44 protein-coding genes are annotated in these 52,756 nt (G+C 72.9%); 14 read left to right on the top strand and 30 right to left on the bottom strand.

What is annotated here, in order from left to right:
- Positions 1 to 14: 14 nt before the first annotated feature.
- Complete coding sequence (locus ACWF9Z_RS05455) at positions 15 to 521, bottom strand: GNAT family N-acetyltransferase (RefSeq protein WP_453597708.1); 507 nt, start codon at positions 519 to 521, stop codon at positions 15 to 17.
- 278 nt (positions 522 to 799) lie between these two features.
- On the opposite strand from ACWF9Z_RS05455, the gene ACWF9Z_RS05450 reads away from it, so the two are divergent.
- Both ACWF9Z_RS05450 and ACWF9Z_RS05445 read left to right on the top strand, forming a co-directional pair.
- Complete coding sequence (locus tag ACWF9Z_RS05450; protein ID WP_453597706.1) at positions 800 to 1,501, top strand: nitroreductase family protein; 702 nt, start codon at positions 800 to 802, stop codon at positions 1,499 to 1,501.
- Between the two features lie 61 nt (positions 1,502 to 1,562).
- On the top strand, positions 1,563 to 2,486 hold the full coding sequence (locus ACWF9Z_RS05445) for a quinone oxidoreductase family protein (protein WP_453597704.1): 924 nt from the start codon (positions 1,563 to 1,565) through the stop codon (positions 2,484 to 2,486).
- A gap of 109 nt (positions 2,487 to 2,595) precedes the next feature.
- On the opposite strand, the gene pruA is transcribed toward ACWF9Z_RS05445, so the two are convergent.
- Together pruA and ACWF9Z_RS05435 are read right to left on the bottom strand one after the other, a co-directional pair.
- Positions 2,596 to 4,227: an L-glutamate gamma-semialdehyde dehydrogenase gene (gene pruA, locus ACWF9Z_RS05440; protein ID WP_453597702.1), complete on the bottom strand. Its 1,632-nt coding sequence runs from the start codon at positions 4,225 to 4,227 to the stop codon at positions 2,596 to 2,598.
- 32 nt (positions 4,228 to 4,259) lie between these two features.
- The gene (locus tag ACWF9Z_RS05435) at positions 4,260 to 5,186 is read right to left on the bottom strand and encodes a proline dehydrogenase family protein (RefSeq protein ID WP_453597700.1); all 927 of its coding nucleotides are present in this window, start codon (positions 5,184 to 5,186) and stop codon (positions 4,260 to 4,262) included.
- 209 nt (positions 5,187 to 5,395) lie between these two features.
- Here ACWF9Z_RS05435 and ACWF9Z_RS05430 point away from each other — a divergent pair, with 209 nt between their 5' ends.
- Positions 5,396 to 6,736, top strand: coding sequence for a PucR family transcriptional regulator (locus ACWF9Z_RS05430; RefSeq protein ID WP_453597698.1), 1,341 nt, complete (start codon positions 5,396 to 5,398; stop codon positions 6,734 to 6,736).
- 91 nt (positions 6,737 to 6,827) lie between these two features.
- On the opposite strand, the gene ACWF9Z_RS05425 is transcribed toward ACWF9Z_RS05430, so the two are convergent.
- The gene (locus ACWF9Z_RS05425; protein WP_453597696.1) at positions 6,828 to 7,589 is read right to left on the bottom strand and encodes an SDR family NAD(P)-dependent oxidoreductase; all 762 of its coding nucleotides are present in this window, start codon (positions 7,587 to 7,589) and stop codon (positions 6,828 to 6,830) included.
- 1 nt (position 7,590) lies between these two features.
- Positions 7,591 to 8,307 (bottom strand): DUF4386 domain-containing protein, encoded by a 717-nt coding sequence (locus tag ACWF9Z_RS05420; RefSeq protein ID WP_453597694.1) that lies wholly within the window; start codon positions 8,305 to 8,307, stop codon positions 7,591 to 7,593.
- A gap of 87 nt (positions 8,308 to 8,394) precedes the next feature.
- Here ACWF9Z_RS05420 and ACWF9Z_RS05415 point away from each other — a divergent pair, with 87 nt between their 5' ends.
- Positions 8,395 to 9,030, top strand: coding sequence for a MarR family winged helix-turn-helix transcriptional regulator (locus tag ACWF9Z_RS05415; protein WP_453597692.1), 636 nt, complete (start codon positions 8,395 to 8,397; stop codon positions 9,028 to 9,030).
- On the opposite strand, the gene ACWF9Z_RS05410 is transcribed toward ACWF9Z_RS05415, so the two are convergent.
- Positions 8,996 to 9,682 carry a TetR/AcrR family transcriptional regulator gene (locus ACWF9Z_RS05410; protein WP_453597690.1) on the bottom strand — a complete coding sequence of 229 codons (687 nt, stop codon included), beginning with the start codon at positions 9,680 to 9,682 and terminating at the stop codon, positions 8,996 to 8,998. The genes ACWF9Z_RS05415 and ACWF9Z_RS05410 overlap by 35 nt on opposite strands.
- 103 nt (positions 9,683 to 9,785) lie before the next feature.
- Here ACWF9Z_RS05410 and ACWF9Z_RS05405 point away from each other — a divergent pair, with 103 nt between their 5' ends.
- Positions 9,786 to 11,321 carry an MFS transporter gene (locus tag ACWF9Z_RS05405; RefSeq protein ID WP_453597688.1) on the top strand — a complete coding sequence of 512 codons (1,536 nt, stop codon included), beginning with the start codon at positions 9,786 to 9,788 and terminating at the stop codon, positions 11,319 to 11,321.
- 140 nt (positions 11,322 to 11,461) lie between these two features.
- Here ACWF9Z_RS05405 and serA read toward each other — a convergent pair whose 3' ends face one another.
- From serA to ACWF9Z_RS05375, 6 genes are all read right to left on the bottom strand, one after another.
- Positions 11,462 to 13,051, bottom strand: a complete 1,590-nt coding sequence (serA, locus tag ACWF9Z_RS05400; protein ID WP_453597686.1) for a phosphoglycerate dehydrogenase — start codon at positions 13,049 to 13,051, stop codon at positions 11,462 to 11,464.
- 276 nt (positions 13,052 to 13,327) lie between these two features.
- The gene (gene ilvC, locus ACWF9Z_RS05395) at positions 13,328 to 14,329 is read right to left on the bottom strand and encodes a ketol-acid reductoisomerase (RefSeq protein WP_453597684.1); all 1,002 of its coding nucleotides are present in this window, start codon (positions 14,327 to 14,329) and stop codon (positions 13,328 to 13,330) included.
- Positions 14,330 to 14,464: 135 nt separating this feature from the next.
- Positions 14,465 to 14,989 (bottom strand): acetolactate synthase small subunit, encoded by a 525-nt coding sequence (ilvN, locus tag ACWF9Z_RS05390; RefSeq protein ID WP_150517694.1) that lies wholly within the window; start codon positions 14,987 to 14,989, stop codon positions 14,465 to 14,467.
- Positions 14,990 to 15,020: 31 nt separating this feature from the next.
- The gene (locus ACWF9Z_RS05385; protein WP_453597681.1) at positions 15,021 to 16,907 is read right to left on the bottom strand and encodes an acetolactate synthase large subunit; all 1,887 of its coding nucleotides are present in this window, start codon (positions 16,905 to 16,907) and stop codon (positions 15,021 to 15,023) included.
- Positions 16,908 to 17,122: 215 nt separating this feature from the next.
- On the bottom strand, positions 17,123 to 20,014 hold the full coding sequence (locus ACWF9Z_RS05380; protein WP_453597679.1) for a putative bifunctional diguanylate cyclase/phosphodiesterase: 2,892 nt from the start codon (positions 20,012 to 20,014) through the stop codon (positions 17,123 to 17,125).
- A 271-nt stretch (positions 20,015 to 20,285) separates the two neighbouring features.
- A complete protein-coding gene (locus ACWF9Z_RS05375; protein WP_453597677.1) occupies positions 20,286 to 21,242 on the bottom strand; it encodes a 2-hydroxyacid dehydrogenase in 957 nt (318 codons plus the stop codon).
- A gap of 81 nt (positions 21,243 to 21,323) precedes the next feature.
- On the opposite strand from ACWF9Z_RS05375, the gene ACWF9Z_RS05370 reads away from it, so the two are divergent.
- The 3 genes from ACWF9Z_RS05370 to ACWF9Z_RS05360 all read left to right on the top strand — a co-directional run bounded on the left by ACWF9Z_RS05370 (position 21,324) and on the right by ACWF9Z_RS05360 (position 23,956).
- Positions 21,324 to 22,331 carry an aldo/keto reductase gene (locus tag ACWF9Z_RS05370; protein ID WP_453597675.1) on the top strand — a complete coding sequence of 336 codons (1,008 nt, stop codon included), beginning with the start codon at positions 21,324 to 21,326 and terminating at the stop codon, positions 22,329 to 22,331.
- A gap of 202 nt (positions 22,332 to 22,533) precedes the next feature.
- Positions 22,534 to 23,742: a PQQ-dependent sugar dehydrogenase gene (locus ACWF9Z_RS05365; protein ID WP_453597673.1), complete on the top strand. Its 1,209-nt coding sequence runs from the start codon at positions 22,534 to 22,536 to the stop codon at positions 23,740 to 23,742.
- A 40-nt stretch (positions 23,743 to 23,782) separates the two neighbouring features.
- Entirely contained in the window at positions 23,783 to 23,956 is a 174-nt protein-coding gene (locus ACWF9Z_RS05360) for a DUF6191 domain-containing protein (RefSeq protein WP_453597671.1), read from the top strand.
- Between the two features lie 22 nt (positions 23,957 to 23,978).
- Here ACWF9Z_RS05360 and ACWF9Z_RS05355 read toward each other — a convergent pair whose 3' ends face one another.
- From ACWF9Z_RS05355 to ACWF9Z_RS05330, 6 genes are all read right to left on the bottom strand, one after another.
- Entirely contained in the window at positions 23,979 to 27,005 is a 3,027-nt protein-coding gene (locus ACWF9Z_RS05355; protein WP_453597843.1) for a helix-turn-helix transcriptional regulator, read from the bottom strand.
- 80 nt (positions 27,006 to 27,085) lie between these two features.
- A complete protein-coding gene (locus ACWF9Z_RS05350; protein ID WP_453597669.1) occupies positions 27,086 to 27,250 on the bottom strand; it encodes a hypothetical protein in 165 nt (54 codons plus the stop codon).
- A 189-nt stretch (positions 27,251 to 27,439) separates the two neighbouring features.
- Complete coding sequence (locus ACWF9Z_RS05345) at positions 27,440 to 28,027, bottom strand: hypothetical protein (RefSeq protein ID WP_453597667.1); 588 nt, start codon at positions 28,025 to 28,027, stop codon at positions 27,440 to 27,442.
- A 136-nt stretch (positions 28,028 to 28,163) separates the two neighbouring features.
- Complete coding sequence (locus ACWF9Z_RS05340) at positions 28,164 to 28,718, bottom strand: GNAT family N-acetyltransferase (protein ID WP_453597665.1); 555 nt, start codon at positions 28,716 to 28,718, stop codon at positions 28,164 to 28,166.
- Positions 28,719 to 28,757: 39 nt separating this feature from the next.
- A complete protein-coding gene (locus ACWF9Z_RS05335; protein WP_453597663.1) occupies positions 28,758 to 31,007 on the bottom strand; it encodes an MMPL family transporter in 2,250 nt (749 codons plus the stop codon).
- 214 nt (positions 31,008 to 31,221) lie between these two features.
- Positions 31,222 to 31,644, bottom strand: a complete 423-nt coding sequence (locus ACWF9Z_RS05330) for a signal peptidase I (protein WP_453597661.1) — start codon at positions 31,642 to 31,644, stop codon at positions 31,222 to 31,224.
- Between the two features lie 59 nt (positions 31,645 to 31,703).
- Here ACWF9Z_RS05330 and ACWF9Z_RS05325 point away from each other — a divergent pair, with 59 nt between their 5' ends.
- Positions 31,704 to 32,513: a GNAT family N-acetyltransferase gene (locus ACWF9Z_RS05325; RefSeq protein WP_453597842.1), complete on the top strand. Its 810-nt coding sequence runs from the start codon at positions 31,704 to 31,706 to the stop codon at positions 32,511 to 32,513.
- Between the two features lie 257 nt (positions 32,514 to 32,770).
- Positions 32,771 to 33,289, top strand: coding sequence for a DinB family protein (locus ACWF9Z_RS05320; RefSeq protein WP_453597659.1), 519 nt, complete (start codon positions 32,771 to 32,773; stop codon positions 33,287 to 33,289).
- Between the two features lie 100 nt (positions 33,290 to 33,389).
- Here the strand turns inward: ACWF9Z_RS05320 and ACWF9Z_RS05315 are convergent, their stop codons facing one another.
- Positions 33,390 to 34,151 (bottom strand): siderophore-interacting protein, encoded by a 762-nt coding sequence (locus tag ACWF9Z_RS05315; protein ID WP_453597657.1) that lies wholly within the window; start codon positions 34,149 to 34,151, stop codon positions 33,390 to 33,392.
- 70 nt (positions 34,152 to 34,221) lie between these two features.
- On the opposite strand from ACWF9Z_RS05315, the gene ACWF9Z_RS05310 reads away from it, so the two are divergent.
- The 3 genes from ACWF9Z_RS05310 (at position 34,222) to ACWF9Z_RS05300 (ending at position 39,122) form a co-directional block, all read left to right on the top strand.
- Positions 34,222 to 36,417: a penicillin acylase family protein gene (locus ACWF9Z_RS05310; protein ID WP_453597655.1), complete on the top strand. Its 2,196-nt coding sequence runs from the start codon at positions 34,222 to 34,224 to the stop codon at positions 36,415 to 36,417.
- A complete protein-coding gene (locus tag ACWF9Z_RS05305; protein ID WP_453597653.1) occupies positions 36,414 to 37,025 on the top strand; it encodes a GNAT family N-acetyltransferase in 612 nt (203 codons plus the stop codon). The genes ACWF9Z_RS05310 and ACWF9Z_RS05305 overlap by 4 nt, the downstream gene beginning before the upstream one ends.
- Before the next feature lie 105 nt (positions 37,026 to 37,130).
- Entirely contained in the window at positions 37,131 to 39,122 is a 1,992-nt protein-coding gene (locus tag ACWF9Z_RS05300) for a protein kinase domain-containing protein (RefSeq protein ID WP_453597651.1), read from the top strand.
- 86 nt (positions 39,123 to 39,208) lie between these two features.
- Here the strand turns inward: ACWF9Z_RS05300 and gatB are convergent, their stop codons facing one another.
- The 11 genes from gatB to ACWF9Z_RS05245 all read right to left on the bottom strand — a co-directional run bounded on the left by gatB (position 39,209) and on the right by ACWF9Z_RS05245 (position 51,575).
- Positions 39,209 to 40,717 (bottom strand): Asp-tRNA(Asn)/Glu-tRNA(Gln) amidotransferase subunit GatB, encoded by a 1,509-nt coding sequence (gene gatB, locus ACWF9Z_RS05295; protein WP_453597649.1) that lies wholly within the window; start codon positions 40,715 to 40,717, stop codon positions 39,209 to 39,211.
- Positions 40,718 to 40,732: 15 nt separating this feature from the next.
- Positions 40,733 to 40,978: a hypothetical protein gene (locus tag ACWF9Z_RS05290; protein ID WP_453597647.1), complete on the bottom strand. Its 246-nt coding sequence runs from the start codon at positions 40,976 to 40,978 to the stop codon at positions 40,733 to 40,735.
- The gene (gatA, locus tag ACWF9Z_RS05285) at positions 40,975 to 42,477 is read right to left on the bottom strand and encodes an Asp-tRNA(Asn)/Glu-tRNA(Gln) amidotransferase subunit GatA (RefSeq protein WP_453597645.1); all 1,503 of its coding nucleotides are present in this window, start codon (positions 42,475 to 42,477) and stop codon (positions 40,975 to 40,977) included. The genes ACWF9Z_RS05290 and gatA overlap by 4 nt, the downstream gene beginning before the upstream one ends.
- A 4-nt stretch (positions 42,478 to 42,481) precedes the next feature.
- Positions 42,482 to 42,778, bottom strand: a complete 297-nt coding sequence (gene gatC, locus ACWF9Z_RS05280) for an Asp-tRNA(Asn)/Glu-tRNA(Gln) amidotransferase subunit GatC (protein ID WP_007266718.1) — start codon at positions 42,776 to 42,778, stop codon at positions 42,482 to 42,484.
- A 142-nt stretch (positions 42,779 to 42,920) separates the two neighbouring features.
- Positions 42,921 to 43,391, bottom strand: coding sequence for a nucleoside 2-deoxyribosyltransferase domain-containing protein (locus tag ACWF9Z_RS05275; RefSeq protein WP_453597642.1), 471 nt, complete (start codon positions 43,389 to 43,391; stop codon positions 42,921 to 42,923).
- Entirely contained in the window at positions 43,388 to 45,580 is a 2,193-nt protein-coding gene (locus ACWF9Z_RS05270) for a putative bifunctional diguanylate cyclase/phosphodiesterase (RefSeq protein WP_453597640.1), read from the bottom strand. The genes ACWF9Z_RS05275 and ACWF9Z_RS05270 overlap by 4 nt, the downstream gene beginning before the upstream one ends.
- A gap of 408 nt (positions 45,581 to 45,988) precedes the next feature.
- Positions 45,989 to 48,199 carry an NAD-dependent DNA ligase LigA gene (gene ligA, locus ACWF9Z_RS05265; protein WP_453597638.1) on the bottom strand — a complete coding sequence of 737 codons (2,211 nt, stop codon included), beginning with the start codon at positions 48,197 to 48,199 and terminating at the stop codon, positions 45,989 to 45,991.
- Positions 48,200 to 48,230: 31 nt separating this feature from the next.
- Positions 48,231 to 49,220, bottom strand: a complete 990-nt coding sequence (locus tag ACWF9Z_RS05260; RefSeq protein WP_453597636.1) for a methionine synthase — start codon at positions 49,218 to 49,220, stop codon at positions 48,231 to 48,233.
- Positions 49,217 to 49,906 (bottom strand): SDR family oxidoreductase, encoded by a 690-nt coding sequence (locus tag ACWF9Z_RS05255; protein ID WP_453597634.1) that lies wholly within the window; start codon positions 49,904 to 49,906, stop codon positions 49,217 to 49,219. Before ACWF9Z_RS05255 ends, ACWF9Z_RS05260 begins: the two co-directional genes overlap by 4 nt.
- A gap of 154 nt (positions 49,907 to 50,060) precedes the next feature.
- Positions 50,061 to 50,405 carry a DUF1330 domain-containing protein gene (locus ACWF9Z_RS05250; RefSeq protein WP_453597632.1) on the bottom strand — a complete coding sequence of 115 codons (345 nt, stop codon included), beginning with the start codon at positions 50,403 to 50,405 and terminating at the stop codon, positions 50,061 to 50,063.
- A gap of 132 nt (positions 50,406 to 50,537) precedes the next feature.
- On the bottom strand, positions 50,538 to 51,575 hold the full coding sequence (locus ACWF9Z_RS05245; RefSeq protein ID WP_453597630.1) for a GlxA family transcriptional regulator: 1,038 nt from the start codon (positions 51,573 to 51,575) through the stop codon (positions 50,538 to 50,540).
- Between the two features lie 135 nt (positions 51,576 to 51,710).
- On the opposite strand from ACWF9Z_RS05245, the gene ACWF9Z_RS05240 reads away from it, so the two are divergent.
- The gene (locus tag ACWF9Z_RS05240; RefSeq protein ID WP_453597628.1) at positions 51,711 to 52,634 is read left to right on the top strand and encodes an NADP-dependent oxidoreductase; all 924 of its coding nucleotides are present in this window, start codon (positions 51,711 to 51,713) and stop codon (positions 52,632 to 52,634) included.
- The last annotated feature ends 122 nt before the right edge of the window (positions 52,635 to 52,756 follow it).

The raw sequence follows: 52,756 nt of genomic DNA, 5'->3' as shown, positions 1-52,756 counted from the left end.
CATCCCCCCACCACCTATATAAACACCTCTTTTTTGGGGGGCGGTTTATTTTTTTTATACGAGACAGAGGTGGCCCCCACCTCCGCCGCGCCCGGCGGGGCCCCGGGGGGCCCCCCCACCCCGATCTCCCCGCCCCACACCCCCCAGCCCCGTCCGGCGTACAGCCGGGCCCCGGCGGCGGAGGCACTGAGCGCCCCGAGCACGTAGGCCCGCGAGAGCACCTCCTCGACCGCCTCCATCACCGCCCCGCCGAGCCCGCGCCGCCGCCGGTCGCCGCGCACGGCCACCGCCTCGACGTACCCGGTCCGCAGCGCGCGCCCGCCGTGCAGCACCCGCCGCTGCACGACGCTCCCGTGCGCGACGAGCTCCCCGCCCTCGTGGACCAGCACGTGCATCCCCCCGAGCGCGTGCTCGAAGTCCTCGTCCGCGAAGTCCCCGCCGAAGGCCCCGTCGAGCAGCTCCCGCACCTCGCGGAGTCCGTCGCTCCCGAGCTGGGAGGTGTGCCGTACGAGGATGCTCATTCCTGCTCCAGCCATGGGGTCCACCAGGTGCGGAAGCCGGGGCTCCCGGGTGTGCGGCCGCCGAGGTCCCGGCCGGGGCACCGGGCCCGGCCGGCGGCGGTCCGTCGGGCACCAGTCTCGCGTACCTGCCGCGGCGGTGGCCGGCGAGCGCGAGCGTGCCCGGCGTCAGACCCCCGCCCCACGGATCCCCGCCATGCGGACGCGCAGGGGCTCGGACCGGCCGGATTCGGCCGACGCGCGTCTGGCGGTCTGGACCATTGCCTCGGCAGACTCGGCGCATGTCGCCCGAGACCCAGCAGTGGACCCCGATCCACGGCCAGCCCTACCGTCCCGCCCCCTACCGCCCCGAGCGGATGCCGGGCGAGGAATCCCTCGCGCGCGCCGCCGAGCTGCGTACGCGGATGGACGGACGCAGGACCGTACGCCACTTCTCCCCCGACCCGGTGCCCGAGCAGGTGGTCCGCGACGCCGTCGCGTGCGCCGCGACCGCGCCCTCGGGGGCGCACCAGCAGCCGTGGACCTTCGTCCTGGTCAAGGACCCGGCCGTACGGGGGCGGATCCGCGCCGCCGCCGAGCAGGAGGAGCAGCTGTCCTACGACGGCCGGCTCGGCGACGAATGGCTCGCGGCCCTGCGCCCCATCGGCACCGACGCCGTGAAGACCCACCTGACCGACGCCCCGGCCCTGATCGTGGTCTTCCAGCAGCGCTACTGGCTCGGCGAGGACGGTACGAAGCACAAGCACTACTACGTCGACGAGTCGGTCGGCATCGCGGTCGGCATGCTGCTGTCCGCCCTCCACCTGTCGGGCCTGGCCGCGCTGATCCACACCCCGAGCCCGATGCGCTTCCTCTCCCGCGTCCTGAACCGCCCGGAGAACGAAAAGGCCTTCGCCGTCATCCCGGTCGGCTACCCGTCCGAGGACTGCGAGGTCCCGGACCTGACCCGCAAGTCCCTGGACCAGGTCCTGCTCGAGGTCTAGGGAGCGGACCGCGCGGAGTTACCGTGAGACCTCCACAAGATCGACAACGGGAGGTCCCCCCATGCTCCGCATCCGCCACGAGGTCAACGGCGGCCCCGAAGTCCTCTTCGCGGAGGACGTCCCGGTACCCGTTCCGGGGCCGGGTGAGGTCCTCGTCCGTTCCGAGGCCGTCGGGGTGACCCTGCCCACCGTCCGCAAGGTCCGGGAGGGCAGCACGGCGACGCCGTTCGGCGGCGAGGTCGCCGGGCGGGTCGCCGCCACCGGAGAGGGGGTCGCGGGCTTCGCCGTGGGCGACCGCGTCACGGGGCTGTGTTTCGCCGACGCCTACGCCGAGTTCGCGGTCCTGGGCGCCGCGATGACCTCCCGGATCCCGGACGGCGCGAGCGCCGTCGAGGCGGTCGCTCTGGTCCGCAGCGGGCTGGTCGCACGCGGCGCGTACGAGGCCGCGCGGGTGGAGCCCGGGGAGTCGGTCCTGGTCACGGCGGCCGCCAGCGCCGTGGGGACGCTCGCCCTGCAGTTCGCCAAGGCCGGCGGGGCGAGCCGCGTCGTCGCCGCCGTCGGCAGCGCCGGGAAGGCGGCGTTCGTACGGGGCCTGGGCGCCGACGAGGTCGTCCTGTACGAGGACGCCGACTGGGGAGCCCCGTACGACGTGGTCCTCGACGGCGTCGGCGGCGATCTGCTGGGCCCGGCCGTACGGGCCCTGGCGACCGGAGGCCGGCTGGTGGCCTTCGGCTCCGGCGGCGGCACGGTGGAGGCGTACGAACTCCTGGTCCGCGGCGCCTCGGTGACCGGTTTCCAGATGCGGGCCGTCGCCACCGGCAAGCCCGAGCTGTACGAGCGCTGGCGGCGCGAGCTGTGGGAGCTGCGCGGGGCGGGCACCCTGCGCACCGCCGTGCACGAGGAGATCCCCCTCGCCGAGGCGGCCCGCGCGCACGCCGTGATCGAGCGGCGCGAAAACCTGGGCAAGGTCGTGCTCGTCCCGTAGGAGGGCGCGGACCCGCCCGGACACGGGACCGCCCCCGCCCGGACACGGGACCGCCCCCGCTCCGGACATGGGGGTACCGGAGCGGGGGCGGGGTTCAGCGGGGCCGGGATCAGCCCATGTGGGGGTAGCCGTACTCGGTCGGCGCGACCAGGGTCTCCTTGATGGAGCGGGTCGAGGTCCAGCGCTGCAGGTTCGTCGCCGCGCCGGCCTTGTCGTTGGTGCCCGAGGCACGGCCGCCGCCGAAGGGCTGCTGGCCGACGACGGCGCCGGTCGACTTGTCGTTGATGTAGAAGTTGCCCGCCGCGAAGCGGAGCTTCTCCATCGCGTCGGCGGCCGCGTAGCGGTCCCCCGCGATGATCGAGCCGGTCAGGGCGTACGCCGAGACGGACTCCATCTGCGCCAGCATGGCGTCGAAGTCGGCGTCCTCGTACACGTGGACCGCCAGGATCGGACCGAAGTACTCGGTCGTGAAGACCTCGTTCTCCGGGTCCGTGCACGCGATGACCGTCGGGCGGACGAAGTAGCCCTCCGAGTCGTCGTACACGCCGCCCGCGACGATCTCGCAGGTCGGGTCGGCGATGGCCCGGTCGATGGCGGCCTTGTTCTTCGCGAAGGACCGCTCGTCGATGACGGCGCCGATGAAGTTCGTCAGGTCGCGGACGTCACCCATGGTGATGCCGTCGACCTCGGCCGCGAAGGCCTCCTTGAAACCGTCGTTCCAGATCGAGGCCGGGACGTAGGCGCGCGAGGACGCCGAGCACTTCTGGCCCTGGTACTCGAAGGAGCCGCGGGTCAGAGCGGTCTTGAGGGTCGCGCGGTCCGCGGACGGGTGCGCGACGACGAAGTCCTTGCCGCCGGTCTCGCCGACCAGGCGCGGGTAGGACTTGTACTTCTCGATGTTGGTGCCGACCGTCTTCCACAGGTGCTGGAAGGTCTTGGTCGAACCGGTGAAGTGGATGCCCGCGAGCTCGGGGTGCGTCAGCGCCACCTCGGAGACGGCGATGCCGTCGCCCGTCACCAGGTTGATGACGCCCTTCGGCAGGCCGGCCTCCTCCAGCAGCTCCATGAGGAGGACCGCGGAGTGGGTCTGCGTCGGGGACGGCTTCCAGACGACCACGTTGCCCATCAGGGCCGGGGCGGTCGGCAGGTTGCCCGCGATGGCGGTGAAGTTGAACGGCGTGATCGCGTAGACGAAGCCCTCGAGCGGACGGTGGTCGCTGCGGTTCCACACGCCGGCCGAGTTGGCGCCCGGCTGCTCGGCCAGGATCTGGCGGGCGAAGTGCACGTTGAAGCGCCAGAAGTCGACGAGCTCGCACGGGCAGTCGATCTCGGCCTGCTGCGCGGTCTTCGACTGGCCGAGCATGGTGGAGGCGGCCAGCTTCTCGCGCCACGGGCCGGCCAGCAGCTCGGCGGCGCGCAGGATGATCGCGGCGCGGTCGTCGAAGGACATCGAGCGCCAGGCCGGGGCGGCGGCCAGGGCGGCGTCGACGGCCTCCTGCGCGTCGGCCTTCGTGGCGTTCGCGTACGTACCGATGACCGACTTGTGGTCGTGCGGCTGCACGACGTCGAAGCGCTCGCCGCCGCCCATCCGCTTGACGCCGTTGACGGTCATCGGGAGGTCGATCGGGTTCTCGGACAGCTGCTTCAGCTGGGTCTCGAGACGCGCGCGCTCCGGGGTGCCGGGGGCGTACGAGTGGACCGGCTCGTTGACCGGCGCGGGGACCTGGGTCACAGCATCCATGAAACTGGTAACTCCTTGAGCTAGTGGGGTGCCTAGTTCTTGGTGATCATCGAGCGGAGGAAGAAGAGGAGGTTGGCGGGCTTCTCCGCGAGGCGCCGCATGAAGTAGCCGTACCAGTCGGTCCCGTACGCCGTGTAGACGCGCATCCGGTGTCCTTCGGCGGCCAGGCGCAGGTGCTCCTCGCTGCGGATGCCGTAGAGCATCTGGAACTCGTACTCGTCCAGCTTGCGCCCGGCCTTGCGCGCGAGCTCCTGGCCGATGGCGATCAGGCGCGGGTCGTGGGACCCGATCATCGGGTAGCCGTCGCCGTCCATGAGGGTCTTCAGGATGCGGACGTACGCCTTGTCGATCTCGGCCTTGTCCTGGTACGCGACCTCGGCGGGCTCCTTGTAGGCGCCCTTCACGATCCGTACGCGGCTGCCGGAGGCGGCCAGGCGCCGGGCGTCGGCCTCGGTGCGGAAGAGGTACGCCTGGATCACGCAGCCGGTCTGCGGGAAGTCGCGGCGCAGCTCCTCGTGGATGGCGAACATCGAGTCGAGGGTGGTGTGGTCCTCGGCGTCCAGGGTGACGGTCGTGCCGATCGCGGCGGCGGCCTCGACCACCGGGCGGACGTTGGCGAGGGCCAGCTCGTGCCCGCCTTCCAGCGCCTGGCCGAACATCGAGAGCTTCACCGACATCTCGGCGGTCTCACCGAGGCCCAGGGTCGCCAGCTGCTCGATGAGCTGCAGGTACGCGTCGCGCGCGGCGTGCGACTGCTCCACCGTGGTGATGTCCTCGCCGACGACGTCGAGGGTCACTTCCAGGCCCTTGCCCGTGAGGTCCTCGACGATCGGGAGCACCTGGTCGACCGTCTCACCCGGGATGAACCGGTTCACCACGGGCTTGGTCACCGGGGCGGCAGAGACGATTCGGCGCATCTTGTCGCTGCGCGAGGCGGCGAGGATCGCGGGACCCAGCACGGGGTACCTCCAACGGGTGGCTGACTGAGCTGAAGCAGGGCATACGGCCCCACGCCGGGACGACGTTGGCCATAGGGAAAACGCGAGTGAAACCACCGTGAAACCTAGGGATCTTCCTGATCCTCTGCCATCGACAGCTGTCACGCATCCGTGGCCGGGATCTCATACATCTGTCTGAGGGGCCGGCCGGCGGGTGGGAGAATGTGCGGGTGAAGGGCGATTACCAGGACCTGGTGGACGAGATCTCGGCGCTGCTCGGCGCTCCGGCGACGCTGGAGAACCGGGACTTCCGCCTCATCGCCTTCGGCGCGCACGACAGCGACAGCGACGGCAGCGAACTCGTGCTGGACCCGGTGCGGACCCGCTCGATCCTCACCCGCCAGTCGACCGCGGCCGTCCGCTCCTGGTTCGAGGGCTTCGGGATCGCCCGCGCCAGCGGACCGGTACGGATCCCGGCGGCTCCGGAGGCCGGGGTGTTCCGGGGCCGGATCTGCCTGCCGGTGCGCCACCGCGGGATCGTCCAGGGCTACGTATGGCTCCTCGACCAGGAGCCCAGCCCAGACGCGGGGGCGCTGGCGGCGGCCATGGAGGTGGCCCAGCGCATCGGGATCCTCCTCGCCGAGGAGGCGCGGGCGGGGGCCGGCCTGTCCCGGGAGTTCCTGGCGGTGCTCACCGCCGGACGGGGCCGGCAGCAGGACATGGCGGTGGCCGCGCTCCGGGTGGCGCTCGGTCCGGGCGAGGAGGGGCTGCACGCGGCGGTGTGCGTGAGCCCCTGGTCCGGGGAAGCTCCGGCGTCGGTCCCGGGAGCGGCGGCCGTGTGCGTGGTCCCCCGGCCCGGGGACGGCGAGGAGGAGCCGGACTCCGGCTCGCGCGGCCCGGCCGGGCCGGCCGGACCGGGACGGCGGTCCCTGGCGGTCCTGATCCGCATGCGCGGTACGGACCCGCTGGCCCCGGCCCTGACGGCGATCTCGCGGCTGATGCCCCGCGCGGCCGCCGGACCGGGCACCACCGCGGCCGGGGCGGCCGGGCAGCGTGCGGCCGGGCAGCGTGCGGCCGGGCAGCGTGCGGCCGCCCCCGTCTCGGACCGAGTGGGCGGAACGGGCGGAGCGGGTTCCGGCCCGTCCGGGGCGGGCGGGACGACCGCCGGGGTGTCCGATCCCGTGCGGGCGCTCGCGGGACTGCCCGCCGCCTGGCAGCAGGCCGTCGCCGCGGCGCGGGCTGCGGGCGCGCGGCCGCGGCTGGGCCCGGTCGCGCAGTGGTCCGCCATCGGGCCCTACCGGATTCTGGCGTCCGTGGCGGAGGAGGCCCTGGACGATCCGGCGGCCCACGCCCTGCTCGGCCCGGCCCACTCCGAACTGGCCCGGACCGCCGAGGTGTTCCTGGACTGCGCCGGGCAGGCGGGCCGCGCGGCGGCGGCCCTGGGGATCCACCGCCAGACCCTGTACTACCGCATCTCCCGCGTGGAGCAGCTGACCGGCCTCGACCTGGACGAGGGCGAGGACCGGCTGCTCCTCCACATGGCCCTCAAGGCGGCCCGTCTGCACGGGTGACGGGCCCGGGGCCAGGGCCGGGCCGGGTGGCGCACGACCGACCGGCGCCCACCCGAACGGCCCCGGCGGGCGGCGACCGGCCCCGGTCGGGTCACCCCGTGATCCGGCCGCCCGCCACGTCCAGGGTGATGCCGCTGAGCCAGGACGCTCCGTCCGAGGCGAGGAAGAGCGCGCAGGCGGCCACGTCCCGCGGGAGGCCGAGGCGGCCCAGCGGGTGGGCCCGTGCCAGTTGTTCGCGGACCTCGGCCGGCATCTGGACGGCGGACCTCTCGGTCAGGATCACCGAAGGCGCGAGGCAGTTGACCCGGATCCCGCGCGGTCCCACCTCGGTCGCCAGGTGCCGGGTCAGCATCACCAGGCCCGCGCTGGCCACCCCGTAGGCGAGGTTCGCCCGACCGGGTTGCCGACCGGCCGCCGAGGACATGGTGATCACGCTGCCGCGGCCGCGCTCCAGCATGCCGGGCAGGAAGGTCCGTACGGTCAGGAAGGCGGAGGTGAGATCCGCGTCCAGGACCTCGCGCCAGCGCTCCTCCGTGAGTTCGGCGGTGGGGACGGGCCGGCCCTGACCGCCCGCGAAGGCGGCCAGTACGTCCACCGGACCCAGCCGCCGCTCCGTCTCCTCGCGGACCCGGGCCAGGGCCGCGGAGTCGGTGACGTCGGCGGTGACGGACATCGCCGTGCCGCCCTCGACGGCGATCGCGCCGACCACGCCGGCCAGAGCCTCCTCGTCCCGGCCGACGACGCAGACCCGGGCCCCCTCGGCGGCGAAGGCGTGGGCGGTGGCGGCTCCGATGCCCCGGCTGCCGCCGGTGACGACGACCGTACGGCCGGCCAGTTCGGGGTGGTTCGCCATGTCAGCGCGCCCCCGCCCGGCCGAGGTCGTGCCGGGTCCGCGGGAGCTTCACCGCGGCCCACACCAGCCAGACCAGCCCGCCGAAGCGAACCACGGGCAGCAGGTACTGGAACCCGTCCACCACCAGCCCGAGCAGGGCCGACATCCCCACGGCTGCCAGTACCAGCCCTGCCCAGGCCAGGGCCCTCGGCAGCAGACCGGCGAGCAGCCCGGGCACGGCGACCCCGGCCAGCAGCAGGGCGAACATCGCGGCGTACGCGGGCCCGCCGGCGAAGAAGGCCAGGTCGGCCAGGGCCCGCGCGAGGTCGGGCCCGGCGCTCTGCGCGAGCCGGGCCCCGGCCCAGCCGGACATGGCGCTCAGCATCAGCGCCGCGGCGGCCAGCACCCCGCCGGCCAGGGTGATCGCGGATCCGGGCGCCGTGATGCCGAGCGCGCGCAGCCGCCGGTAGAGGACGGCCGCGATCAGGGCCATCGGCACGGCCGCGCCGAGGAGCAGGAGGGCGCCGAGCTCGGCGGTGGTGCGGTGGCCCGCGGCGTACCGCAGGACCTCCAGGCCGGTGGCGTCGGGGTGCGGAGTGGCCCGGTTCAGGACCACGTAGGCGATGGTCAGGCCGGTCAGGGCCAGTACGGGTGCCAGCAGGGGCGGCCCGGCCTGGGGGCCTCGGTCGGGCCGGTCGGGCCGGTCGGGCCGTTGTCCGGGGGCAGGTGCGGCGGTCATGGCGTTCTCGTTTCCTCGTCCGTCCAGTCCGTTCCTTTCCAGAATGATTACAAGCTGAAACGATTGTCAAGCTGTTACGGTTTCCCCATGGGAACGACTGATGACGGTGACGGCGGCCCCGCCGCGGGCCCGGGCCCGCGCCCACCCGGCGTGGCCTTCCTCCTGGCCCAGCTCGGCGCACACGCCGCCGAGCGCTTCGCCGAGCGGGTCTCCGCACTCGGACTGACCCCGGCCCAGGCGGGACTGCTGCGCCTCCTCGGCCGGACCCCCGGCCGCAGCCAGCGCGAACTGGCCGACGTACTCGGCATGCCGCCGAGCCGCTTCGTGGCCTTCGCCGACGACCTGGAGGCGCGCGGACTCATCGAGCGCCGCCGCAATCCGCAGGACCGGCGGCTGTACGCGCTGTTCCTCGCCGACGCCGGCACCGCCCTGCTGGCCGGCCTGCGCGAGGTGGCGACGGCGCACGAACAGCAGGTCTGCGAGCCCCTGTCGACGCAGGAGCGGGACCAACTGGCGGCCCTGCTGGGCCGGCTGGCCGACACCCAGGGCCTGACCCCGGGCGTCCATCCGGGCTACCGCTCGGTGCGCCCGGCAACGGGCGGCGGCAGTACCGGGCGCGGCAGCGGACCCGCCGGCGCACCCGGTGGCGCGCCGAACGCGGGCTCCGCAGCGGCAGTTCCGGATCCGATCAGCCCTGAACCCCGGCCTCGCCCCCGGCCTTGACCTCGGCCCCACCCCGGGCCCCACCCTCAGCCCCGCCCTCGGCTTCAACTTCAGCCTCGGCCTCGACAGCCGCTCCGGCCGCCGTCCCCGCCATCGCTCCGACCGCCCGCCGCATCCCCTCGGTCAGGTCCGCCGGGGTCGCGGCCGACGCGGGGTCGAAGAGCCACTGGAGCATGAACCCGTTCAGCAGGGCCTGGTAGAACGTGCCGGCGGTCCGCAGGTCCTCCTCGGTCAGGTCCTCCTCGGGCACGCCGGTGAACATCGAGACCAGCCCCCTGCGCCCCTCCCCCTGTGAGACGGCGAGCATCGCGCGCAGCTCCGGCATCCGGTCGGGGGTCAGCGCGATCTCCATGCTGGCCGCCCAGATCGGGCCGGACTCCTCGCGCCCGGAGTACACCCCGTCCCACACCGAGCGGAAGCGCTCCAGGGAGCCGCCCTCCCCCTTCACTCCGGCCGTGAACTGATCACCCCACTCCTGGATGACGCCGATGAACGCCTCCGTCATGAGCGCGTCCTTGGAGCCGTAGTGGTAGCCGATCGAGGCCAGGTTCGCACCCGAGGCCTTCACGATGTCGCGCGCGGTCGTGCGCACGAATCCCTTCTCGACCAGGCACTTCTTGGCGCCTTCCAGCAAGTCGTCGCGATGTCCCATGCCTTCACGGTAGCCAAGACGCCCGTCCAAGACAAACGTTCCACACAGCCGTTCCATACGCACGTACTAGACAAGTGTTTATGACACTTGTACATTACTGCTCATGACGAACCCCGCAGCGCGTCTCGCCGGTCGCCGGGAATGGACCGCCTTCACCGTCCTCCTGCTTCCCCTCCTCCTGGTCTCGATGGACGTCTCCGTCCTCTACTTCGCCATCCCCGCCATCACCCGGGAGCTCGACCCCAGCGCCACCCAGCAGCTCTGGATCTTCGACAGCTACGCCTTCGCCCTCGCCGGCCTGCTGATCACGATGGGCTCGCTCGGTGACCGGATCGGCCGCCGCAAGCTGCTGCTCATCGGTGCGACCGCCTTCGGACTCGCCTCCGTCACCGCCGCCTACGCCTCCAGCGCCGGGATGCTCATCGCGGCCCGCGTCCTGCTCGGCATCGGCGGGGCCACCCTGATGCCCTCCACGCTCGCCCTGGTGCGCAACCTCTTCCATGACGACAAGCAGCGCGGCAAGGCCATCGCGATCTGGTCCGGCGCCATGACCGGCGGCATCGCGCTGGGCTCCGTGATGAGCGGAGTGATGCTCGACCACTTCTGGTGGGGATCCGTCTTCCTGATCAACGTGCCCGCGATGCTGCTCCTGCTCGCCCTGGTCCCCGTGCTGGTACCGGAGTTCAAGGACCCGGCCCCCGGCCGCTTCGACCTGCTGAGCGTGCCGCTGTCGACGGCCGCCGTGCTGCCGGTGGTCTACGGCCTCAAGCAGATCGCCGCCGAGGGCTTCACCCCGCTCCGCGCCGGCTGCCTCGCCGTCGGCCTGGCCTTCGGGTACGCCTTCGTGCGCCGCCAGCGCACCCGTGAGGACGCCATGGTCTCCCGGGCGCTCTTCCGGGGCCGCGGATTCGGCGCCGGCATCGGTCTGCACACCATCGCCGCCTTCGCCATGATGGGCTCGGCCTACTTCACCACCCAGTACCTGCAGTCGGTGCTCGGCATGGGCACCCTCGAGGCCGCCCTGTGGAGCCTGGCCCCCTCGGTCGTCATCGGCGCCGCCGCCCCCGCCAGCGCGGCCCTCGCCCAGAAGACCGACCGGGCGTACGTCATCGCGGGCGGTTTCCTCCTCGGCGCGGCCGGGTTCGCCCTGATCGGCCTGGTCGGCACGGACTCGCTGTGGCTGCTGCTGGCCGGCGCCGGCGTCCTCGCCAGCGGCATCGTCACCGTGATGTCCCTGGTCTCCGACATGGCGCTCGGCGCCGCCCCCGCCGAGAAGGCCGGTTCCGCCGCCTCCTTGCTGGAGACGGGCCAGGAGTTCGGCGGCGCCCTCGGGATGGCCGTCCTCGGCAGCCTCGGCACCGCCGTCTACCGCTCCGACCTCGCGGACTCCGAGCCCGCCGTACGGGAGACCCTCGGCGGGGCCGTGGCCACCGCGCAGGAGCTCGGCGGCGCGGCGGGCGGGCAGGTCCTGACCGTGGCCCGCGAGGCGTTCGTCCACGGAATGCAGTACGCGGCCTGGGGCGGTACGGTCCTGCTGCTCGCGGCGGCGCTGCTCGCCGCGATCCTGCTCCGGGGCCGCGGAGCCACCGCCCCGGCCGCCGCGCAGGAGGCCCGCGCCGACGCGGCACTCGCGCGCTGAGCGACTCGGGAAGGCCCGGGATCCGGAGGGCCTGGCCGAGGCCGGAGGTCCCGGCGGAGCTCTGGGACGGCATGGAACACGAAAGGGCCCGGGGAGCTCCCCGGGCCCTTCGCGTATCTCCTACGTCCGCTGTCGAAACGTCAGCGGAGGCTGACCGTACGGGCCGAGACCGCGCCGATCTCGGTGGCGATGTCCGCGAGGACGTTCACCGGGACGGCGGCGTCGACCGTGAGGACGACGAGCGCCTCGCCACCCTCCTCGGCGCGGGCGACCTGCATGCCCGCGATGTTCAGGCCGCCCTCGCCGAGGATGCGGCCGACGGTGCCGACCACGCCGGGGCGGTCGGCGTAGCGCAGGACGACCATGTGGTCGGCGAGCGCCAGGTCCACGTCGTAGTCGCCGATGCCGACGATCTTCTGCAGGTGCTTGGGACCCACGAGCGTGCCGGAGACCGAGACGTCCGAGCCGTCCGACAGGGTGCCGCGGACGGTCACCACGTTGCGGTGGTCCGGGGACTCCGACGAGGTGGTCAGGCGGACCTCGACGCCGCGCTCCTGCGCGAAGAGGGGGGCGTTGACGTAGGAGACCGTCTCGTCGACGACGTCCTCGAAGACACCCTTGAGCGCGGAGAGTTCGAGCACCTTGACGTCGTGCTGGGTGATCTCGCCGCAGACCTCCACGTCGAGACGGACCGCGACCTCGCCCGCGAGGGCGGTGAAGATGCGGCCGAGCTTCTCCGCGAGCGGCAGGCCCGGGCGGACGTCCTCGGCGATGACCCCGCCCTGGACGTTGACCGCGTCCGGCACGAGCTCGCCGGCGAGCGCGAGGCGCACCGACGTGGCGACCGACACGCCGGCCTTCTCCTGGGCCTCGTCCGTGGACGCGCCGAGGTGCGGGGTGCAGACGACCTGGTCGAGCTCGAACAGCGGGGAGTCCGTGCAGGGCTCCTTCGCGTACACGTCGAGACCGGCGCCGGCGACGCGGCCCTCCTTGATGGCCGAGTACAGCGCGGCCTCGTCCACGATCCCGCCGCGGGCGGCGTTGACGATGCGGACGGACGGCTTCACTTTGTGCAGGGCCTCGTCCCCGATGAGACCGAGGGTCTCGGGGGTCTTGGGCAGGTGCACGGTGATGAAGTCGGCGACCTCCAGGAGCTCGTCCAGCGTCAGCATCTTGACGCCCATCTGGGCGGCGCGCGCGGGCTGCACGTAGGGGTCGTACGCGACGATCTTCATGCCGAAGGCCGACATGCGCTGCGCGACCAGCACGCCGATGCGGCCGAGGCCGACGACGCCGAGGGTCTTCTCGCTGAGCTCGACGCCCGTGTACTTGTTCCGCTTCCACTCGCCGTTCTTCAGGGCGGTGTTGGCCTGCGGAATGTTGCGCGCGGTGGCGACGAGGAGGCCGCAGGCCAGCTCGGCGGCCGTCACGATGTTCGAGGTCGGGGCGTTCACGACCATCACGCCGGCCTTGGTGGCGGCGGACACGTCGACGTTGTCCAGGCCGACTCCGGCGCGGGCGACGACCCTCAGCTTCTTCGCGACGGCGATGGCCTCGGCGTCGACCTTGGTCGCGGAGCGCACCAGGATGGCGTCGACATCGGCGATCGCGGGGAGCAGCTCGGCGCGGTCCGCGCCGTTGCAGTGCCGGATCTCGAAGTCCGGACCGAGCGCCTCCACCGTGGCGGGCGACAGCTCTTCGGCAATGAGTACGACAGGTTTCGAGCTCACGTGGGTCCTCACAAGTCCAGTGCGGACGGCCGTCCCGACGGCCGCAGGCGGTGGAGGGGGTAGCCGCGTGGAAGACGCACGACACTGTGGGCCTGACGCGTTGTGTTGAGCAGTGTAGTGGCGGATCCGGGATGGATTTCCGCCTCCACGGAAGGATCACCCGTCCGTGATTGGCCGGGGTGGACAAGCGGGGCCATTCGAGGCCCCTTTCGCGCATCCCGGTACCGATGCGCGGCGGGGCCGGGAGTCACCGTCCCGGCCCCGCCGCGCACGGGATCAGCTCTCGTCGTTGTCGACCCAGCTCATCAGCTTGCGCAGCTTCTTGCCGGTCGTCTCGAGCAGGTGTGCCTCGTCGGCGTTCTTGTACGCGTTGTACTTCGGCAGACCCGCCTTGTACTCGGCCATCCAGGTGTTGGCGAACTCGCCGCTCTGGATCTCCGCGAGGACCTTCTTCATCTCGGCCTTGGTGGCGTCCGTGATGATGCGGGGACCGGTGATGTAGTCGCCCCACTCGGCGGTCTCGGAGACCGACCAGCGCATCTTCTCCAGGCCGCCCTCGTACATGAGGTCCACGATGAGCTTCAGCTCGTGCAGGCACTCGAAGTACGCGATCTCCGGCTGGTAGCCGGCCTCGGTCAGGGTCTCGAAACCGGCCTTGACCAGGGCGGAGGCGCCACCGCAGAGGACGGCCTGCTCACCGAACAGGTCGGTCTCGGTCTCCTCGGTGAAGGTGGTCTTGATGACGCCGGCGCGGGTGCCGCCGATGCCGGCCGCGTACGAGAGCGCGAGCGCGAAGGCGGAGCCGGAGGCGTCCTGCTCGACGGCGGCGATGCAGGGCACGCCGCGGCCTTCCTCGTACTGACGGCGGACCAGGTGGCCCGGGCCCTTCGGGGCCACCAGGGCGACGTCCACGTTGGCCGGGGGCTTGATGAAGCCGTAGCGGACGTTGAAGCCGTGACCGAAGAAGAGCGCGTCGCCCTCTTCCAGGTGCTGCTTGATGGACGCCTCGTAGATCTCGGCCTGGAGCGGGTCCGGGGTCAGGATCATGATGACGTTCGCCCAGGCGGCGGCCTCGGCGACGGGGAGGACCTTCAGGCCCTGCTCCTCTGCCTTGGCCTTGGACTTGGAGCCTTCGTGCAGGCCGACGACGACGTCGACGCCGGAGTCACGGAGCGACAGCGCGTGGGCGTGGCCCTGGCTGCCGTAACCGATGACCGCGACCTTGCGGCCCTGGATGATGGACAGGTCGGCGTCGTTCTCGTAGAACAGCTCGGCCACTGGGATATCTCCTTGGTGCGCTGGTGTTGCTCCCACCGTACGGCGGGGAACGGAATACGTGGTTCTCGGTCTCGCCATACGAGCGAGCGAGGAACGTGAGGCGTGTCCGGGCCGGCGTCACCGGCCCGGACGGGCTCAGGCGCTGCGGTCGAGCGCGCGCAGGCTGCGGTCCGTGATGGACCGGCCGCCACGCCCTATGGCGATCGTGCCGGACTGGACGAGCTCCTTGATGCCGAAGGGCTCCAGCATCTTGAGCATCGCGCCGAGCTTGTCGGTGCCGCCGGTGGCCTCGATGGTGACGGCTTCCGGGGAGACGTCGACCGTCTTGGCGCGGAACAGCTGGACGATCTCGACGATCTGGGAGCGCGTCTCGTTGTCGGCGCGGACCTTCACCAGAACGAGTTCGCGCTCGATGGCGTTGTGCGCCTCGAGCTCGACGATCTTGAGCACGTTGACCAGCTTGTTGAGCTGTTTGGTCACCTGCTCGAGCGGCAGGTCCTCGACGTTCACGACGATGGTGATGCGCGAGATGTCGGGGTGCTCGGTGACACCGACCGCGAGCGAGTCGATGTTGAACCCGCGGCGGGAGAACAGCGCGGCGATCCGGGCGAGGATGCCGGGCGTGTTCTCGACCAGGACGGAGAGCGTGTGCTTGGACATGTGAGGCGTTCTCTCTCTCGGCTCTCTCGGCTCAGTCGTCTTCGTTGTCGCCGAAGTCGGGACGGACGCCCCGGGCGGCCAGGACCTCGTCGTTCGAGGTGCCGGCGGCGACCATCGGCCACACCATGGCGTCCTCGTGGACGATGAAGTCGATGACGACCGTACGGTCGTTGATCGCGTTGGCCTCGGCGATGACGCGGTCCAGGTCGGCCGGGTCCTCGCAGCGCAGCGCCACGCAGCCCATGGCCTCGGACAGCTTCACGAAGTCGGGGACGCGGGTGCCCTTGCGGGGGGCGGAGGACTCGCCGAGCTGGGAGCCGACGGTGTCGTGGCCCGTGTCGTCCGCGTGCAGCACGGTGTTGGAGTAGCGCTGGTTGTAGAACAGGGTCTGCCACTGGCGGACCATGCCCAGCGCGCCGTTGTTGATGATCGCGACCTTGATCGGGATGTTGTTCAGCGCGCAGGTGACCAGTTCCTGATTGGTCATCTGGAAGCAGCCGTCGCCGTCGATCGCCCAGACCGTGCGGTCCGGCATGCCGACCTTGGCGCCCATCGCGGCCGGGACCGCGTAGCCCATGGTTCCGGCGCCGCCGGAGTTCAGCCAGGTGCGGGGCTCCTCGTAGTTGACGAAGTGCGAGGCCCACATCTGGTGCTGGCCGACGCCCGCCGCGTAGATGGTGTGTTCGGGGGCCATCTGGCCGATGCGCTGGATGACCTGCTGCGGCGACAGCACGTCCTCGGAGGGCTTCTCGTAGCCCAGCGGGTACGTCTCGCGCCAGCGGCTGAGGTCCTTCCACCAGGCGCTGTAGTCGCCGGGCTGGCCCTCGGTGTGCTCGGCCTGGACCGCCTGGATCAGATCGGCGATGACCTCGCGGGCGTCACCGACGATCGGGACGTCCACCGCGCGGTTCTTGCCGATCTCGGCGGGGTCGATGTCCGCGTGGATGATCTTCGCGAACGGGGCGAAGCTGTCCAGCTTGCCGGTGACGCGGTCGTCGAAGCGGGTGCCCAGCGCGATCAGCAGGTCCGACTTCTGCAGGGCGGTGACGGCCGTGACCGCGCCGTGCATGCCCGGCATGCCCACGTGCAGCGGGTGGCTGTCGGGGAAGGAGCCCAGCGCCATCAGGGTGGTGGTGACCGGGACGCCGGTCAGCTCGGCGAGGACCTTCAGCTCGGCGGTCGCGCCGGACTTCATCACGCCGCCGCCGATGTACAGGACCGGACGCTTGGCCTGACAGATGAGCTTGGCGGCCTCGCGGATCTGCTTGGCGTGCGGCTTGGTGACCGGACGGTAGCCCGGGAGGTCCTGGGCGGGCGGCCACGTGAAGGTGGTCTTCGCCTGCAGGGCGTCCTTGGCGATGTCGACCAGGACCGGGCCGGGGCGGCCGGTCGAGGCGATGTGGAAGGCCTCGGCGATCGTCCGCGGGATGTCCTCGGCCCTGGTCACCAGGAAGTTGTGCTTGGTGATCGGCATGGTGATGCCGACGATGTCCGCCTCCTGGAAGGCGTCGGTGCCGATCGCCTTGGAGGAGACCTGGCCGGTGATCGCGACGAGCGGCACGGAGTCCATGTGCGCGTCGGCGATGGGGGTGACCAGGTTGGTGGCGCCCGGACCGGAGGTGGCCATGCAGACGCCGACCTTGCCGGTGGCCTGCGCGTAGCCGGTGGCGGCGTGGCCGGCCCCCTGCTCGTGGCGGACCAGGATGTGACGGACCTTCTTGGAGTCCATCATCGGGTCGTACGCCGGGAGGATGGCTCCGCCCGGGATGCCGAAGACGGTGTCGCACCCCACCTCTTCGAGAGAGCGGATGAGGGACTGCGCACCCGTGACGTGCTCAACTGCGGTGGACTGCTGTCCGCCGTTACGGGGCCGCGGCTGCGGATGGTGGGCCCCGGTGGCCTGCTCGGTCATCGGCATTCTCTTCTCGAAGCTGAGGGTTTTGCGAGGAGGGTTTTACGAGATGCGACGTTGCCAGTGCAACAAAAAACCCCTCGTGCCGGGAGGCAAGCGAGGGGAGCGCGTCGGGTGCGTTGAGCGGGGACATGCTGGCCCCAGCTTCAGCCGACGCGCTTTCCAAGTACGAGAATTCGGGTGCGCATGGCATTGACCCTCCCTCCGGCGGGAGGGTGATGTCAAGTGGGTGGGACGGGCGTCTCATTATGTGAGCCTCTACGGATGACCATGGATCCCCCGGACGAGCCGCCGGCCAATGCGGGCTGGACCGCACCTCCCGGTACTGGGAACGTACCGCGCACGAGCGCGCGCCGCAGCCTGTACTCGTCCAAGGGGCCCGAGAAGGCCGATCCCTGCCCATGGCTGCAGCCCATCGCGCGCAGGGCCAGGACCTGCTCGGGCAGGTCCACGCCCTCCGCCGCCGACTGCATGCCGAGGTCGTTTGCGATCCGCAACAAACCGGCGGTGATCTTGTGCAGGCGGGGGGACTCCACGACGCCCTCCACCAGGCCGCGGTCCAGTTTGAGCATGTCCACCGGGAGGCGGCGCAGCGCGCTGATGGCCGCGTAACCGCTGCCGAAGCCGTCCAGGGCGATGAGGACCCCGAGCCGTCGCAGGGCCGCCAGCCGTCGCTCCAGGTCGTCGAAGGGCACCCTGGGGTCGGACACGGCGAGCTCCAGGACCAGCGCGCCCGAGGGCAGCCCGTGCCGGGTCAGCAAAGCCTCGACGGAACCCAGCGGCATCGACCGGTCCAGCAGCCGCTGGGCCGTCATCCGCACGGCCACGGGTACGTCGTGTCCCGCGCGGTGCCGTTCGGCGGCCTGGCCGACGGCCTCCTCCAGCAGCCAGCGCCCCAGCTCGGCGGTGCGCGAGGCGTCCGGGACGGCCGCCTGGCCCGCGTCGCCGTACTCGGCGGCGGCCCGCAGGAACTCCGCCGGCGTGAACAGGATCCCCTGGGCGGAGCGCCACCGGGCCTGCGCCGCGACCGCCGAGATCTCGCCGGTGGCCAGGGACACCACGGGCTGGTGGAGCAGGGCGAACTCGCCGTCGTGCAGGGCGGTGCGCAGCCGTCCCGCCAGCTCGGTCCTGCGGACGACCTCGTCCTGCATCTGCGGCGCGTACATCTCGACGCGGTTCTTGCCGCCCGCCTTGGCCCGGTACATCGCGAGATCCGCGTTGCGCATGAGGTCCGAAGGGGTGATGCCGGGGTCGGCGAAGGCCACCCCGATGCTGGCGGCGACCCGGACCTCGCTGCCCGCGATCCGGTACGGCTGGGAGAGGGTGGTGCGCAGCCGGTCGGCGATCTCGTGGACCTGGTACTCGCGGGCGCTGCGGTCGCGGCTGCCGTCGCCCTGGATCAGGGCGGCGAACTCGTCGCCGCCGAGGCGGGCCGCGGTGTCCCCGGCCCGGACGGAGTCCTGGAGCCGGCGGGCGGCCTCGATGAGCAGTTCGTCGCCCGCCTGGTGGCCGATGGTGTCGTTGACCGCCTTGAAGCCGTCGAGGTCGACGAAGAGGACGGCGGTGCTGTGGTCCCCCGCCCGTCGGCCGGTGAGGGCCTGGCGGACCCGGCGGGTGAACAGGGCCCGGTTGGGGAGGTCGGTGAGCGGGTCGTGCTCCGCGCTGTGCTGGAGCTGCGCCTGCAGCCGGACCCGTTCGGTGACGTCGCGGCTGTTGAGGATGAGCCCGCCCTGGTGGCGGTTGACGGTGGACTCCACGTTGAGCCATACGCCCTCGCCGGACTTGAACCGGCACTCGATGCGGGTGGTCGGTTCCTCCGTGGGCGGCGCGGCCAGGAAGCGGCGCACCTCGTGGACCACGCGGCCCAGGTCGTCGGGGTGGATGAGGGTGGCCAGCTCGGTGCCGACCAGTTCCTCCGCCTCGCGGCCGTAGACCCCCGCGGCGGCGGGGCTGACGTAGCGCAGGGTCCCGGTGGGCGCGGCGATCATGATGACGTCGCTGGAGCCCTGGACCAGGGAGCGGAAGTGGTTCTCCTTCTGGGCCAGTTCCTGGGTCAGCGCGATGTTGTCGAGGAGCATGATGCCCTGCCGGATGACCAGCGCGAGCACGACGGTGCAGCCGGTGAAGACGACGACCCGGTCGACCTTCCGGCCGTCCACCACGTTGTAGAGGATGCCGAGCGTGCAGACGGCGGCCGCGAGGTACGGGGTGAGGGCGGGCAGGGATCCGGTGATGGGCCGGCTGTGCGGCCGCTCGGCGCGCGCCCGGGCGGCGGGGTCGGGCACCGGCAGTCCGCCGTGGATGCGGCGGGCGCCCCAGGGGGCGTACGCGAGGAGCAGCGAGCCCGCGAACCAGCCGGCGTCGAGCAGCTGGCCGGACTGGTACTCGGCGCTGAGCAGGGGCGAGGTGAAGAGCGCGTCGCTGAGCACGGTCAGCGCGAGGGCCGCGATGGCGGTGTTCACGGCGGAGCGGTTGGCCTCGGAGCGGCGGAAGTGCAGCACGAGGACCATCGAGACGAGCGCGATGTCCAGCAGCGGGTAGGCCAGCGAGAGGGCCGCGCGCGGAACGCTCCCGGGGGCGCCGGACTGGGCGGTGCGCGCCGCGTGGGCGAGGGCCAGGCTCCAGGACAGGGTGAGCAGGGAACCGCCGATGAGCCAGGAGTCGAGGCCGAGGCAGACCCAGCCGGCCCTGGTGACCGGGCGCTTGGCGAGGACGAGCAGGCCCACGATGGCGGGCGGGGCGAAGCAGAGGAACGCGAAGTCGGCGATGGAGGGCTTCGGCACGCTCTCGCCGAGGACCACCTCGTACCAGCCCCAGACGGCGTTGCCGCAGCCGCCCATGAGGGAGGAGAACGCGAACAGCAGCCAGGCGGGCCGCTCGCGGCTGTCGATGGCCCGGGCGTAGGTGAAGCAGGAGACCGCGGCCAGGAGCCCGGCGGCGCTGAGCCCGAAGTCGCCCATGAACTCGGCGAGTTCCTCGGAGCCCCAGCCGAGGGTGGCGCCCACGGCGTACCCGCTGCTGACCACCGCGAGCAGGAGCTGCATCGCCAGGTTCTTGCCGCTGCCGCCGGCGAGGGGCTGCCGGGTCAGGAACGCGGCCCCCGGGGCGCTCACCGGCCCCCCTCGCCGGCCGGCTCCGGCGTGCCCCATCGTCGCCTGCGGCGGCTTCGCCGCGTCCGATCTTTCACCCATTGGCCGTACATCGCCCGTCGCCCCCCAAGTGTCCGATCACTCCCCGACGCGAGACGAACGCGCGCCGTAGCCCCTTGGTCCGGACGATACACCACTTTCGTCACTCAGGGACATAGTCTCTCTACTCTCCGTTACCAAGAGGGGAGTTGGGGCCACCGAGTGCGCCCGTGCGACTGCGGAGCGTGCCGGCGCGTCACTCCGTGATCAACACCGTGTTCTCCACGGGCTCCCCGGCGGCGAACCGGCGGAGCTGGCGGGCCACCAGACGCTTGGCCCGCGGCTCGAACGCCGAGCTGCTGCCTCCCACATGGGGCGTGATCAGGACACCCGGAGCATGCCAGAGCGGATGGCCGGAAGGCAGCGGTTCCGGGTCGGTGACGTCCAGCGCGGCGCGCAGCCGGCCCGCCTCCAGTTCCCGCAGGAGCGAGCCGGTGTCGACGACGGGGCCGCGCGCCACGTTCACGAGCAGCGCCCCGTCCTTCATGCGGCCGAGGAACCCGGCGTCCACGAGCCCGCGCGTCCCGTCGGTGAGGGGCGTGGAGAGGATCACCACGTCGGCGAGGGGCAGGAGTTGGGGCAGGTCGGCGAGGGCGTGCACCGGACCGCGCGCCGTGGTGCGCGCCGTCCGCGCGACCCGCACGACGCTCTCGCACTCGAAGGCCGCGAGCCGGTCCTCGATGGCCGCGCCGATCGCCCCGTAGCCGATGATCAGTACGGACCTGTCCGCGAGGGCGTCGTAGAACCCGGAACGCCATTCCTCGCGGTCCTGGCCGCGCACCATGCCGGGGATCCCGCGCAGGGAGGCCAGGGTCAGGGTGAGCGCGAGCTCCGCGGTGCTCGCCTCGTGGACGCCCCGGGCGTTGCACAGCCGTACGCCGGAAGGCAGGCCGGCGAGGCCGCCCGGGGCGCCGACGAACGCGTCGACGCCGGCGGTCAGGGTCTGGATGACCCGCAGGCGCGCCATCGCGGCCAGCGGGCGCAGGGTGACGGCCTCGGACTTCATGTACGGGGCGACGTAGAAGACGCAGTCGGCAGGATCGGCCGGGAAGGTCTCCTCGCCGTCCCAGTGTCGGTAGCGGAAGGAGGCGGGGAGGCCGTCGATCTCGTCGGTGGGGAACGGGAGCCAGACGTCCGGAGTTTCTGCAGTCATGATCACGAGGCTATGCCAGGGGATCCCGGTCGAGCCGTTAGTTTGTGTGCCGGACCGGGAGGGACCAGGAGGGACGCGGGAGTGGAGCGCAGGTCGATCGGAGCGGGATCGCTGACGGTGGGCGCCATAGGGCTCGGGTGCTTGCCCATGAGCGGGGCGTACGCGCCGTCGCGCCGGAGCCGCGAGGACTCGCTGGAGACGGTGCACACCGCGCTGGACCTGGGCGCGAACCTGCTGGACACCGCCGACCTGTACGGCCCCTACACCAATGAACTGCTGCTCGGACGGGTGCTGGCGCACCGGCGGGGCGACGCGTTCGTGTCCGCCAAGGTGGGGCTGCGTTCGGACGGGCAGCACGTGGTGGCCGACGGACGGCCGGGGTATCTCCGGCGGGCCTGCGACGCCTCGCTGCGGCGGCTGCGCACCGACGTCATAGACCTCTACCAGCTGCACCGGGTGGACCCGGACGTGCCGGTCGAGGAGACCTGGGGCGCGATGGCGGAGCTGGTGGGCGCGGGGAAGGTGCGGGCGCTCGGCTTCTGCGCGCTGGGCGCCGGGACCGGGCCGGGCGCGGGGCGGCGCGCGGACCGGTCGTACGGGGCGACCCTGCGGCACCTGGAGCGGGCGCAGCAGGTGTTCCCGGTGAGCGCGGTGCAGGCGGAGCTGTCGGTGTGGTCCCCGCAGGCGGCCTGGCAGCTGCTGCCGTGGTGCGCGGCGCGCGGGGTGGGGTTCCTCGCGGCGATGCCGCTGGGGAGCGGGTTCCTGACGGGGACGCTGACGCCGGGTGAGGGGTTCGAGCCGCGGGACGCGCGGGCGAGGCACCCGCGGTTCACGGCCTACGCGATGGCGGCGAACCAGGTGCTGGTGGCGGGGCTGCGCCGGGTCGCGCGGCGGCACGGGCCCGAGGTCACGGAGGCGCAGGCGGCGCTGGCGTGGGTGCTGGCGCAGGGGCCGCAGGTGGTTCCGGTGCCGGGGGCCGGGCAGGCGCACTGGGCGGCGGAGAACGCGCGGGCGGTGGAGGTCCGGCTGACCGCCGCGGACCTCGAGGAGCTGTCGGGGCTGCCGGAGCCGGTGGGGGGCTGGGACTGAGGTCCGGGGCCACCGCAGCACCACTCGATCGAGTGTACGACTGGTGGAACTTCGGGAACGGTCGAGGCTGTTGAGACGTGTGAAGGGCACGATCGGAGGATCCGAGGGGAGCAGGACGATGCGATACGGCGACGAGCGACAGCGGGCGCAGGCGCGGGCAGGGGCGCAGGAGCGGGGCGGGGCGGGGGGACGACGGGCGCCGATGGCCCACGCCGCCCCGCGCGCCCGCAACCGCGGAGTACTGGCGGCGTGCGCCCTGGCCGGATGCGGGGCGCTGCTGGCGGCGGGGTGCTCGCCGCCGGGCGGCGCGGGGGCCGGACCGGCCGCGTCACCCTCGGCCTCGGCGGCCTCCGGCCCGTCGGCTGCGGGGGCTTCGGCGGGGGCGTCCGCCTCTCCGTCGCCCTCCGGGCCGCCGGCCCGGGGCGGGGTGACGGTGACGGGTGTGATCGCCAAGGACCTGGAGTCCCCGTGGGGCGTGGCTCCGCTGCCCGACGGGAACCTCCTGGTCGCCTCGCGGGACAAGGGGACGATCAGCCGGGTCGACGTGGCCACGGGGGCGGTGACCGCGGTCGGCAAGGTGCCCGGAGTGGCCCCGGGCGGCGAGGGCGGTCTGCTGGGTCTGGCCCTGTCCCCTTCCTTCGCCTCGGACCGCATGGTCTACGCGTACTTCACGACCGAGTCCGACAACCGCATCGCACGGCTGCGCTATGACGACAAGAGACCGGCCGGTGAGCAACTGGGCGCCCCCGACACGGTGTTCAGGGGCATCCCCAAGGGTCTGATCCACAACGGCGGCCGGATCGCCTTCGGCCCGGACAAGATGCTCTACGCGGGGACGGGAGAGACCGGCGAGGCGGGGCTCGCGCAGGACAAGAAGTCACTGGGCGGCAAGATCCTGCGGATGACTCCGGACGGGCAGCCGGTGCACGGGAATCCCGAGGCCGATTCGGTCGTCTACTCCTCCGGGCACCGCAATGTGCAGGGGCTCGCCTGGGACGCGGACAAGCGGCTGTGGGCGGCCGAGTTCGGCCAGAACACGTGGGACGAGCTGAACCTGATCGAGCCGGGCGGGAACTACGGCTGGCCGGAGGCCGAGGGGATGGCGGGCAAGCCGGGCCTGCGGGATCCCGTGGCGGTCTGGAAGACCGACGAGGCCTCGCCGAGCGGCATCGCCTGGGCACAGGGCTCGGTGTGGATGGCCGGGCTGAAGGGGCAGCGGCTGTGGCGGATCCCGCTGGCCGGGGCAGCGCCGGTGGCGCAGCCCGAAGCCTTCCTGGAGGGTGAGTACGGCCGGCTGCGGACCGTGGTGGCCCTCGGCGGGGACAGATTGCTGCTGGTCACGAGCGAGACCGACGGACGCGGGTCGCCGGAAGCGGGCGACGACAGGATCCTGACACTGACGGTGCGATGACCTAGGGGCCCCCATCGGGGACGAAAGGCACGGTGGCGCGATGTTCAACATGATCGAGGAGCTCTTCAGCCCGGGACGCAAGCACACGGACGACGAGAAGAAGCGGCTGGAGCTCTCCCGGACCGATGTCAGCGACAACGATCCGGGAAAGGGGCCGATAGACCTGGACTCCGGCAAGGTCCTCATACGCGCCCGGGAGGAGCCGCCGGCCTGACCCGGCGACCCGACCCGGCGGTCTAGGGGGCGACCGGGCCGAAGAGCCTGAGCCGGTGGGCCAGGGCGGCCGCCTCGCCGCGACCCGCCACGCCCAGCTTCGCCAGGATGTTCGAAACGTGGACGCTGGCCGTCTTCGGGGAGATGAAGAGCTCCTCGGCGATCTGGCGATTGGTCCGGCCCGCCGCGACCAGGCGCAGTACGTCCCGCTCCCGGCTGGTCAGGCCCAGCGCCTCGACCGGGTCGGTGTCCGGCAGGGGCGTGGCCCCGGGGGCGTCGGGACCGAGCGGGAGCCGGGCGCGCTGGGCCAGCAGGGCCAGGTCCTCGCGCAGCCGGCGGGCTCCCAGCCGCTCGGCGGTGGCGTAGGCCTCGTGGAGCAGCCCGGCCGCGGCCTCGCGGTCGCAGCCCGAGCCCAGCAGGGCCTCCACGAGCCGGTGCCGGGCCCTGGCCAGCAGGTACGGGCGCTCCAGCGGCCGGACGGCCGCCTCGACGGCCGTCCAGTCGGCGACCGTGTCCCGGGCCTCGGCCCGCAGCAGCTCGGCGCGGACGTACTCCGCGTGGGCGATCCACACCGGAACGGGGGTGGCCAGGTTCCGGGAGGCGTCGCGCAGCGCCTTCAGCGCCTCCTGGCGGCCCGCCTCGGCGGCCGGCAGGCCGCGGGCGTCGGCTTCGGCCGAGGCGGCGGCGAGCAGCATCGGCCAGGCGTAGCGGTGGTGGCCGAGCGGGAAGCCGTAGTCGACGGCGGCGGCCACCTCGGTGCGCACGTCGGCTATCCGGCCCTCCCCCGCGGCCACGCCGATCGCGAGGCGGAAGAGCGGCAGCCGGTGCTGGGGCTGTTTGTCGTGGGGTCCGAAGTGGGCGCGGGCGGCGGCGAGCTGGGCCGCGGCTTCCGCGAGCTCGCCGCGGGCCAGGGCCAGGTAGGACAGCCGCGCGCAGGCGGAGGCGCGCGGGGCGGAGCTGCTGACGATGCTCTGGGTGTGCCGGGCCTCCGCCGCGGCCTCGTCCCAGCGGCCGAGGCTGTACAGGCTCTCCGCCATGTTTCCGCGCACCCAGGCCTCGGAGTCCCTGAGCTGCGACTTCTTGACCAGGGCGACACCTTGTTCGGCCAGTTCCACGGCTTCGCGGGACCGGCCCATGCTTTCCAACTGAGAGGTGAGGTTGATATGAGCACGTCCCGCCAGCATGGCGAGCCCGAGTGCGGCGGCCCGGTCCTTGACGGCGTACATCTCGGCGAGACCGCGCTCGGGTTGACCCGAGTCGGTGAGCAGCGTGCCGATGGTGATCCGGGCGTTGAGCTCGGTGTCCTCGGCGCCGATCATCCGCGCGTACTCCACGGCGCGTTCGGCGGCCGCGAGGTTGTCGGGGCCGGGGTTGTGGAGCATGCCCCAGCTCGCGGCCCGGACCAGGACGTCGGCGTGCACCTGGGACGGGGGCAGCCCGCGGACGAGTTCCTGCGCCTTGCCGAGTTCCTCCCAGCCGTCGCCGCGGGCGAGGCTCGCGACGAGCCGGGAGCGCTCGGTCCAGAACCAGGCCGCGCGCAGCGGGTCGTCGCCGTCCTCCAGGAGGCGCAGGGCGGTCTTGGTGAGCTTCAGGGCGCGCTCGCGTTCGCCGCCGAAGCGGGCGGAGACGGTCGCCTCGGCGAGCAGGTCGAGGTAGCGGAGCGGGGTGGTCGCGGGGTCGCAGCCGCAGGGCGGGTACACGTCGGTGTAGTCCGCCGGGCGCAACGCGTCGCGTATCTCCTCCGGTACGCCTTCCCACAGGTCCATGGCCCGCTCCAGCAGCCGCAGCTGCTCGGAGTAGGCGTGCCGGCGCCGGGCGGCGACGGAGGCCTCGAGCACGGCGGGCAGCGCCTTGACCGCGTCGTTGGCGTAGTACCAGTAGGTGGCGAGCCGGATGACCCGCTCCTCCGTGCGGATCAGCGAGTCGTCCTCCTCGAGGGCCTCGGCGTAGCGCCGGTTGACCCGGGCCCGCTCGCCGGGCAGCAGGTCGTCGGAGACCGCCTCGCGGACCAGGGAGTGACGGAAGCGGTAGCCGTCTCCGTCGGAGGTGGCGAGGAGGATGTTGGCGCCGACCGCCGAGCGCAGGGCCTCGATCAGTTCGTCCTCGGTGAGCCGGGTGACGGCGCGCAGCAGGTCGTACTCCACCGTGGAGCCGCCCTCGGCGACGATGCGCACGACCCGCTGCGCGGCGTCCGGGAGGACTTCGACGCGCACGAGGAGGAGGTCGCGCAGGGATTCGGTGAGGCCGGTGAGGCAGCCGCTGGAGCGGGAGGCGACGAGTTCCTCGACGAAGAAGGCGTTGCCGTCGGAGCGGTCGAAGACCGACTCGACGAAGTCCTCCTCGGGCTGCGAGGCGAGGATGCCGGCGAGCTGGCGGCGTACTTCGGCCCGGTTGAAGCGGGGCAGTTCGATGCGCTGGACGGTGCGCAGCCGGTCCAGTTCGGCGAGGAGCGGGCGCAGCGGGTGACGGCGGTGGACGTCGTCGGCGCGGTAGGTGGCGACCACGACGAGCCGGCCGCTGCCGAGGGCCCGGAACAGGTACGAGAGCAGGTGCCGGGTGGAGGTGTCCGCCCAGTGCAGGTCTTCCAGGACGAGGACGACGGTGCGGTCGGCGGCGAGCCGTTCCAGCATCCGGGCCGTCAGTTCGAAGAGGCGGGCGGTGCTCTCCTCGTCGTGCGGGCCGCGCGGGGTCTCTCCGAGTTCGGGGAGGATGCGGGCGAGTTCGCCTTCCTGGCCGGCGGCGGCCGCGGCCAGCTCGTCCGGCAGCAAGCGGTGCAGGGTGCGCAGGGCCGTCGAGAACGGGGCGAAGGGAAGTCCCTCCGCCCCGATCTCCACACAGCCTCCGACGGCGACGACCGCGCCGCGGCGGTCGGCCTCGCAGAGGAACTCCTCGGTGAGGCGGGTCTTGCCGACTCCTGCCTCGCCGCCGATGAGCAGCGCCTGCGGCTCCTGGCCGGCGGCGCGCGTCAGCGCGTCGGTGAGTACGGCCAGTTCGTCGGCTCGGCCGACGAACACCGGGCTGACAGATCTGGTCTCCACGTCGCCGAGCATCGCACAGACGCCCTGGCCCTCGGCACTCGTCGGGGATGCGCTTCTCGTCACGTGCCCGCCCGCGCCGGTCCCGTAGCCGGTTACGCGGTGCGGGTCGCGCCGACCCGCACCCTCACCGGCCCCTCCGGGTTCTGGCTTCGGGACAAGGAGCGGCGCGCCTTCTTCGCCTCCCGGATCAGGCGGTACGTGTCGGCCTGGCGGATGAGGTCGTTGCCGCGGGCGGTGGCGATCTCGTACTCGAACATCTCGTACTCCCTGGTGGCGTTTCTCGGGCACCTCGTTCGGTGTGATCCAAGATTCGCGTCCCAGGGGGTACCGGCACATCGGGAGCATGCCGCATCTGCGCGGCCCGGGGTGCCTTAGTCCCGGGCCGGGGGCCCTCGGGGCGGACTAAGGCCGTTCCTAGGCGGTACCTAGGCGGGCGGCCGGTGGGACTAGGCGGCCTTCGGGAGCGGGAGGAAGTACATGACGGCGAAAGCGATGATGCCGATGACGCCGAGGGCGACGGCGGCCCAGGACACGGCGCGGACCCAGGTGGGGAGGGTGCGGCCGGGGGTGCCGAAGGCCGGGCGGGCCAGGACGAAGACGGCGACGAGCAGCGCGAGGGTGGACAGGACGCCGTTGACGAGCGCCGTCATGTGCCAGGCGTTGCCGTACAGCGCCTCGATCTTCGCCTCGGTGCTGGTGGCGTTGACCGAGTCGATCTGGCCGACGAGGGTCGCGCGCTCGGCTATGACGCGGGAGACCCAGCTGCCGCTGAGGGCGATCAGACCGAGACCGGCGGCGACGAGGGCGGAGGCGGCGGCGCCGACACCGCTGGGCTTCTCGGCGTGCTCGTCCAGCTCGTCGTCGAAGTCCTCGACGTCTTCGAGGCCCGCGAGCTCCTCGTCCGGAACGGCTTCGCCGGCGGTTGCGGTGTCCGCGGCGGCCGGGGCGGTCGTCTCGGCGGCGTCGGCCTTCTTCAGGTCGGCCGGGGAGTCCGCCTCGGGAGCGGTCGGGGCGGGGGTCTTCGTGGTGTCCATGCGGGGCACCGTAGGCGGCTTGTATGAGAGGTTTCTGAGAATGCGCGCGGGCGGCCGCCGACGCCCCGTCCCGGATCGGCGAGGGGACCGGGGACGGGCGCGGTGGCGGCGGGAGTTGGGGCGCCGGTTGCGCCGGCTACGCCGGCCGGGGCGCGTCCCACTCGTGGGCGAGGACCGACCAAATCTCGGTGTCCTGGCGCCGGCCCCGGTAGAGGTCGTTCCCCCGCATGACGCCCTCGCGGGTCATGCCGAGCCGTTCGGCGGCGGCGATGCTCTTCTTGTTGCCGGAGGCCACGTGCCACTCGACGCGGTGCATGCCGCGCTCCCGGAACGCCCAGTCGATGATGATCCGGCAGGCCTTGGTCACCAGGCCCCGGCCGGCCATGGAGGGCTCCAGCCAGCAGCCGGCCTCACAGGTGCCGCCGGCGGTGTCGAAGGTGCGGAAGAGGACGCCGCCGACGAGGACGCCGTCCACGCGGATGCCGTAGAGCCGCCCGGTGTCGGTGGCCGCCTTCTGCGCGTAGAGCGCCAGGTAGGACCGCGCCCCGTCGAGGTCGGCGACCACGTCCGGCAGTCCGACGTACTGGCCGATGAACTCCCGGCCGCGGTCCATGTGGGCCAGGAGTTCCTCGGCGTGCCGGATCTCCAGCGGGAACAGCTGGGCGCCTTCGGCGATGTCTATCGAGAACATGCGGGCTTGTCCTTGGGTTTCGGGCGGCGGTTCGCCGGCTCACCGGGATGCTGTGGCGGGCTCGGTGCCGTCCTCGCTCGTGGCGGCCGCGGCGCCGGTCCGCTGTGTCGGAAGTGTCGCACGGGGCCCGTTTGCAGGGGGTTCGATGCTGATGCGCGGCAGCCGGCGGTCCAGCCAGGCCGGCAGCCACCAGTTGGCGCCGCCGAGCAGGTGCATCAGGGCCGGGACGAGGAGGGTGCGCAGGACGAAGGCGTCCAGGGCGACGGCCGCGGCGAGCGCGATGCCGAACATGGCGATGATCCGGTCGCCGCTGAGCACGAAGGCCAGGAAGACGGAGATCATGATGACGGCCGCCGAATTGATCACCCGGCTGGTCTCGGCGAGGCCGACGCGGACGGCCCGCCGGTTGTCCCCGGTCTCCAGCCACTCCTCGTACATCCGGCTGACGAGGAAGACCTGGTAGTCCATCGACAGTCCGAAGAGGACCGAGACCATGATCACCGGCAGGAAGGGCTCGATCGGTCCGGCGCTGCCCAGGCCCATCCGCTCACTGCCCCAGCCCCACTGGAAGATCGCGACGACGACTCCGAAGGAGGAGGCGACGGCGGCGACGTTCATGGCGGCGGCCTTGAGCGGGATGCCGAGGGAGCGGAAGGCCAGCAGCAGGAGCACGCACCCGAGCGCGATGACCACCCCGACGAAGAGCGGCAGTTTGCCGATGATGACCCGGGCGAAGTCGTCGTAGCCCGCGGTCACGCCGCCGACGTGGACCCGCAGGGACGAGCCGTGCTCGGCGCGCGGGATGACGTCCTCCCGCAGCGTGTCGACGAGCTCGCTCGTGGCCCGGGACTGCGGCGACGAGTCGGGTACGACGGTGATGACGGCGGTGTCCGCGCTGCGGTTGAGGACGGCCGGTCCGGCGGAGGCGACGCCCGGGGTCGTGCGGAGCGAGGCCGCGAGGCGGTCCACGGCGATCCGGTCGCCGGCTCCGTCGAGGCGGGCGACCACCGTCAGCGGGCCGTTCGTGCCGGGGCCGAACCCCTCCGCGAGCAGGTCGTAGGCCTTGCGGGTGGTGGACGTGGCCGGGTTGTTGCCCTGGTCGGAGGTGCCGAGGTGGAGGGAGAGCGTGGGCAGCGCCAGCACCACCATGACCACCGTGGCGAGCAGGCCGAGCAGCTTCGGCCGCCGCTCCACGAAGGCCGACCAGCGGGCGGCGAAGCCCGTGACGCTCTCGCCCCTCGGACCCTCGGCCGCCAGCCTGCGGCGCTCGCGGCGCGAGAGTGCGCGCGCGGCGATGTACGAGAGGAGGGCGGGCAGCAGGGTCACCGAGGCGGCGACCGTCAGGACGACGGTGAGGGAGGCGGCGATCGCGACGCCGTCGAGGAAGTCCAGCCGGAGCACGAGCATGCCGAGCAGGGCGATGCAGACGGTGGCCCCCGCGAAGACCACGGCCCGGCCGGTGGTGGCGACGGCGCTCTCGGCCGCCTCCTCGACCGACAGTCCGCGCTGGAGTCCCTTGCGGTGCCGGGTGACGATGAACAGCGCGTAGTCGATGCCGACGCCGAGGCCCACGAGGGTGCCGAGCATCGGAGCGAAGTCGGCCACCGGCATCGCGTGCCCGAGCAGGGTGATGCCGAAATAGGCGGTGCCCACGCTGACGAGGGCGGTCGCGATGGGCAGCAGGCTCGCGGCGAGCGAGCCGAAGGCCAGGAAGAGCACGAGGGCGGCGATGGCCACGCCGATCACCTCGGCACGGTGCGCTCCGGGGGCCTCGGTGAGGGCGACGGCCCGGCCGCCGAGCTCGACGTGGAGGCCGTCGGCCTGGGTCGTCGGGTTCTTCGCGGCCTCGACCACGGACTTCGCCTGGGCCTTGGGGACCGAGTCGGCCTGCTGGTCGAAGGTGATCACGGCGTAGGCCGTGCGCCCGTCGGGGCTGATCCGAGCCGCGCTCTCGGGGCCGGAGCCGTAGGGGCCGGAGACCGATCCGACGCCGGGCAGCGCGGCTATCGCGTCGAGCGCCCGCGTCATGCGGTCCTCGACGGCGGGGGTACGGACGCTCTGGTGGTCCGGGGTCCGCCACACGACGGTGTCGGCGTCGCCGCCCTGGCCGTGGAAGCCCTCGCGGAGCAGGGCGTGCGCCTTGCTCGACTCGGTGCCGGGGACCTCGTAGTCGTTGGAGAACGCCGCTCCGGCGCCGACGGCCGCCGCGGCGGTCCCGCCGAGCGCGAGGAGCCAGAGCAGGACGGTCACGAGTCGGTGCCGCATGCACCATCGTGCGATTGCTGCCAACGGACGAGCTCCCTGGTGGTTCGGATCTTTACCGGGGAACGGCCCGTCGCAAAGAACGCTGGAACGCCGGACGCCGTGGTCCGGCCGCGCCGGGACCCGTGGTCCATACCTTCAGGATCTCAGCGTTCCTTGATCGTCGGCGGCCTTCGTGGGCATCGTCACAGGCCCTGGAAGAGGGTACGGGACCAGGTACCCGGCCTCGTACGGACCTTGGTCATCCGGGGGCTCCGGCCGGCGGCTCGTCGGCCCGGTATCCGGGGAGGGAGGGCCAGCGGACGGTGAGCACCACCGCGTCCTCCTCCGCGTACCAGGAGTGGTCCACGCCGCGTCCCCACACGACGTAGTCCCCCTGCTCGGCGAGCACCACGCTCCGGCCGGGGAACTCCAGCCGGAAGCGCCCGCTGATGAGGACCTGCAGGGCCGTGCGCTCCTCGCCGCGCACCCACTGGGTCCGCGCGTCGCCCTTGGGGTGGACGCCCCATTTGATCTCCACGTCCTCGCTGTGGCGGGGATCGCCGGGCTCCTTGAAGTGCCCGAGCAGCCAGCCCCGGTCGACGGCCGCGTCGGGCGCGGCCTTGCCGGTGTAGACCTGGGGGGCGGGGGTCGCGCGGGTGGGGCTGCTCGTGGGGTCGTTCACGGGGCGAGGCTAATGCAGTTGTCGGGGCGTCCCGCGCCTGGTCAGCTGGCCGGATGACGATGAACCCTGATGACCTGCTGACGTTGCGCGCCGAGTTCGACACGCAGATGCGCCGCGAAGCGCAGCCCGACACCGCCGACGCGCGCGTGGAGCGGGCGGGTGCGGTCGTGCGCCAGATCGTGCCGGGAACCGGCGGGGCCATGGTTCTCTGGTCCGGGCTCGACGAACGCACGGCGGACGCGGCGATCGCGGAGCAGGTGGCCTTCTTCACGGAGCTGGCGGCCCAGGGGGAGGTCCCGGACGCGGAGTTCGAGTGGAAGCTCTACGACTACGACCGCCCGGCCGACCTCGGGGACCGGCTGCGCGCGGCCGGCTTCGTGGCGGAGCCGGCCGAGACCCTGCTGATCGGGCGGACCGCGGACCTGGCGCGCGGGACGGTGCGACCGCCGGAGGGCATCACCCTGCGGGTGGTGACCGACGAGGAGGGTGTCGACCTGATGATGGAGGCCCACCGCCGCGCCTTCGGCAGGGAGCGCCCGCACCTCCGGCAGCTGATGCTGAACCTGCTGGCGGAGGAGCCCGACACGATCGAGGCGGTCGTCGCGATGGCGGGCGACACCCCGGTGAGCGCCGCCCGGATGGAGATGCGCCCCGGCACCTCCTTCGCCGGCCTGTGGGGCGGCGGCACGGACCCGCGGTGGCGCGGCCGGGGCATCTACCGCCTCCTGGTCGCCCACCGCGCCCGCGTGGCGGCGGAGCGGGGCATCCCCTACCTCCAGGTCGACGCCTCGGACGACAGCCGGCCGATCCTGGAGCGGCTGGGCTTCGAGGTGCTGGGGGTCACGGTGCCGTGGGTGTGGAAGGGGTAGGGCGGAGCGGGGCCGGACCGACGGCCTTCAGCCGGCCGGCGCGTGGCGGCGCGGGCAGCACGGGCGTCGCGGCGCGGGCGTCGCGGCGCGGGCGGGCAGCGCGGGCGTCGCGCCGCGGGCGGGCAGCACGGGCGTCGCGCCGCGGGCAGCGCCGGCGTGTCGCGCCGCGGGAGGTCTGCCCGCCCGGGGACGGGAGGGCGGGCGCAGATGAGGCGAACGGCTTCCGCCCCGCGGAGCATCGGGGCAAGATCGCACCCATGGCAGCGACAGAACCCACCCACCGCATCGGGCCGCCCCTCACCGCGGGCGAGCGCGAGATGCTCCGCGCCCACCTCGACTACCACCGCGCCACCCTCGCCTGGAAGTGCGACGGGCTCACCGACGAGGAGCTGCGCCGCCGGGCGTCCCCGCCCTCCACGCTCTCCCTGCTGGGGCTGGTCCGGCACATGGCGGAGGTCGAACGGCACTGGTTCCGCCGCACCGTGGGCGGGGCCGACGTCCCGCACCTGTGGTCGGACGAGCGCGACTTCCAGGCCGCCTACGACGCCTCGGGCTCGACCCGCGCCGAGGCCTTCGCGGCCTGGGAGGCGGAGGTGGAGCACGCGCGGGCGGTCGAGGCGGCCGCCGAGTCCCTCGACGTGACGACGTACGTCGTGAAGTGGGAGGGGGACGCCTCGCTCCGCATGCTCATGCTGCACATGATCCACGAGTACGCCCGCCACAACGGCCACGCCGACTTCCTCCGCGAGGCCATCGACGGCACCACGGGCGCGTGACCCCTGCCCGTGACCCCCGCCCATGACCCCTGCCCGTGACCCCGCCCGCGGCTCAGCCCGCCGACGCGCTCACGGCCGCGCCCCCGCCCCCCACCGGCCCTCAGGGCCGCCAGTAGCCCAGGGCGTTGACGCGTTGCTTCGGGACCGACAGGTCCTTGCGGAGCCAGGTGGCCAGGGTGCGGGTGGTGGCCGTGTCGCAGGCCAGCCAGACGTAGGCCGAACCCGGTTCGCCGAGCAGGTCCGGGAGTTCGGCGCGGACCCGCTCGGCCAGGGCCTCGCCCCCGCCCGCGCCCCGCTCGACCCGGCGGACCTCGTGGCGCTCCGCGTGCACCCGTAGCGGGAGGTCGGCGTCCGACGCGTGCTGCGTCTCGAACCAGACCGTCGCGGCGGTGTCGGGGAAGGAGTCCAGCAGGGAGTTGACGGCGGGCAGCGACGCCGGGTCGCCGATCACCAGCAGCCGGGCCGGCGCCGGGTCCGGGGCCGCGAAGCCCGTGCCCTGCACGGTCGCCTCGATGGTGTCGCCCGGCTCCGCGCGCCGGGCCCAGTCGCTCGCGACCCCGTCGTGCAGCGCGAACTCCAGCGCGAAGGTGCCGGCGGCCGGGTCCGGGTCGACCAGGGTGTACGCGCGCTGGTGCGGCTTGCCGTCGGCGGCCGCGAACCAGAGCCGGACCCACATCGTCGGGTGGAGCGACTGCGCCGCGGCCGCGAGCAGCCCGCCGTCCGTCATCCGGACCCGGCGGAAGTGCTCGGTGACCTGCTCCGCCCCCACCACCGTGAAGGTGAAGTCCTTGGCCCGCAGGAGCTTGAGGACGACCCCCTCCCAGCCCTTGGCCGTCTTCACTGCCCCGCTCGCGACGCTCATCGCACGTCCACCTTCCCCTTATAGTTAGGCCAGCCTAACCTAAATGCACTTGGGGAAGAGTGTGAGCCTAGTGAGCAGTACGGACGACGACGCATACGAGGACGACGAGAACTACGCGCTCTACCGGGACGCTTGGGGCATTCCTCACCTCCAGGCCCCGGACCCGCTCCGGCTCTCGTACGCCCAGGGCCGCACCACCGCCTTCGACCGCGCCTGGCAGCTGGAGGTCGAGCGCCTGCGCGCCGAGGGCGCGAGCGCTTCCCTCCTCGGCCCCGACTCCGTCGCCTGGGACCGCTTCGCCCGCCAGAGCCGCCTCGCCGACACCGCCCGCCGCTGCTACGCGGAGCTCGACCCGGAGACCGCCGCCTGGGTCGGGGCCTACGTCGCCGGAGTCAACGACGGGCTCGCCTCCGGCGCCGCCCGCGACGAACGGTTCGGGCACGCCCCCGAGCCGTGGGAGCCCTGGGTCCCGCTCGCCGTCTGGATCTCCACGCACATCCTGTTCGCCGGCTTCGCCACCAAGCTGTGGCGCGAGCGCGTGGCCCGCGTCCTCGGCGACGAGGCCGTCACCCTGTTCGCCACCGACGGCCCCGGCACCGCCGGCAGCAACGGCTGGCTGGTCCCGGGCGACCGCACCTCCACGGGCGCGGCCATCATCGCGGGTGACCCCCACCGGTTCATCGAGGACCCCGGCGTCTACCAGCAGATTCGTATCGCCTGCCCCGACTACGACGTCCTCGGACTCGCCGTTCCCGGCGTCCCCGGCCTCGCCCACTTCGGGCACACCGGCGGCGTCGCCTGGGCCATCACCAACGCCATGGCCGACTACCAGGACCTGTACGAGGAGCGGTTGCGGACCCTGGAGGACGGCCGGATCGAGGCGCTCGGCCCCGACGGCGCCTGGGAGCCGGTCGCCCGGCACACCGAGACCATCACCGTCGCCGGAGCCGGCCCCGTCGAGGTCGAGGTGCTGGAGACCGCGCGCGGCCCCGTGATCATCCGCGCGGACGACACGGACGACGCGGACGCCACGGACGGCGCGGATCCCGCGAACGCGACGGGCACCTCGGGCACTTCGAACGCGGCGGGCGCGGCGGGCGCCTCGGGCACCGACCGCGGCCCCGCCCCGGCTCCCGGCGGCCGGACCCTCTCGCTGCGCTACCCGCCCCGCGTCCGCCGCGACCTCGGCTTCGCCGCCCTCCCCGCCCTCCTGCGCGCCCGCACCGTCGCCGACGTCGACGCCGCCCTCGACGGCTGGGCCGAGCCCGTGAACGTGGTCCACGCCGCCGACACCGAGGGCGGCCTGCTGCACCGCGTCGCCGGAGCCGTCCCGCTGCGCGATCCCGCCAACCGGCTGCGCCCCGTCCCCGCCCGGGACGCCCGGCACGCCTGGCAGGGCTGGGCCGACACCCCGGCCGAGCCCGTCCAGGGCTTCGCCGTCATGGCGAACGCGCGCGGGATCGCCTCCCCGCTCGGCGTGGAGTTCGCGCCCCCGCACCGCGCCAACCGCATCCGTGAGCTGCTCTCCGGCTCGACGGACTGGTCCGCGAAGGACATGGCCGAGGTGCACGCGGACACCCACCTCGCGTCCGCCGCGCCGCTGCTCGCCCTGCTGCCCGCGCTCGAGGGCCTCTCCGCCGCCGCCGACGCGCTGCGGACCCGGCTGCTCGGCTGGGACCGGCGCATGGACGCCGGGAGCACCGACGCCACCGTCTTCTCGGCCTTCCGGGCGGCGACCGTACGCCGCTTCGCCGCCGACCCGGTCTTCGCGGGCCTCGCGGACGCCCCGGACGGCCCGGAGGTGTTCCACCCCTGGCTGTACCTGCTCCCCCGCGTCGGCTACGCCCTGGAGGGTCTGCTCGGCACCACGCTGCTGCCCGGACTCGACCGGGCCGCGCACGTCCGGGCCGCCCTGGAGGACACGGCCGCCGACACCCCCGACGCCCCCTGGTCGCAGGTGCACCGGCTGGCCCCCTGGTCGGCCCTGCCGGATCGGGACACCGTGTGGCCGGGCCTCGGCGGTGACCACGACTGCGTCAACGCCACCTCCACCGTGCCCGGTTACACCGACCTCGCCGCCCGCGCGTCGGCGGCCCGGTTCGTCTGGGACCTGGCCCGCCGGGAGGACAGCCTCTGGGCGGTCCCGCTCGGCGCGGACGGGGTCACCACCGCCCCCCACCACCACGACCAGCTCCCGCTCTGGGCGCGGTGCGCACTCGTCCCGGTCGTCACCGACTGGTCCCGCCTCACCAAGGAATCCGCATGACCACCTCGCCGAACACCCGCCGACCGGTCCACACCCACCTCGTGGAGGGCTTCGGCACCGTCACCCTCACGCCCGTCGACCCCGCCGCCGACTCCGCCCTCATCCACGGCTGGGTCACCCAGGAACGGGCCGCCTTCTGGGGCATGGCCGGAGCCGACCGGGCGCTGGTCGAGGAGATCTACGCGGACGTGGACGCCCGCACCACCCACCACGCGTACCTGGCGCGTCGCGACGGGGAGCCCGTCGCCCTGTTCCAGACGTACGACTGCGCGCAGGACCGCGTCAGCGAGTGCTACGAGGTCCGGCCCGGGGACATCGGCGTGCACCTGCTGATCGGCCCCGGCCCCGGCGTCGCCGAACAGGGCTTCACCGCGGCCCTGCTGACCGCCTTCATGGCGTACGTCGTGTCCGACCCCTCGGTCCGCCGCGTCGTCGCCGAACCGGACGCGCGCAACGGCAAGGCCATAGCCCGCCTCCAGCGCACCGGCTTCGCCCTCGGCCCGGAGGTCGAGCTCCCGGAGATCGACCTCCCCGAGGTCTACCTCCCGGCCAAGCAGGCCCGCCTGCTCCTGCTCGACGTGTCGGGGGCCCTGCCGACGCTCCGGTGATCCGCGCGCCGCCGTGAGCACCACATTCGTCGCCGTCCCCGCTTGACCATCCCCTCCCGCGCCGGGAAGCTGATCTCCACTCATATCAATGGCGCTGGGGGGAAATTGACCAGCCAGAATCTGCACATCGGCCCTGACGCGGCAGCCGACCGTTACCGGTTGCTCCGGGCCATCGGGCGCGGCGGGGAGGCCGTGCTCTATCTCGCGGAGATCGAACTCGCGGGCGGGGCCGAGCCGGTCGTCGTGAAGGTGCTCGACTCCAAGACCACGATCACACCGGACGTGTTCGACCGCATCAGCCAGAAGTGGAACGAGCAGGCGGAGCTGCTGCGCTTCGTCCACCGGCCCGGGGTCGTGGGCGTACGGGAGCACTTCGAGGGACCGCCGATCCACCGGCCCGGCGAATCCGGGACGCTGACCGGGCGTGCCCTCGTCCTGGTCATGAACCACGTCGACGGGCTGGACCTGCGGGACTGGCGGGCCGAGCGGACGCTCGCCACGGCCGCCGAGCGGCGCGAGGTGATGCGCACGCTGGAGCAGCTGGCCGACGTACTGGACTGGCTGCACTCGGGGAAGGCCACCCCGTCCGGCCGCCAGGTGATCCACGGCGACCTGTCCCCCGGCAACGTCATGGTCGACGCCCACGGGCAGGCCACGCTGGTGGACTTCGGCCTCAGCAAGCTGACCGCCGACCACCAGACCGCGGAGGTCTGGTTCACCCAGGGGTACGCGGCTCCCGAGGTGTTCGACGGCAAGCGGACGCCGGGGACGGACCGGTACGCCTTCGGGGCCCTGGCCTACTTCCTGCTCAGCGGGGAGTCGCCGCCCGCGACCCCGGAGCTGCTGGCACAGGCCCTCACCAGGCTGCCGCAGATCGCCGTGCTGGACGCGGAACAGCGGGCGCGGATCGCCTCCATCTACGCCTCCGACCCGCTGAAGCGGCCGGTGAACCTGGCGGGCTGGATGAAGGACGTCCGGCGCGCGGTGGTGTCCACGACCACGTCCACCTCGCAGCGGGTGGCCCACGACGCGGTCCCGGCCGTGCCCGCGTTCCCGCCTCCGTCCGCGCCCCCGGTCTCGCCGCCGCTCACGCCTCCCGCCGCCGTCCCGCCGAGGCCGGTGGCCGCGCCCCAGCAGCAGCCGGCACCGCCCACGGCTGCCCCGGCGCCCCCGCAGCAGCCGGTGTACACGCCGCCACCGGCCCAGCCGGCCCAGCCCGTGTACGCCGCCCCGCCGCCGGCCCAGCCGGCCCAGCCCGTGTACGCCGCCCCGCCGCCGGCCCAGCCGGCCCAGCCCGTGTACGCGGCCCCGCCGGCCGCCGAGCCCGTGCACACCCCGCCACCGGTGCGGGCGAGCGTGCCGCAAGGGTACGGTCCCGCGCCCGCGGCCGTGTCCCCCACGGAGCCGCTGCCCCCGCCGCCGCGCAAGAAGCGGCGGACCGGGCTGGTGCTCGGGGCGGTGCTCGCGGTGCTCGTGGTGGGCGTCGGCGCGGTGCTCGGCGTCAAGCTCCTCGGGGACAAGGAGGAGGCGCACGGCGCGAACACGGCGAGCGGCGGGGACAAGGCCTCCTCGTCCTCGCCGTCCGGGAGCCCGACTCCCACGCCGACGCCCAGCCCGTCCGCCTCCGCGTCGGCGTCCGCCTCCGGAGGACCGACGGCGCAGCCCACCGCGACGGGTTCCCAGCCCCCCTCCGGGGTGGCGCCGGGAGTGAAGGCGGCGGACCTGACCGTGATGGCCCCCGTGAAGGACCTGGGCGGGTTCGAGATCGGACCGGCCAAGATCAACACCAAGCAGTACGGTGCCGCGTTCATCCAGGAGCGCAGCTGCGACTTCGACGCGTACACGGAGTTCGACCTCAACCGCGAGTGGAAGAGCCTGGAGTTCACCGCGGGGATCGACGACGGCTCGCAGCACGAGAAGGGCCGGGTCAGCGTCTCGCTCGACGGCCAGCCCGCGGCCTTCTCCGAGCTCGTGGAGCTGGGCAAGCCGATCACCCACACGGTGGACGTGAGCGGCGCCCTGCGGCTCCGCATCAAGGTGGACAAGGGCTGCGACAACGGGACGGTCGTCATCGCCGCTCCCCAGCTCAAGCGTTAGGCCGTCCCTTTCGGATCCGGCCCCGACGCACGGCGGCCCCGCACCGGAGATCCGGTGCGGGGCCGCCGCGTGCGTACGGTACGGCTCTACTCGGAGACGCCCAGGCGCTCCAGGATGAGTTCCTTGACCCGCGCCGCGTCGGCCTGGCCGCGGGTGGTCTTCATGACCGCTCCGACCAGCGCGCCGACGGCGGCGATCTTCCCGCCGCGGATCTTGTCGGCGATGCCCGCGTTGCCCGCGATGGCCTCGTCCACGGCCGCGCCGAGCGCGCCCTCGTCCGAGACGACCTTCAGGCCGCGCTTCTCGACGACCTCGTCCGGGGTGCCCTCGCCGGCGAGGACGCCTTCGAGGACCTGGCGGGCCAGCTTGTCGTTGAGCTCGCCAGCCGCGACCAGGGCCGCGACGCGCGCGACCTGGACGGGGGTGACGGGCAGTTCGTCGACGACGACGCCCTGCTCGTTGGCGTTGCGCGCCAGCTCGCCCATCCACCACTTGCGGGCGGCGGCCGAGTCGGCGCCGGCCTCGATGGTGGCGACGATGGAGTCCACCGCACCGGCGTTCAGGATCGACTGCATGTCGTGCTCGGTGACGCCCCACTCCTGGAGGAGGCGGTTGCGGCGCACGCGCGGCATCTCCGGCAGACCGGCGCGCAGCTCCTCGACCCAGGTGCGGGACGGGGCGATCGGGACCAGGTCGGGCTCCGGGAAGTACCGGTAGTCCTCGGCGTTGTCCTTGATGCGGCCGGACGTCGTGGAGCCGTCCTCCTCGTGGAAGTGCCGGGTCTCCTGCACGATCGAGCCGCCGGAGGAGAGCACCGCCGCGTGGCGCTGGATCTCGAAGCGGGCGGCGCGCTCGACGGAGCGCAGCGAGTTGACGTTCTTCGTCTCGCTGCGGGTGCCGAGCTCGGACTCGGGGGTCGGGCGCAGCGACAGGTTGACGTCGCAGCGCATCTGGCCCTTGTCCATGCGGGCCTCGGAGACGCCGAGCGCCTTGATGACCTCGCGCAGTTCGGCGACGTACGCCTTGGCGACCTCGGGAGCCCGTACGCCCGCGCCCTCGATGGGCTTGGTGACGATCTCGATGAGGGGGATGCCGGCGCGGTTGTAGTCCAGCAGCGAGTGGGACGCGCCGTGGATGCGGCCGGTGGCGCCGCCGACGTGCAGCGACTTGCCGGTGTCCTCCTCCATGTGGGCGCGCTCGATCTCCACGCGGAAGACCTCGCCGTCCTCCAGCTGCACGTCGAGGAAGCCGTTGAAGGCGATCGGCTCGTCGTACTGGGAGGTCTGGAAGTTCTTCGGCATGTCCGGATAGAAGTAGTTCTTCCGGGCGAAGCGGCACCATTCGGCGATCTCGCAGTTCAGCGCGAGACCGATCTTGATGGCGGACTCGATGCCGATCGCGTTGACGACCGGCAGCGCGCCCGGCAGACCGAGGCAGACCGGGCAGGTCTGCGTGTTGGGCTCGGCGCCCAGCTCGGTCGAGCAGCCGCAGAACATCTTGGTCTTCGTGCCGAGTTCGACATGGACCTCGAGGCCCATGACGGGGTCGTACGACGCGAGGGCGTCCTCGTACGACAGCAGTTCGATGGCAGTCACAGTGGAAATTCCCTCTCAGCCCAGCAGGACGTCGTCGTCGCCGAGACGCTTGAGCTCGCGGTACAGGATCGCGAGGCCGGTGACGATGGCGGCGGCGGACACGGCGGCGTCGACCAGCTTCAGCATGTCGTGCTCGCTGCGGGCCTTCTTGACCTGCTTGATCACGCCCAGGGCACCGAAAGCGGTGGTGCCGATCGACAGGTAGGTGCCGGTCTTGGACTTCTTGAAGCCCTTGGCCTTGGACAGTGCACTGGTGCTCACAGCGACGGTGCCTCCTCAAGCAGCGGGTGTCCCCAGCGCTCGATGAAGGCCGCCTCGACGGCGGCGCCGACCTTGTAGAGCCGGTCGTCCTTCATCGCCGGGGCGATGATCTGCAGTCCGACCGGGAGACCGTCCTCCGGAGCCAGGCCGCAGGGCAGCGACATGGCGGAGTTGCCGGCCAGGTTGGTCGGGATGGTGCACAGGTCCGCGAGGTACATCGCCAGCGGGTCGTCGGTGCGCTCACCGATCGGGAAGGCGGTGGTGGGCGTGGTCGGGGAGACGATCACGTCGACCTGCTCGAAGGACTTCTCGAAGTCCTTCGTGATGAGCGTGCGGACCTTCTGGGCGGAGCCGTAGTACGCGTCGTAGTAGCCGGAGCTGAGCGCGTACGTGCCGAGGATGACGCGGCGCTTGACCTCGTCGCCGAAACCGGCTTCGCGGGTCAGGGCGGTGACGTCCTCGGCGGACCGGGTGCCGTCGTCGCCGACGCGCAGGCCGTAGCGCATGGCGTCGAAGCGGGCCAGGTTGGAGGAGCACTCGGACGGCGCGATCAGGTAGTACGCGGCCATCGCGAGGTCGAAGGAGGGGCAGTCCAGCTCGACGATCTCGGCGCCCAGCTCCTTGAGGAGCTCGACGGACTCGTTGAAGCGCTGGACGACGCCGGCCTGGTAGCCCTCGCCGGCGAACTGCTTGACCACGCCGACGCGCATGCCGGCGACGGAGCCGTTGCGGGCCGCCTCGACGACCGGCGGGACCGGGGCGTCGACGGAGGTGGAGTCCATCGGGTCGTGGCCGGCGATGACCTCGTGGAGGAGCGCCGCGTCCAGGACCGTACGGGCGCAGGGCCCGCCCTGGTCGAGGGAGGAGGAGAAGGCGACCATGCCGTAGCGGGAGACGCCGCCGTACGTGGGCTTCACGCCGACGGTGCCGGTGACGGCGGCGGGCTGGCGGATGGAACCGCCGGTGTCCGTGCCGATCGCGAGCGGCGCCTGGAAGGCGGCGAGCGCGGCCGCGGAGCCGCCGCCGGAGCCGCCGGGGATCCGGGTGAGGTCCCAGGGGTTGCCGGTGGGCCCGTAGGCGCTGTTCTCGGTCGAGGACCCCATGGCGAACTCGTCCATGTTGGTCTTGCCGAGGATGACGACGTCGGCTTCCTTCAGCTTGCGCGTCAGGGTGGCGTCGTAGGGCGGGATCCAGCCTTCGAGGATCTTCGAACCGACCGTCGTCGGGATCCCGACGGTGGTGAAGATGTCCTTGAGGGCGAGCGGGACGCCGGCGAGCGGGCCCAGCTTCTCGCCGGCCGCCTTCTTGGCGTCCACGGCGCGCGCCTGGGCGAGGGCGCCCTCGCGGTCGACGTGCAGGAAGGCGTGGACCTTCTCGTCGGTCGCCTCGATGCGGGCCAGGTGGGCCTCGGTGACCTCGACGGCCGTGAGCTCGCCGGAGGCGATCTTCTCGGCGGTCTGTGCGGCGGTGAGCCGGATGATCGTGTGCGTGTCGGTCATGTTGTTAGTCCTCCCCCAGGATCTGCGGCACCTTGAAACGCTGCTGCTCCTGGGCGGGAGCGCCGGAAAGCGCCTGCTCGGGGGTGAGCGACGGACGGACCTCGTCCGCGCGCATGACGTTCGTCAGCGGCAGCGGGTGGGAGGTCGGCGGGACGTCTTGGTCGGCGACCTCGGAAACGCGGGCGACCGCGCCGATGATGTCGTCGAGCTGTCCAGCGAAGTGGTCGAGCTCTTCGCTCTTCAGCTCCAGACGTGCCAGCCGAGCGAGGTGGGCGACCTCCTCGCGCGTGATGCCAGGCATGCAGCGATCCTCTGCGGGTTCGGGTGTGTAGGTTTCGGGCCCAATCCTATGGGGCCCGGCCCCCGCCCGACGCCCCGGTTTCCCCCGGGGCGCCCCGAACCCTCCGGGCGGGCCCGATTCCGCCCCCCGCGGGGCCCCGGCGTCAGGCCAGGCCGGTGAGGTGGGCCCGGGCCTCGGACAGGGTGCCGGGCAGCGTGCGGTGGACCCGGAGGTCCGGGCGGGCCAGGGCGAGCTGCGTGACGACGTCCCCGCGGCGCGGGTAGCCCGGGTCGGCGCCCACGGCCAGGCGGCGGGACGGCACGGCCGCGGCGAAGCCCAGTTCGTACAGCGTGATCGGCTGGACCGTCAGCGCGGCGTCGCAGGCGGGGAACCAGAACAGCGTGACGTCGGCCCGCCGCAGGTGGGCGTACTCCCACGCGATCTGGACGTCCGTCTGCGAGGGGTCGGACACGTCGAAGTCCGCGCGGCGGGGGTTGAGGACCACGAACCGTGCCAGGGCGGCCGCCGCCCGCGGCTGCCACGGCGGGCAGTGCGTGATCCCGCCCGCCAGGAACACCGACGGCGCGTCGCCCGGCGCGGGCCGGTATTCCGTCGGTGCCTCGACGTACCTCACTGCGCCTGCGCGGCCGCGGCCTCCGCCGCCAGCTCGGCCGTGATGTCCGCCGGCCGGCGCCAGCCGCGCTCGCCGCGGGCGAGCAGCCAGGCCGTGGCCTCCTGCGGGGGCATCGCGGCGGCGACCAGCCAGCCCTGGACGGCGTCGCAGCCCAGGTCGCGCAGCCGCTCCCACGTCTCGTCGTCCTCGACGCCCTCCGCGACGACCAGCAGGCCGAGCGAGTGGGCGAGGTCCACCGTGCAGCGGACGATCTCCGCGTCCTGGGCGTCCACCGCGAGGCGGGCCACGAAGGAGCGGTCGATCTTCAATTCGCTGACCGGCAGCCGCCGCAGGTGGACGAGGGAGGAATAGCCCGTGCCGAAGTCGTCCAGGGACATCTTCACGCCGTGGCCGGTCAGCCCTGCCATGGTGTCGGCGGCCCGCTGCGGGTCCTCCAGCAGGACGTGTTCCGTTATCTCCAGCTGCAGCCCGCTCGCCGGGACCCCGTGGCGGGCCAGGCGCGCGGCCACCGCGCCCGCGAAGCCGGGCGTGTGGACGTCGCGCGGCGAGACGTTGACGGCGACCGGGACCTTGAGGCCCTGGGCCCGCCACCGGGCGACCTGCGCGAGCGCGGTCTCCAGGACGTACTCCGTCAGGTGCGGCATCAGCCCGGACGTCTCGGCGATGGCGATGAACTCGTCCGGGGAGACCCGGCCGCGCTCCGGGTGCACCCACCGTACGAGGGCCTCGAGGCCGGCCACCTGCCCGTCGAAACGGACCTTCGGCTGGTAGTGCAGTTCCACCTCGCCCGCGTCCAGGGCGCGCCGCAGGTCGCCCAGCAGGCCGAGCCGGTCGGGGGTGTTGCTGTCGCGCTTGGACTCGTAGACCTCGACGCCCGTGCGGTCCCGCTTCGCCTGGTACATGGCGACGTCGGCGCGGCGCAGCAGGCCCTCCGCGTCGAGCGCGTGGTCGGGGAAGACGGCGAGGCCGGCGCTGGCCTCCAGGACCAGGGTCAGGCCGTCCAGGTCGAGGGGTGAGCTGAGCTCGGCGACGAGGTGGCGCGCGACCCGCTGGGCGCTGGTGGTGGAGTCGGCGATGGGGAGCAGGACGGCGAACTCGTCGCCGCCGAGGCGGGCGGCCTCGGCGTCCGGGGGCAGGGCCTGGCGCAGCCGGTCCGCGATCTGCAGGAGCAGCCGGTCGCCGGCGAGGTGGCCCAGGGTGTCGTTGACCGCGCGGAAGCGGTCCAGGTCGATCAGTACCAGCGCCGAGCGGGTGCCCAGCCGTTCGGCCTGGTCGAGGGCGGTCCAGGCGCGCTCCAGCAGCCACTGGCGGTTCGGCAGCCCGGTCAGCGGGTCCTTCAGCTGCTCCTCGGCGCGGGCGCGGGCGATCCACAGGGTGGAGTCGAGGGCGATCAGCGGTACGGCGAAGAGCGGCAGCAGGACCGGCTGCGATTCGGCGACCACGCAGATCAGCGGGGCGATGCCGAGGAGGGCGACGGCCACCAGGCCCTGGCGCAGCAGTGCGGTGCGGGCGACGGTGGGCAGTCCCCCGTGGTGCGGAGCGAGTGCGAGCCACAGCAGGACGCGGGTGACGAGCAGGTACGTGACGGCGACCAGGATGACCTCGGGGACCGCGTCGATCCCCCAGCTGGTGGGTTCCCACGGGTGTTCCACGGACGGCGACTCGCCGAAGGCGGCGAGCACGAGCGCGCCCGCGCCGATGCCGAGCACGTCGGTGGAGCCGTGCAGCAGGCCCTGGCGCCAGCGGTGCCGGCGGGCGGCCCCGACGAGGGTGACCACGGCGAGCGAGACGAGGCCGGCGGGAACCCATCCGTAGAGGATGAGGACGGCGAGGGTGAGGGCCGCGCCCGAACCGGTGCCGCCCCACCAGCGGTCGCGGCCGAGGGCGACGAGGTGGCCGACGATGATGCCGGTGAGCAGGGCGAGGGCCCAGCCGACCGGGCCGCCGGGGAACAGGGCGTGACGGCCGCTCAGCGCCGTGACGATGCCGACGGCGAGCAGCGCGGCGGCGAGACCCACGACGGCGAAGGGCAGCGCGGCGCTCCGCCCCGCTCCGCCCGTGCCCGCCCCGGTGCCGAGCGGTCGGGATCCCGGTGTCCTGGCTCCCAGGACACCGAACCGGCCCGTCCGCAGGGACGGGAGGTCCCCGCCGAAATCTGGTGACGGGTCGGCGCTCTCGGTGGGTTTCATGCCCGTCCCTCTCACAGCCGGCGATGCCGATGCCACGCAATGGCCCCGTTGTCATGCCCTCACGGCAACAGCGCGTCAAGCAGCCGTGCACGACGGGCGCACCCCTCAACAGTAGGACGCGAGAGGCACCCAGGGGCAGCGGTCGGCGGCGGTTGCCCGAATACGACCCGGCCATCCTCATCAGTACGGTATCCGCCGAACGGGTGAGTTTGGACCAGGACCCCCGGGTCACCCATCCGATGATCCGACAGGTCACCGCCCCGCGAACAGCCTTGTACCGGCCTTGCGGTGGCCGTGTACCGGCCGATTGCCGCCGGACGGGGCCATGACGGCGCCCGGTGCCACCGGCCGCCGCGCCTGGCGTGCGCCCGCTCCCGCGGCCGCACGCCGTGCATCCGTTCGCCTTCGTTACTCCGCTGCGGCGACGCCGTCCACCGGGAGGGCGGCCGCGCGGGCGGCGTCGGGGCCCTCTTCGAGCAGGACGGCGAAGCCGGCGTCGTCGAGGACGGCGAGCTTCAGCTGCATCGCCTTGTCGTACTTGGAGCCGGGGTTGTCGCCGACCACGACGAAGGAGGTCTTCTTCGACACGGACCCGGTCACCTTGGCGCCCCGGCTCTGCAGGGCCTCCTTCGCACCGTCCCGGGTGTGGCTCTGCAAAGTGCCGGTGACGACGACGGTCAGGCCCTCGAGCGGGCGCGGGCCCTCCTCCTCGCCGGAACCTTCCTCCTCCATCCGGACGCCGGCCTCCCGCCACTTGCGCAGGATCTCCTGGTGCCAGTCGACGGCGAACCATTCCTTGAGGGAGGCGGCGATGATCGCGCCGACGCCTTCGGTGGCGGTCAGCTCCTCCTCGGTGGCCTGCTCGATGCGCTCGATCGACCGGAACTCGCGGGCGAGCGCCTCCGCCGCCACCGGGCCGACGTGACGGATCGACAGGCCGTTGATGATGCGGGCGAGCGGGCGCTCCTTGGCGGCCGCGATGTTCTCGAGCATCGACAGGGCGTTCTTCTTCGGCTCGCCCTTCTGGTTGGCGAAGACCGTGACGATCTTCTCCTCGCCCGTCTTGGGGTCCCGCTTGGGCAGCCCGCTGTCCGGGTCCAGGACGTAGGCCTTGATGGGGAGCAACTGCTCGATGGTCAGGCCGAAGAGGTCGCCCTCGTCCAGCAGGGGCGGCTGCGCCGGCTCCAGCGGGCCGGTCAGCGCGGCCGCCGCCACCATGCCGAAGTTCTCGATGTCCAGGCTCTGGCGGCCGCCGAGGTAGAAGATCCGCTCGCGCAACTGGGCGGGGCAGGTCTGGGCGTTGGGGCACCGGACGTCGATGTCCCCCTCCTTCATCGGGCGCAGCGCCGTCCCGCACGCGGGGCACGCGGCCGGCATCACGAACTCCCGCTCGCTGCCGTCCCGCAGGTCCACGACGGGGCCGAGGATCTCGGGGATGACGTCGCCCGCCTTGCGCAGCACGACGGTGTCCCCGATGAGCACGCCCTTGGCCTTGACGACCTCCTGGTTGTGCAGGGTCGCGAACTCGACCTCGGAGCCCGCCACCGTCACCGGCTCGACCTGCGCGTACGGGGTCACGCGCCCGGTGCGGCCGACGCCGACCTTGATGTCGATCAGCTTGGTGTTGACCTCTTCGGGGGCGTACTTCCAGGCGATGGCCCAGCGCGGGGCGCGCGCGGTGGAGCCGAGCCGGCCCTGGAGGGAGATCTCGTCCAGCTTGACGACGACGCCGTCGATCTCGTGCGCGACGGAGTGCCGGTTCTCGCCGAAGTACGCGATGAACTCCCGGACCTCGGCGAGCGAGGAGACCACCTTGTTGTGCCCGCCGGTGGGCAGGCCCCACTCGTGGAGCAGCTCGTAGGCCTGCGACTGGTACTCGATCTCGAAGCCCTCGCGGGCGCCGATGCCGTGCACCACCATGTGCAGCGGGCGGCTCGCGGTGACCTTGGGGTCCTTCTGGCGCAGTGAACCGGCCGCCGCGTTGCGCGGGTTGGCGAAGGGCTTGCCCTCGGCCTCGACGAGCCGGGCGTTGAGCTCCTCGAACTTCTCCATCGGGAAGTAGACCTCGCCGCGGATCTCGACCAGGGCGGGGATCCGGTCGCCCTTGAGCCGGTCGGGGATCTCGGCGATGGTGCGGACGTTCGGCGTGACGTCCTCGCCGGTGCGGCCGTCGCCGCGGGTGGCGGCGCGGGTCAGGCGGCCGTTCTCGTAGGTGAGGTTGACCGCGAGGCCGTCCACCTTCAGCTCGCACAGGTAGTGGTAGTCGGAGGTGTTGGCGTCCCGGGCCACGCGCTCGGCCCAGGCCGCCAGTTCCTCGTCGTCGAAGGCGTTGTCGAGGGAGAGCATCCGCTCGCGGTGCACGACGGAGGCGAAGTCCGTCTCGTACGCCCCGGCCACCTTCTGGGTGGGCGAATCGGGCGTGCGCAGCTCCGGGTACTCCTCCTCCAGCGCCTCCAGGGAGCGCAGCAGCTGGTCGAACTCGGCGTCGCTGACGACCGGCTGGTCGTTCACGTAGTACCGGAAGCGGTGCTCCTCGACCTGCTCGGCGAGCAGCGCGTGCTGCTCGCGCACCGCCGCCGGTGCGGCCGTGTCGCTGCCCTGCTTCTGTTCGGCTGCCATGCCGTGTCCTCCCGTGGCCCGTCTCGATCCATCACTCAGGGTTGTCGGCGAGCGACCTCGCCGCCCTGACGCAGTGCGCCTGGACCGCGCGCGCGTAGGCGGGCGAAGCGCCCGCCAGACCGCACGACGGAGTGACCACGACGGACTCCGCCAGAGTCCCCGGGGTCAGCCCCAGCCTGCGCCAAAGCTTCCTGACACCCATGACGCTACCGCCCGGGTCCGACAACGGGCCGTCGGTGCCGGGCACCACTCCGGCGAAGAGTTTCGTACCCGCTTCGACGGCTTCCCCGATGGCGTCGTCCTCGCGCTCGGTGAGCAAGGAGAAATCGAACGACACGCCCGAGGCCCCGGCCCGCCGCAGCAGCCCGAAGGGCACTTCGGGCGCGCAGGAGTGGACGACGACCTCCCCGTCGTGGACGGCGAACAGGTCGCGCAGCGTGCCCTCGACGACCTGCCGGTCGACGGCGCGGTAGGTGCGGTAGCCGCTCGCGGACCGGACCCGCCCGAGCAGCACGGCCGACAGCGAGGGTTCGTCGTACTGGAGGACGATCTCGGCGCCGGGGATCCGCGTGCGCACGTCGGCCAGGTGCTCGCGGACGCCTTCGGCGAGGGAGCCGGCCAGGTCACGGCAGGCGCCCGGGTCCTGGAGCAGGGCCTCGCCGCCGTGCATCTCCAGCGCGGCCGCGAGCGTCCACGGCCCGACGGCCTGCACCTTCAGCCGTCCCTGGTAGCCCTGGGTGAACTCCTCCAGGGCGTCGAGGTCCTCACCGAGCCAGGAACCGGCCCGCCTGCTGTCGCGGCCGGGCCGGTCGCTGATCCGCCAGCCGCTGGGCTCCACGTGCGCGTACATGTCCACGAGCAGGCCGAGGGAGCGGCCGATCATGTCCGCGCCGGGGCCCCGGGCGGGCAGCTCGGCGAGGTACGGGAACTCCTCGAAGGAGCCGGTGACCGTCTTGGCGGCTTCGCGCGCGTCGCCGCCGGGCAGCGAGCCGATGCCGGTGGCTCCGCCGGTGGCACTCATCGGCCGGGCCTGACGGAGAGGTCGCTGACCACGGCGTCGCGGGGCAGGTCGACGGCCATGACGACGGTCGTCGCGACGGACTCGGGGTCGATCCAGTCGGCGGCGTCGTAGGACTCGCCCTCCTGCGAGCGGACCTTGGCCTGCATGGGGGTGGCGGTACGGCCGGGGTAGACGGACGTGACGCGGATGCCGTGCTCCTTCTCCTCCGCGCGGAGCGAGTCGGCCAGGGCCTTCAGGCCGTGCTTGGAGGCGGCGTACGCGCTCCACTCGGCGTGGGCGGCGAGGCCGGCGCCGGAGTTCACGAAGACCACGGTCGCGTGCGAGGCGCGCAGGGTGGGGAGCAGCAGGCGGGTCACCTCGGCGGGGGCGATGAGGTTGACGTTGAGCTGCTGGTGCCAGGTCTTGGGGCGCAGCTCGCCGACGGGGCCGAGGTCGACGATCCCGGCGATGTGCAGGAGGGAGTCGATGCGCTCGGGGATCGCCTGCTTGGAGAAGGCCCAGGAGAGCCGGTCGGGGTCGGCGAGGTCGCCGACGAGCGCACGGGATCCGGGGTAGCGCTCGGTGAGCTGCTTGGCGCGGGCGGCGTCGCGGGCGAGCAGGACGAGGTCGTCGCCACGGGCGTGCAGCCGGTTCGCGACGGCGGCGCCGATGCCGGAGCCGGCGCCGGTGATCAGGTGAGTAGCCATGCGGCCATGCTCGCACCCCGGCCCCGGGCGGCCCTACCGGCTGCGGGGGCGGGCGACCCCGGGGCGGGGGCCTCGGACCCGGGCATCGGGCCCGGGCGGGCCTGGGGCGGGCCGGAACCCGGGCGGGGCCCCGGAGCGGCATCCGGGCCCCGGTTCAGAGGCCGGCCGCCTCGCGCAGGGCGGCGGCCGTCTCCGACGCGTCGTAGTCGGCGGGGACTCCGTCGACGAGGATGACGTCCCCAGCGATGTGGTCCGCGCGCAGCGGGATCAGCGCCTGGTAGGCGGCCGAGGCGTACCACGCGCGGGCCGCCCCGAGGTCCGGGAAGGCGATCATGACGATCGTGCCGGGCCAGGCGCCCTCCATGACCTCGACCTGACGGCCGTGGACCATGAAGCGGCCGTCGAAGGGGTCCATGGTGGCCTGGATCTCCTCGATGTAGCGGAGGATGTCCTCGTTCATGGTCTCGGGGCGTATGTGGGCGATGGCGTAGGCGGTCATGGTCTGTGCCTCCACAAGTCTTGGTCCGGGTCGGGCCGTTGGTCCGGCTGCTTCGACTGGTTCGACTGGTTCGACTGGTTCGACTGGTTCGATCCTGCCAAGCGCTGCCCGTGGCGGCCATGACCCCCGGGGTCATGCCTCCGCGAGGGCCGGGCGGAAGGTGCGCCGGTAGGCGATCGGTGAAACGCCGAGGGACGCCCTCATGTGCTGGCGCAGGGAGTTGCCCGAGCCGAAGCCGGACCGGTGGGCGACCAGGTCGACCGGCAGATCGCTGGACTCCAGCAACTGGCGTGCGATCTCGAGGCGTTGCGTGGTGAGCCACTGCACCGGGGTCATCCCCACCTCGTCGCGGAAGCGGCGCGTGAAGGTCCGCAGGCTCATCCGGGCGTGGGCGGCCAGCTCGGCCAGCGCGATCGGCTCCGCCAGCCGTTCCAGGGCCCACGCGCGGGTGGCGGTCGTGGTGGCGACGGTCGGCTCGGGGACGGGCCGGTCGATGTACTGGGCCTGACCGCCGTCGCGCCAGGGCGGTACGACGCACATGCGGGCGGCCCGGTTGGTGACGGCGACGCCGTGGTCCCGGCGGATCAGGTGCAGGCACAGGTCGACGCCGGCGGAGACCCCGGCGGAGGTCAGGACGTCGCCGTCGTCGACGAAGAGGACTTCCTCGTCGACGAGGACCCGCGGGTAGGCCCGGCGGAACTCGGGGGCGAGGTTCCAGTGCGTCGTGGCGGGGCGGCCGTCGAGGATTCCGGCGGCCGCGAGCACGTAGGAGCCGGTGCAGATGGAGACCAGGCGGGTGCCGGGGCGGATCCCGGCGATGGCCGCGGCCACCTCGGGCGGCAACGGTCCCCCGACGGCCAGCTCGGGCATGGAGTGAGTGGGCGGGATGATCACGGTGTCGGCGGCGGCGAGGGCCTCGGGTCCGGCGGCGGGCTGGATGGTGAAGCCGGAGTCGCTGAGCACGGGGCCGCCGTCGGCGGTGCAGACGACCACCTCGTACAGGGCCTCCCCACCCTCGCCCACGGCGCTGCCGAAGACGCGGGAGGGGATCCCGAGCTCGAACGGGGGGAAGCCGGGCAGGGCGAGCACGGCGACCAGGTGCCGGTCGCTCGCACCGCTCCCCCCGGTGGTTCCCGTGGGTGCCGTTCGCTCCGTACGCGCCTCACTCATGGCCAGATTCTGTCAGATAGTGGCCGGACGGCCAATACCGACGGCCGTCGCGGTGTCCGAATCTGGGACACGTCACCGGGGAAAACCCCGGTTTCGCACGAGTCGGACGTATTCGGACTGATGAGGAGAACAGACATGCGCGCGATGGTCGTGAGCGAGTGGGGCGGCCCCGAGACCCTGGTCGAGCGGGAGATCGACCGGCCGGAGCCGGGCCTGAACGAGATCCTGGTGCGCGTCCACGCGGCGGGCGTGAACCCGGTCGACTCCAAGACGCGGGCCAGCGGGGCCCTGATCTCCTGGGGCGAGGTCCCCATCGTGGGCTGGGACGTCTCCGGCACCGTCGAGGCGGTCGGCCCCGGCGTGACCCTGTACGCCCCGGGCGACGAGGTCTACGGCATGCCGAGCTTCCCCCGTCAGGCGGGCGGCTACGCCGAGTACGTGGCGGGTCCGGCCCGGCACTTCGCCCGCAAGCCCGCCTCGCTCGACCACGTGCAGGCGGCCTCACTCCCGCTGGCGGCGCTGACCGCCTGGCAGGCGCTGGTGGACACGGCCGCGGTCGCCCCCGGGCACCGGGTGCTCATCCACGCGGCGGCGGGCGGCGTCGGCCACCTCGCGGTGCAGATCGCCAAGGCGCGCGGCGCGTACGTCATCGGCACGGCGAGCGAGGCCAAGCACGGCATGCTGCGCGAGCTCGGCGCGGACGAGCTGATCGACTACCGCTCGGCCGACTTCACCGAGGCGGTATCGGACGTGGACATCGTGATCGACGCCCTCGGCGGGGAGAACGGCGAGCGCTCGCTGAAAGTCCTCAAGCCCGGAGGCCACCTGGTGACCCTGCCCTCGCCGGACGACGTACCGGCCGACGCGGAGGGCTTCCGCACCGGCTGGACGCTGGTCGAGCCGGACTTCCGGGGCCTGGTGGAGATCGCGGCCCTGGTGGAGAAGGGCCGGCTCCGCCCGGTCGTCGACACGGTCCTGCCGCTGTCCGAGGCGGCGAAGGCCCACGAGATCGTCGACCGCGGCCGCACCACCGGCAAGATCGTCCTGACGGTGGCCTGACCGGTCCGGCTGCCGGGGGCCGCGGGCCCGAACCGGACCGCCCCCGGGGGGGGGGGGGCGGGGGGCGGGCCCCCGCGGGGGGGGCGCGGCGCCACCGCGACCGGGCCCGCCCCCCCGCCGGG

The sequence above is a fragment of the Streptomyces sp. NPDC054961 genome (genome assembly GCF_053609145.1).
This window is presented reverse-complemented; position numbering and strand designations above follow the sequence as displayed.

Coding starts and splice junctions, on each gene's coding strand:
- ACWF9Z_RS05455 (WP_453597708.1), bottom strand. CDS start 521: ATGAGCATCCTCGTACGGCACACCTCCCAGCTCGGGAGCGACGGACTC.
- ACWF9Z_RS05450 (WP_453597706.1), top strand. CDS start 800: ATGTCGCCCGAGACCCAGCAGTGGACCCCGATCCACGGCCAGCCCTAC.
- ACWF9Z_RS05445 (WP_453597704.1), top strand. CDS start 1,563: ATGCTCCGCATCCGCCACGAGGTCAACGGCGGCCCCGAAGTCCTCTTC.
- pruA (WP_453597702.1), bottom strand. CDS start 4,227: ATGGATGCTGTGACCCAGGTCCCCGCGCCGGTCAACGAGCCGGTCCAC.
- ACWF9Z_RS05425 (WP_453597696.1), bottom strand. CDS start 7,589: ATGGCGAACCACCCCGAACTGGCCGGCCGTACGGTCGTCGTCACCGGC.
- ACWF9Z_RS05420 (WP_453597694.1), bottom strand. CDS start 8,307: ATGACCGCCGCACCTGCCCCCGGACAACGGCCCGACCGGCCCGACCGG.
- ACWF9Z_RS05415 (WP_453597692.1), top strand. CDS start 8,395: ATGGGAACGACTGATGACGGTGACGGCGGCCCCGCCGCGGGCCCGGGC.
- ACWF9Z_RS05410 (WP_453597690.1), bottom strand. CDS start 9,682: ATGGGACATCGCGACGACTTGCTGGAAGGCGCCAAGAAGTGCCTGGTC.
- ACWF9Z_RS05405 (WP_453597688.1), top strand. CDS start 9,786: ATGACGAACCCCGCAGCGCGTCTCGCCGGTCGCCGGGAATGGACCGCC.
- ilvN (WP_150517694.1), bottom strand. CDS start 14,989: ATGTCCAAGCACACGCTCTCCGTCCTGGTCGAGAACACGCCCGGCATC.
- ACWF9Z_RS05385 (WP_453597681.1), bottom strand. CDS start 16,907: ATGCCGATGACCGAGCAGGCCACCGGGGCCCACCATCCGCAGCCGCGG.
- ACWF9Z_RS05375 (WP_453597677.1), bottom strand. CDS start 21,242: ATGACTGCAGAAACTCCGGACGTCTGGCTCCCGTTCCCCACCGACGAG.
- ACWF9Z_RS05365 (WP_453597673.1), top strand. CDS start 22,534: ATGGCCCACGCCGCCCCGCGCGCCCGCAACCGCGGAGTACTGGCGGCG.
- ACWF9Z_RS05360 (WP_453597671.1), top strand. CDS start 23,783: ATGTTCAACATGATCGAGGAGCTCTTCAGCCCGGGACGCAAGCACACG.
- ACWF9Z_RS05355 (WP_453597843.1), bottom strand. CDS start 27,005: ATGCTCGGCGACGTGGAGACCAGATCTGTCAGCCCGGTGTTCGTCGGC.
- ACWF9Z_RS05350 (WP_453597669.1), bottom strand. CDS start 27,250: ATGTTCGAGTACGAGATCGCCACCGCCCGCGGCAACGACCTCATCCGC.
- ACWF9Z_RS05345 (WP_453597667.1), bottom strand. CDS start 28,027: ATGGACACCACGAAGACCCCCGCCCCGACCGCTCCCGAGGCGGACTCC.
- ACWF9Z_RS05340 (WP_453597665.1), bottom strand. CDS start 28,718: ATGTTCTCGATAGACATCGCCGAAGGCGCCCAGCTGTTCCCGCTGGAG.
- ACWF9Z_RS05325 (WP_453597842.1), top strand. CDS start 31,704: ATGAACCCTGATGACCTGCTGACGTTGCGCGCCGAGTTCGACACGCAG.
- ACWF9Z_RS05320 (WP_453597659.1), top strand. CDS start 32,771: ATGGCAGCGACAGAACCCACCCACCGCATCGGGCCGCCCCTCACCGCG.
- ACWF9Z_RS05315 (WP_453597657.1), bottom strand. CDS start 34,151: ATGAGCGTCGCGAGCGGGGCAGTGAAGACGGCCAAGGGCTGGGAGGGG.
- ACWF9Z_RS05305 (WP_453597653.1), top strand. CDS start 36,414: ATGACCACCTCGCCGAACACCCGCCGACCGGTCCACACCCACCTCGTG.
- gatA (WP_453597645.1), bottom strand. CDS start 42,477: ATGACCGACACGCACACGATCATCCGGCTCACCGCCGCACAGACCGCC.
- gatC (WP_007266718.1), bottom strand. CDS start 42,778: ATGCCTGGCATCACGCGCGAGGAGGTCGCCCACCTCGCTCGGCTGGCA.
- ACWF9Z_RS05270 (WP_453597640.1), bottom strand. CDS start 45,580: ATGAAACCCACCGAGAGCGCCGACCCGTCACCAGATTTCGGCGGGGAC.
- ligA (WP_453597638.1), bottom strand. CDS start 48,199: ATGGCAGCCGAACAGAAGCAGGGCAGCGACACGGCCGCACCGGCGGCG.
- ACWF9Z_RS05260 (WP_453597636.1), bottom strand. CDS start 49,220: ATGAGTGCCACCGGCGGAGCCACCGGCATCGGCTCGCTGCCCGGCGGC.
- ACWF9Z_RS05255 (WP_453597634.1), bottom strand. CDS start 49,906: ATGGCTACTCACCTGATCACCGGCGCCGGCTCCGGCATCGGCGCCGCC.
- ACWF9Z_RS05250 (WP_453597632.1), bottom strand. CDS start 50,405: ATGACCGCCTACGCCATCGCCCACATACGCCCCGAGACCATGAACGAG.
- ACWF9Z_RS05245 (WP_453597630.1), bottom strand. CDS start 51,575: ATGAGTGAGGCGCGTACGGAGCGAACGGCACCCACGGGAACCACCGGG.
- ACWF9Z_RS05240 (WP_453597628.1), top strand. CDS start 51,711: ATGCGCGCGATGGTCGTGAGCGAGTGGGGCGGCCCCGAGACCCTGGTC.